This is a genomic window from Ancylobacter vacuolatus (assembly GCF_030813595.1).
GTDB lineage: Bacteria > Pseudomonadota > Alphaproteobacteria > Rhizobiales > Xanthobacteraceae > Ancylobacter > Ancylobacter vacuolatus.
The window spans coordinates 114,697-171,143 of the sequence record NZ_JAUSUH010000010.1 but is presented as its reverse complement, the minus strand read 5'-3'; the positions used below and the strand labels follow the sequence as shown (position 1 = coordinate 171,143).

The following is a 56,447-nucleotide window of genomic DNA, read 5'->3' as shown; positions in this document are numbered from 1 at the left end:
AGATAGAGCCCGGCGAAGCAGAAGCCGGTGACGGTGCGCAGCGCGAACCAGGTGAAGGGCTCGATGAACAAGGGATGCGCCATCATCGCCGCCACCACGCCGGAGGTGAGGGCGGCGAAGGCGCGGATATGGCCGGTGCGGCGCACCAGATGCGGCACGGCGAGGCAGCCGACGACGAAGCCGAGATAATAGCTCGACCCCAATATGCCGAGATTGATCGCGCTGAAGCCCTCGAAGGCGCCGCGCAGCGGTAGCAGCGTGTTCTGCAGGCCGCTCCCGGTTACCAGAAAGAACACGCCGAGCAGGAGCGCGGCGACAGGGCCGAGAGTCTGGGCCATGATGGGAACCGGACGATGAGGGTGGCGGGCGCGCGGAATCGTTTATCCGCAAGGTCCCGTTAGACCTGATCTTGGGCGAAGTCGAGACGGGGATTGGTATGAGCGAGGGTGCGGTGCGGCTGAAATCGGAATTCCTTGAGGTCGAGATCTCGCCCCAGGGCGCTGAGATGGTGGCTTTGCGGGACCGGCACGGGCATGACCTGCTGTGGAACGGCGACCCGGCCTTCTGGACCGGCCGCGCGCCGCTGCTCTTCCCCATTGTCGGGCGGCTGCCGAACGACCAACTGCTGCATGACGGGAAGGTCTACCCGATGGCCCAGCACGGCTTCGCCCGCCGCCGCGCCTTCACCCTTGAGGAGGCGACGGAGCAGGTCGTCCGGCTTGCGCTTCACGATGACGAGGAGACGCGCAAGCAGTACCCGTTCCCGTTCTCGCTCACCGTCACCTACCGGCTGGCCGAGGCGACGCTGACCATTGAGGTCGAGGTGGCCAATACCGGCGAGGGGGAGCTGCCGGCGAGCGTCGGCTTCCACCCGGCCTTCCGCTGGCCGCTGCCCTATGGCGGCACGCGGGACGATCACCGGCTGGTGTTCGAAAAAGCGGAAGCCGAAGCCATCCACCGCCCGGTGGGCGGCCTGCTCTCCACCGCCACCGAGCCGAACCCGGCGGTGGACGCGATCCTCGAGCCGACCGATGCGCTGTTCGAGCGCGACGCCCTGATCTTCCTCGATCTGCGCTCGCACCATGTGCGCTTCGGCGTGCCGGGCGAGCCGGGGCTGGAAGTCGCCTTCCCCGACATGCCGCATCTCGGCCTGTGGTCGAAGCCCGGCGCGCCATTCCTGTGCATCGAGCCCTGGGCCGGCTATGCCTCGCCCGAGGACGGCCCTGCCGAGTTCACGGAGAAGCCGGGCCTGTCGCTGATCGCGCCGGGGGCCACCAAGCGCTTCGCCATGGCGATCCGCTGGCTGCCGGATGTCGGGCGGCTGATCGGACCACATGAGGCGGGGGTTTAGGTGGAGTCCGAGGTCGTGGGATGCCGATTAAATGCAGCCGTCTTCATCCCGCGGCACTCCCGGACGTTCCCGGCCTCGCCCGTCATGCCGTCCCAGTTACGGGCTGTTGGGATTGGGCACCTCGCCGCGCGTTTCCCTCAGCCGGGCTATTTCCGCCCGGATCGGGGCGAAGGGGCCGAAGCGATGCTGCTCCACAGAGAAGCTGTCGGCGTAGGGCGGATAGCCCGCATCCACCGGCTTCAGCAGCAGGTCGGGGAAATCGCGATCAATCCCAGCCAGTTGGGGCCGAGGTTGCGACAGCACGAATGCCGCCACGTCCCAGGCGTCTTCCGGCGCGAGCGTCGGGGCGATCCATGAAGTCCCGTTCGGCATGTTGTCATGGACGAAGTTGGCGAGCGTGATCAGCCGCGCGGTGCCCGCTCCATCGTTGAAGCTGTCCGGGCCCCACAAGGGCGGGACGGCATAGCCCATGTTCGGCAGCGCCTCGTTGCGCCGGACGCCCAGGCCATCACGGCGATGGCAGTCCGCACAGGTGTGGGCATAGACCGCGGCCCCCCGCGACGGGTCCGCCGCGCGATCCATCTCCGGCATGGACCCCGCTCCGGCACCGACGATCGTCGCCTCGGTCGGAATATGGGTCGAGAGGACCTTGAGGTAGGCGAGGATCGCCTGCATCGGCCGCTCATCCTCCGGCATCGGCCGTCCGTTCATGCTGCGCTTCAGGCACTGGTTCACCCGGTCGAAGATCGAGCTGACCGTGCCGGTCCGCGAGCTGTAGGCGGGGTAGTCGGCGGACGCTGCAACCAAAGGAAGGCCGAATTTCTTCAGTCCAGCGTGCAGGTGGCAATTGGCGCAGGCCAGATTATTACCGGCATAACGGGCTTCGGGATTGACGGCTTCCGGCCCAATATGCGCGTAAGTGGCCTCGATGATGGAGCGGCCATAGCGGGCGAGCGGGCCATTCTCATCATCCGGCAGGGCATCGAACGCCGGGACGTCCCAAATGACGATCCCCTTGCGGGGCGATGGCGGCGTGGCATCGGTTTGCGCAAAGGCCAACAGGGTTGAAAATGCCAGCGCAGCGGTGAAGCCGGCGATGACCTTGAGGCCGCAAAAACCATAACGTGTCATTTTCACAGACGACTAGAGTTGCGTCCTGATAATCTCAGACTCCCCTATCCAAGGCAATCTGGCTCGACCAGCACCGCTCCGGTTCACTGCGGCCGGGCATTGCCCCATTGGTCGCCCGGGGGGCCGAACTGGTCGGTGACGTTGGTCAGTTCGTCGATGAAGCGCTGGCACCAATGGTGGATGGTGTTGGTCTCCACATTGTCCATGTTGGTGCGCCAGCGCTGCCGGCGCTCCTCCAGCGGCATGGTCAGCGCCCGGTCCATCGCCGCCGCCATGCCCTCAATGTCGTAGGGGTTGACCAGCAGCGAGCCCTTCAATTCGTCGGCCGCGCCGGCGAAGCGCGAGAGCACCAGCACGCCCGGGTCTTCCGGGTCCTGCGCCGCGACATATTCCTTGGCGACGAGGTTCATGCCGTCGCGCAGCGGCGTCACCACCCCCACCAGGGCGCGCCGGTAGATGGCGGCGAGCGTGGCGCGCTGGAACGGGCGGTTGAGGTAGCGAAGCGGCACCCAGTCGAATTCGGCGAATTCGCCATTGATCGCGCCGCCCAGCTCCTCCAGCTCGCGGCGCAGCGCCTGATATTCGGCCACCTCGCTGCGCGAGAGCGGCGCCACCTGCATCATCGTCACCTTGGAGCGGTGCTCGGGGTAGCTGCGCAGCAACTCGCCGAAAGCGGCGAATTTGCCGGGCAGGCCCTTGGAATAGTCCAGCCGGTCCACGCCCACGGCCAGCCTGCGGCCGGCGAGGCTCTCATTGAGGCGCCGCTCCTCGTCCTTGCCGACCGACTTCCGGGCATCGCTGACGAAGGCCTCGGCATCGATGCCGATCGGGTAGGCGGCGACGCGGAAGCGCCGGTCCTTCAGCCCCACCGTGCCGCCCGGGGCGATCCAGCCATGCACCTCGGAGGAGATGTAGGTCAGCAGCGCCCGCACGTCGTTCTCGGTCTGCAGGCCGACAAGGTCGTAATGCGAGAGGTCGTCCACCAACGCCGCATGCGAGGGCAGGCTGAGATAGACTTCCGGGGTCGGCCAGGGAATGTGGTGGAAATAGCCGATCCGTCCGGCGAAGCCGAGCTTGCGCAGCTCCGCCGCCAGCGGGATGAAATGATAGTCGTGCACCCAGATGTTGTCGTCCGGCTTGAGCAGCGGCAGCAGAGCCCGGGCGAAATGCTCGTTCACCCGCCGGTAGCCTTCCCAGTCGGCGCGTCGGAAGGTCAGCAGGCCGAGCCGGTAATGGCACAGCGGCCACAGCGTGCCATTGGCGTAGCCGGCATAATGGGCGCGCTGGTCTTCCGGGTCGAGATTGAGCAGGGCATAGGTGACGCGGCCCGAACGAAACACCTTGGGCGTGTCGGGCGGGTTGATCTCGGTCTCGCCGCTCCACCCGAACCAGAGCCCGCCACGCTGGCTCAGCGCCTCGCGCAGGGCCACCGCCAGTCCGCCCGCCTTGGCGGCGCGCTCCTTGGGCGATGCCACCCGGTTCGAGACGATTACGAGCCGCGCCAAAAGGCTTCCTCCCAGGTCTTCGACAGCCGCATGGCGGTGTCGATCAGGCCGACCATGGAATAGGTCTGCGGGATGTTGCCCCACAGTTCCAAAGTCTGGTTGTCGATGTCCTCGGACAGCAGCCCCGCCGGGTTGCGCCGGGCGAGCAGGCTGGTGAACATCTCGCGCGCCTCGTCGCGGCGGCCGATCAGGTCGAGCGCGCCGGCATACCAGAACGAGCAGATGGTGAAGGAGGTTTCCGGCAGGCCGAAATCATCCTCGCCGGCATAGCGCATGAGATAGCCGTTGCGCTTCAGCTCGCGGCCGATGGTCTCCACCGTGGCGACATAGCGCGGATCGTCCGGCCGCACGAAGCCCAGTTCCGCCAGCAGCAGCAGGCTGGCGTCGAGCTGGCCGTCTTCCTCCGCGTCGACGAAGGAGCCGCGTGTCTCGTCCCAGGCGAAGGACATGATGCGGGTACGGATCTCGTTGGCGTTCTCGGTCCAGAATTCCGCCCGCTCGGGCAGCTCCAGCACCCGGGCGATGCGCGCCAGCCGGTCGCAGGCGGCCCAGCTCATGACAGCCGAGAAGGTGTGCACCCGGCGCTTGCCGCGCAACTCCCACAGGCCGGCGTCGGGCTCGAAGGCGAATTCCACCGCCCGCGCGCCAACCCCTTCCAGCAGTTCGAACAGCGCCTTGTCGCCGCGGTTGGGCAGGCGTTCGTCGAAGAACATCTGCGCCGCCGCCAGCACGACATGGCCATAGCCGTCATTCTGCACCTGCTCGCCGGCCTGGTTGCCGACCCGCACCGGCCCCATGCCCTGGAAGCCGGAAAGCGCCGGGGCGAAGCGCTCCTCCAGCGGCGTGCCTGGAACGATCGAATAGACCGGCGCCAGCCGGCCGGAGGGCTCGGAGGCGATCACCGTGGTGAGGTAGCGGATATAGTCTTCCATGGTGCGGGTAGCGCCGAGCATGTTCAGCGCCCGCACGGTGAAATAGGAATCGCGCAGCCAGCAGTGGCGGTAGTCCCAGTTGCGGATCGAGTGCGGCGCCTCGGGAATCGAGGTGGTGAGCGCGGCGACGATGCCGCCGGTCTCCTCGAAGGCGCAGAGCTTGAGCGAGATGGCGGCGCGGATCACCGCGTCCTGCCATTCATAGGGAATGGAGAGGTAACGCACCCATTCGTGCCAGTACTCGCGGGTCTTCTCCTCGAAGCCGCGCGTGGTGTCGGCAATGCTCGCGGGGAAGGGCTCGTCCGGCCCCAGCACCAGCGTCGCCGGCTTGCTGAGCACGAAGGGGCGCTCCTCCATCACATAGACGATGGGCAGGTCGGTGGTGGCCCGCAGGGTCACGTCGTCGCCGGAAAAGCGCATGTGGTTGGAACCGCGCACCGGCGCGGGCCGCTGTTCGCCCCAGTTGAAATGCGGGCGCAGGCGCAGCGTCACCCGGCACATGCCGGTGATCGGCTCGATGCGGCGCACCAGCATGGCGGGGCGGTAGATACGGTCATAGAGCTTGAAGCGCGGGGCGAAGTCGATGATCCGCAGCTTGGCGCCCTGGTCGTTCTCCAGAATGGTCTCGATGATGGCGCTGTTGGTCTGGTAGCGGCGCGTCGCCTTGACCTGCCCCTCCAGAACCACGTCGAAGAAGCCGGCTTCCGGCTCGGCGCCGCCGAGCAGCGAGGAGAAGACCGGGTCGCCGTCAATGCGCGGCCAGCAGCACCAGCCGATGCGCCCGTTGCGGTCGATCAGCGCGGCGATGGTGCCGTTGCCGATGGCGGCCAGGTCGAGATGGGTGCTCACGAATCCACGCGCTCCAGTGCCTTGGGAAGGTCGGTCAGCCAGCGGCGCACCTCGCTCGGCGAGGCCAGCCTGTAATCGGCCTGCTCGGTCGGGCGGGCGCCGACGGCAAGGGCGAGGCCGCCAGCGGCGCGGACGGCGCGGAAGCCGTCCTCATCGGTCACATCGTCGCCCAGAAACACCGGGCGGCGGCCGGTGAACAGCGCCGAGTTCATCAGCTCGGCCACCGCCGTACCCTTGTTGCGGCCGGCCTGCCGGACCTCGATGACATATTTGCCCTTGAGAAACTCGACCCCGCCATCAATGCCGGTGCCGATCTCCATCACCTTGTCCATGATCGCCTCGCCGAAATCCGGCACGGCGCGGAAATGCACCGCCAGCGACAGCGGCTTGTGCTCGATGAACACGCCGGGCCAGGTGGCGAGGACGGCGCTCAGCGCCTCTTCCAGCGGTCGGCGCCAGCGCGGCAGGGGAATCGGCACGGAGGGCGCGTCGGGAGCAAGGCGCACCTCGGCCCCATGCTGGCCGGAGGCGGCGAGGCGGGCGGGGGCGAAGCGGCGGTCCATCCAGTCGATGGTGCGCCCCGAAACCAGCGCCACCGCGCCGTCCAGCGCCACTTGCAGCTGCGCCAGCAGGTCCGGTAGGCCGGTAGGGATGCTCACGCCCTCGGGATGGTCGGCGTGCTCGATCAGCGTACCGTCAATATCGAGGAAGAGAGCCCAGTCGGGGCGGGGAAGCAGGGAGAGGGGTTCGGTTGGTGCTGTCGCCATGCTGTCGGTATACCCGCCCGGTTCCGGCTTCTTGAGGTAAGAAGATAGTGAGTTGCGCCCGGCGTGCGTGCCGGCAGCTGTCAACGCCCGAGGAACAGAGGCGTTCCAATACCTTGGGCGAAAAAGCCGATTGGCCCGCCCGTGGCCGGCCGTAAACGCAGGCGGGGCGACGCCGTTCAGGCGCGCTGAGCGACGCCCCTGCGCCGCGTGGAACCATAAGATAGGCGGGTCTTTGCGGGACGGCCTTGCCGCTCAACGGTGCGCGGTTTACATAGCGCGCAACCCACACCGCATGACGCCGCGGCCTCGCGGCCCGATCTCGGCTCGGCCCGAAGCGCAGGAATTTGGTACATGGCTTCCTATCAGTACGTCTACCACATGCACGGCATGTCCAAGGCCTATCCGGGCGGCAAGAAGGTGCTCGACAATGTGCACCTCTCCTTCTACCCCGACGCCAAGATCGGCATCCTCGGCGCCAACGGCTCGGGCAAGTCCACGCTGCTCAAGATCATGGCCGGCATGGACAAGGACTTCTCCGGCGAGGCCTGGGTCGCGGAAGGCGCGCGCGTCGGCTACCTGCCGCAGGAGCCGCTGCTCGACCCGACGCTCTCGGTGCGCGAGAACGTGATGCTCGGCGTCGCCAAGCAGAAGGGCATTCTCGACCGCTACAACGAACTGGCGATGAACTATTCCGAGGAGACGGCGGACGAGATGACCGCCCTCCAGGACGAGATCGAAGGCCAGGGCCTGTGGGACCTCGACAGCAAGGTCGACCAGGCGATGGACGCGCTCGGCTGCCCCGAGGAGGGCTCCGACGTGTCGAAGCTCTCCGGCGGCGAGCGGCGCCGCGTGGCGCTGTGCCAGCTGCTGCTCTCGCAGCCCGAGCTGCTGCTGCTGGACGAGCCGACCAACCATCTCGACGCCGAGACCACCAATTGGCTCGAAGGCCATCTGCGCAGCTATCCCGGCGCGATCCTGATCGTCACCCATGACCGCTACTTCCTCGACAATGTGACCGGCTGGATCCTCGAACTCGATCGCGGCCGCGGCATTCCCTATGAGGGCAACTATTCCTCGTGGCTGGCGCAGAAGGCCAAGCGCATGGCGCAGGAAAATCGCGAGGACGAGGCCCGCCAGCGCGCGATCGCCTCCGAGGCGGAGTGGATGGGGGCCTCCCCGAAGGCCCGTCAGGCCAAGAACAAGGCGCGTATCCAGCGCTATGACGACCTGGTGAAGAAGGCGTCCGAGAAGGGCCCGACCACCGCGCAGATCGTCATTCCGGTGTCCGAGCGGCTCGGCAACAACGTCATCGAGTTTAACGGTCTCACCAAGTCGTTTGGCGACAAGCTGCTGATCGACGACCTCTCCTTCAAACTGCCGCCGGGCGGCATTGTCGGCGTCATCGGCCCGAACGGCGCCGGAAAGACGACGCTGTTCCGCATGATCAACGGGCTGGAGACGCCCGATGCCGGCTCGATCACCGTCGGCGAGAGCGTCCAGCTCGGCTATGTCGACCAGAACCGCGACGCGCTGAACGACAAGAAGACCGTGTGGGAGGAAATCTCCGGCGGCAATGAGGTGCTGTATCTCGGCAAGCGCGAGATCAATTCGCGCGCCTATTGCGGCGCCTTCAACTTCAAGGGCGGCGACCAGCAGAAGAAGGTCGGCATGCTCTCGGGCGGTGAGCGCAACCGCGTGCATCTCGCCCGGATTCTCCAGCAGGGCGCCAACGTCCTGCTGCTGGACGAACCGACCAACGATCTCGACGTCGAGACGCTGCGCGCGCTGGAAGAGGCGCTGGAAGACTTCGCCGGCTGCGCGGTCATCATCTCGCATGACCGCTTCTTCCTCGACCGTATCGCCACCCATATGCTGGCCTTCGAGGGCGATGGCCATGTCGAGTGGTTCGAGGGCAATTTCCACGACTATGAGGAAGACAAGAAGCGCCGCCTCGGCGTGGACGAGATCGTCCCGCACCGTATGAAGCACAAGAAGCTGACGCGCTGAGGGGGTACGTCATCCCGGCCGGCGCGCAGCGCAGAGCCGGGATCGCGCGCTCGACAGGTGGCATACGATCCCGGACAGGGCCTGACGGCCCTTCCGGGATGACGCCGGCGGGGTGACGTCGACCGGTTCTCCTAGTGCGTGGGCGGGAGAGCAAGGGAGCTGGCGATGGTCGACGACTGGAACCCCGCCCTCTATCTCTCCTTCGAGGATGAGCGCACCCGCCCGCCCGCCTCGAGCTGGGCGATCTTTCGATGTAGCCGCCACGGGCGGAAGCCCACCTTCCCCTTAAACTCCGGCACGGCTTTTTCTTGCGTGCCCAATTGTAATATTGTACCGTTTCGTACTTAGTTTTGGAGTTTCGGGGCCAATGAAGTTAGAGCCGGTCGCTCATCAGAACAAGGCCTCAGAAGCACAGGAGAAGAGCGAGGGGTTGAAACGGCCGTGGAATGCCCCTGTCTTGCGGGCTGTGATCGTGGCGGATTTGACGGAGCAAGACACCGTAAACGCTGACGACGGTAACAGTATCGGCAGTTTTTCCTGACCGCTTGCATCGATCTTGTCCCCGGGCGTGGCGTAAGTCCCGGCAGAGGTGCCACCGGGGATGTTCGGTTAGGGTCGGTTGCTGACTTATCGCCAAGACCGAGAGATCCATCGATGCCACCCACATACTGGCTTTCGAGGGCGACGGCCATGTCGAGTGGTGCGAGGCAACTTCCACGATTATGAGGAAGACAAGAAGCGCCGCCTCGGCGTCGAAGAGATCATCCCGCATCGGATGAAGCACAAGAAGCTGACGCGCTGAGCGGGAGGACGGCTTTGGGGGAGGGGAAGGGCCTGCCTTCCCTCATCCACGGGCTTGGCCCGGGGACCCAGCCCGGCCGCGTGGCGGCGGGCGCACGCATGGATCCCCGGGTCGAGCCCGGGGATGAGGTGGAGAGGTTCGCCTGCCGTGAGGGTCGGCGGTGAAAGGGGAGGCACGTCATGGCCGAAGACTGGAACCCCGCCCTCTATCTGAAATTCGAGGACGAGCGCACCCGGCCGCCGCGCGATCTGCTCGCGCGGGTGCCGCTGGAGCGGCCCCGCCGCGTGGTCGATCTCGGCTGCGGGCCCGGCAATTCGACCGAACTGCTGGCCCAGCGCTGGCCGCAGGCCGAGGTGATCGGCGTCGACAATTCCCCCGCCATGATCGAACAGGCCCGCGCCCGCCTGCCGGGCGCGCGCTTCGAGCTGGGCGATCTCGCCACCTGGCAGCCGCCCGAGGGCACCCAGCTTCTCTTCGCCAATGCCGTGTTCCAGTGGGTACCGGCTCATCTCGACGTGCTGGCCCGGCTGCTGGCAGCACTGCCGCAGGGCGGGGTGCTGGCGCTGCAGATGCCTGATAATGTGAACGAGCCCTCGCATCTGCTGATGGAAGAGGCGGCCGCTGCCGGCCCGTGGGCGGACCGCGTGGCCGGGGTGGCGCGTGACCGGCTACCCAGCGTCGGCGCCTATTACGACCGGCTGGCGCCGCTGGCCCGCCATGTCGACATCTGGCACACGCTCTACAACCACCCGCTGGAAGGCGCGCCGGCCATTGCCGAGTGGTTCCGCTCCACGGGGCTGCGCACCTATCTCGCGCCGCTTGATGAGGCCGAGCGCGCCGCCTTCCTCGCCGACTACACGGCGCGGCTGGCGCAGACCTATCCCGCCCGGGTCGACGGAAAGGTGCTGCTGCGCTTTCCCCGGCTGTTCATCGTCGCGGTGGGCTGAGCGGCCCGGCACGGCCGTCATTCGCAGCGGGCGCGATCTGCGCTATCTCAGGGGCATGATCCACTTGCTCCGCCGCCCCCTTCTCGCCGCCGCCCTCACGCTTCTCGTCCTCGCCGGGCCGGCGCTCGCCGATGCCGGCTTTGAGCGCTGGCTCGCCGCGCAATGGCCGGCGGCGCAGGCCATGGGCATTTCCCGCGCCACTTTCGAGCGCGAGACCGCCGGGTTGGAGCCGGACTTCTCGCTGCCCGACCTCGCTTTGCCCGGTAAGCCGAAGGCGCCGGACCGGCAGGCGGAATTCGTGCAGACCCCCGCCGACTACGTCTCCGACAAGGCGATCGCCGCCTATGCCGCGCGCGGGCGCAAACTGGCGGTGCAGTACCGCGCGGAGCTGGCCGCCATCGAGCGCCAGTTCGGCGTGCCGGGGCCGATCCTGCTCGCCATCTGGGCGCGCGAGACCTCCTATGGCGGAGCCAAGCTCAGCCATGACGCGCTGCGCGTGCTGGCGACACAGGCCTATGTCGGCCGCCGCAAGGAGGAGTTCCGGGCCGAGTTTCTCGCCGCGCTGAAGATCCTTGACGAGGGCCATGTCACCCGCGCCGGGATGAAAAGCTCCTGGGCCGGGGCGATGGGGCTCACCCAGTTCCTGCCCACCGGCTATCTCGCCTATGGGGTCGATCTCGACGGCGACGGCACCGCCAATATCTGGACCAATGTGCCGGAGGCGCTGGCCGCCACCGCCAGCCTGCTCAAGGAAAAGGGCTGGCAGAGCGGCAAGCGCTGGGCCTATGAGATCACCGTCCCGCCCGGCTTCGATTGCACAAAGGCCGAACCCGAGGTCACGCTCCCCATCGGCGAGTGGCTGAAGCGGGGAGTCAAGATCGCCGACGGACGCCGGGTGGCGCCTTCCGCGCTGAAGGACGAGGCTTCCATCATCATGCCGGCCGGTCCCTATGGGCCGGCTTTCCTGACGCCGGCCAATTACTTCGTGCTCAAGAGCTACAATTTCGCCGATCTCTATGTGCTCTATGTCGGCCATCTCGCCGACCGCATCGAGGACGACCGGCCCTTCGCCCATGATTGGGAGAAGATTGCGCTGGTGAAGACGCGCGATCTCGAATTCATGCAGAAGGTGCTGGCGAGCCAGGGCTTCTATGCCGACAAGATCGACGGCAAGGCCGGCATGAAGACCCGCGCCGCGCTCGGCGCCTACCAGAAGGCGAACGGCCTGCCGCTGGATTGCTGGCCGGACGCGGCCGTGCTGGCCCATATGAAGAAGGGCGGCTGAGGCGCGGCGACCGATCCCGGATACGGCCCAAGGCCGTTCCGGGATGACGAAGCGGGTTCAGCGCGGCATGCGGTTGATGACGCGCAGATCGGCGTTGACCGCGAGGTCGGCGGCGGAAAGCCAGAATACCTCGCCCTCGCTGTCCTCGGTGTCGAGCCAGAGGAAGGGCAGATGGGGGTATTCGGCCTCCAATATCTCCTTGCCGGTGCCGAATTCGCAGATGAGGCCGCCGCCGGGCGTCAGATGCGCCGGCGCCTCGGCAAGGATGCGGCGGACGATGTCGAGCCCGTCCGGCCCGCCGGCAAAGGCGAGGCTCGGCTCGTGGCGGTATTCCGCCGGCAGCGCCGCCATCGCCTGCTCATCCACATAGGGCGGGTTGGTGATGATGAGGTCGTAGATCTCGCCCGCCAGAGGGCCGAACAGATCGCCCTCGATCAGCCGAACGCGCGCGGTCAGTTCGTGCTCCGCGACGTTCTCGGCGGCAAGCGAGAGCGCGTCGGGCGAGAGGTCGACGCCATCCACCTGCGCATTGGGGAAGGTCATGGCGGCGAGAATGGCGAGGCAGCCCGAGCCCGTGCACAGGTCCAGCACGCGGCCGACGCTTTCCGGCTGGGGCACCAGCGAGAAGTCGCCGCCGGTGAACAGCTCGCCGGCCATCAATTCGCCGATGAAGGAACGCGGCACGATGGCGCGCGGATCGGAGCGGAACGGCACGCCGCCAATATAGGTCTTGCCGAGCAGATAGGCGGCTGGCTGGCGGGTGGTGCAACGCCGCTCGATCAGGTCGGCCAGATGCGCGCGCTCCTCGGCGGTCAGCCGCGCGTCGAGCCAGGGCGAGAGGTCGTCCACCGGCAGATGCAGCGCCTCCAGCACCATGAAGGCCGCCTCATCAAGTGCCTCGCTGGTGCCATGGCCGAAGGCCAGCCGGGCCTTGGTGAAGCGGCTGACGCCATAGCGCACGAAATCCCTGACCGTCCTCAGATCGTCCGCTGCCGCCATCATAGCTCTCCCCGGTTTCGCGCAAGGGTCAGCACGGCGTGGCGCCGAATGCAAGCCGGGCGGATATCATCCGGGCGGCGTGACAGGTCCCCCGGGACTTGTCATCGCGGCGTGGCCGGACGATAGGAAGGAAACATCTCGCACGGGGACATTCCATGGCCGAGGCGCCGGACGACGAAATCACGCTTGTCATCGACCGCTCGGTCGCCGTCGTGCTGTTCGAGTTCCTCTCGCGCACGGTGGACGACGCCGATGGCGAGGCGATGGCCGACTTCATCGAGGACGAGGCGGAGATTCCCGCTCTGTGGGCGCTGCTCGCCGGGCTGGAAAGCGTGCTGACCGAGCCGATGGCGGAAGATTACGAGCGCCGCGTGCTCAAGGCCCGCGACGCGGTGATGAAGCGCTTCGGCGGGGCGTTTTCCGGCAAGGGCGACGATTGAGCTTGTCGGCTCCGAGCGCGCCTGACCGCCTCGATCAGGGTTACGCTTGATCGCTTCGCTCAGGGCGCCGCGCTGGCCGACACCGGCAGGGCGGCAGGAGCCGCGATCGGCTTCGCCGTCACCGACTGGGCCGCGATCGGCTTGGCGGGCGCGCCCACATCGGCGGAGCGCTGCTGCGAGTCGATATTGGCGACGACGGCGCGGCCGAGGTCGCGGGCGAAGCAGTTATAGCCCCAGTCATTCATGTGGAACTGGTCCTTCCACAGGAAGGATTCGAAGCCCATCGAGGCCTTTTCGTGCCAGTCGCGCATCAGCGCGAAGCGCGGATAGACCGCGACGCCTTCCTCCGCCGCCACCTTGGCGATGAGGTTGACCATCGGCCCGCTATCGGCGTCGGCGAGCACGCGCGGGGCGTATTGCGGGTCGACCAGTACGAGATCGGCGTCGATCGCCTTCACTCGGGCGATCGCCTCGTGCAGCAGCGCGTCAGCGGCGGCGAGGCCGCCCTCGCGGAACAGCGCGTTCACCCCGGATTGCCAGATCACCAGCGTCGGCTTCAGCGCCGCGACATCGGTGTCGAAGCGCGCCAGCATTTCCGGTGCGTCCTGCCCATTGATGCCGCGATTGACGACGCTGATATCGGCGGCGGGAAAGCGCTCGCGCAGCATCGCCTGCAGCCGGTTGGGATAGGCGGCATCGGGCACGCTCGCCCCCGCCCCGGCGGTGGAGGAGGAGCCGATGGCGACGATCACCACCTTCTCGCCGGCGCGCAGCCGGGCCGAGGTGCGGGCGAGCGGGGCGTTGAGCTTGGCCAGCGTCTTCGCCGCCGGGCAACTGGCCGGCATCACCGTCTGCGCGGCGGCCGGCTGCGCGGCGGCGAGGAGGGCGGAAAAGGCGAGGGGGGCGAGAAGGCGCAGGTGCATCTAGCGGGAACCGAGCGTTCTGAGGTCGACGCCATCGACGATCATGCCGACCAGAAGACGGCCGATGCAGCTGTGCACATCGTCGAACAGCGAGGGGGAGGGGCGGGCGGTGTCGAAGTCGAAAATGCCTTCGTCTTCCCAGAAGTGCATGATGGCGTAGCGGTCGAAGAACGGCACACCGCCGAGACGCGCCGCCCAGCGCAGCGCGTTGGTATAGGCGCCGATATCGAAGGCGAAATCGGTGCGCGGGCTGTATTGCGGGCTGACCAGGATGAGATCGGCGCCAGCGTCATGGACATAGCCTATGCCGGTGTCGACCGCGTCGGAGAAAATGGAGGTCTCGGCGCCCAGGATGGCGTCGAAGGTGCCTGTCTGCCAGATCACCAGCGCCGGCCGGGCTTCCGCCAGCATCGCCGGGAGTTCGTCGCGAATGGTTTCGGCGGTGGCGCGCGGCTGGCTGCGGGTCGTCACCACCACCCCGCCTTCGGGATAGCGGGTGCGCAGCGTCTCCTCAATATAGCTCGGGAAGCTGCGCAGGGCGACGCTCTTGCCGCCCGCTGTGCCGGCATCAGTCGGCCGCTTGGTCGTGGTAGCGCTGTTCACCACCAGGATGGTGGTCGGCTCCTTCTTCTCCAGCGAGCGCGCCAGGCGCGGCAGCGGGAAGCCCGCCCGCGTGAGGGCGGACGGCGCCGCGCAAACCTTCCCCGTCTCGGCCGCGACGCCGGAGGCGCCGCCCAAGGAAAGGACGCTTGCGAACAACATACCCCAGATCCAGCGTTCCACGTCGAACCGCGCTAGCCAGCCTTCTTGCGCGCCGCTCTGTCGCGCTCGGCGCGAGCATACCACGACAGCAATGCCGAGAGACCTACCATTAAGGCGATGCCGGACAGGCTCATCGTCACTTGCATGAGCACGGTGCCGGAGACCTCGTTCAGCACGAAATGTGCGGCAAAAGAAAGGAAGACGCCGAAACAGAACACTTCCAGCGAGTGCTGGCCGCACATGATCAGCGGCCTCACGGCTTCCCAGCGCAGAAACGGCGCCTGCACCGGTATCAGCCTGACCACCACCACCGCCAGCGCGAGAAAGTGCACGAAGCGCAGCACCGAGAGGTCGGTCTTGCTGATGGGGTAGATGATGTCGCCGATGGCGGGCGGCACCAGCCCTTCCAGTGGCGGCCAGTACCAGCTCGTCACCACCGCCAGTGACAGCGCGAGATAGAACACTGACAACACCAGCACCACCCGCGAATGCACCAGTCCCGCCAGCCGGTCGCTGCCGCCGAGCCCGCACCAGCCGCCGAACACGAACATCAGTTGCCAGGCGAAGGGGTTGAAGAACCACATCCGGTCGTCGGGATAGCCGGGCAGGTTGAAGCCGAGGAACTGAACCGCCAGCCAGAGCAGGAAGGAGGCGAGAAGCGTCGCGTCGGCCCAGCGCTTCAGCGCCCACAGAATCGGCGGGAAGGTGGCGAGCAGCACGATATAGAGCGGCAGCACGTCCATATTGGCCGGGCGGAATTTCAGCAGCAGCGCCTGCACCAGCGCCACGTCGGGCTCGGCGAGGAACTGCAGCGCCCCCATTTCCTCGGCATAGAGCGGGTTCTCGAAGCTGCCGACGACATAGGAGATTTCGGCGAGATAGATCACGAACAGGAAGATGAAGGCGATATAGAGCTGCCACGCCCGGCGCAGGATGCGCGCCGAGGTGACGAGCACGCCGCTGGACTCGAGCTGGCGCCCATAGACCATGGCGGCGGTGTAGCCGGAGATGAAGACGAAGATCTCGGTGGCGTCGGAAAAGCCGAAATTGCGGTTGGTGATCCAGTTGCCGACATTGTTGGGCACGTGATTCAGGAAGATGAACCACAGCGCCAGCCCGCGGAACAGGTCGAGCCGCAGGTCGCGCCCGGAGGCGGCGGGTGGGGCCGGCCTTTCGGCCGGCTCCACGGGAGTGTCCGCCGTCGCGGCGAGGGGCGCAGGCACCGTCAGGGGCTATTTCTTCAGGCCGAAGCCGAGGAACAGCACGGCGATGCCGTTGAACACCAGGTCGATGCCGAGCAGCAGGCCGAGCACCCACAGCCCGCTGACCGGCCAGCCGGCGATGATCTCGATGCCGAGCAGGACGGCGATGGCGGCGGAGAAGGCGATCCAGCCCCAGCCATCGGCCGGGCGCAGCTGGAAGGCGGCGACCAGGCGGAACACGCCGCCGATGATCAGCGAGACGCCGAGGAACAGGGTGAGGAACTCGGCCGCCACCATCGGCACGAAGATGCAGACGAGGCCGGCGGCGAGAAACAGCAGGCCGTCGAGCAGCCAGAAGGCGAAGGCGCCCCAGGTCTTGACCTGGAAGGCATGGATGACCTGGGCGCCGCCGGAAATGGCCATCATCACGCCGATATAGAGCACCGACACCACGGTGCTCAGCACGAGATTGCCGAGCGCGATGGCACCAGCCATGACCATCAGCAGGCCGAGGGCGACGAACCACCCCCATTTGGCGCGCAGCTCGGAAAGATGCCCGGCGACCATGCCGCCCGGCGTCGGAGAGAGGGAACCCGTTTGCGAAGCCATGTGGTCGATCCTCATTCTTGCTCGCTACGCCGGCAGCGCGGTAACGACGTCCCGCCTCCGGAGTTCCAGCGACTCGTCCTGAACGAGCGCCCTATCGTATAGACAGGCGCTGCCGAGCTGTAGTCATGGAATAGCCAGATGTCGAACCCTGACCGGGCCCCGCGATGACGCGCACGCCCCGCACTCCCGCCGATCACCCCCCGCTCGACCTGTTCGGCGCACCGGCGGCAGTGCCGGGCCGTCGCCTGACCGGGCACCTGGCGCGGGCGCTTCTCGCCGACGGGCCGGGCTTTGCCACACGCGAAGTGGAACAGCTGGTCGTCACGCTGGAAGGCATCGTCGGCGATCGCCATGCCGGGCACTCCCGGGCCGCAGATTCGCGCGTGCCGTGGTACCCGCGCGGCACGCGGCTGCGCAACACGCGGCAGGTCTCGCTGGTCGCGCCGGACGAGCTGGCCGAGATCGCCCGGCGTCTCGGCCTGACGCAGATCGCGCCGGAATGGATCGGCGCCAATCTGCTGATCGAAGGCGTGCCGCGACTCACCGACCTGCCGCCGGGCACAAGGCTGCATTTCGAAGGCGGGGCGGCGCTGGTGGTCGAGGGGGAGAACGCGCCCTGCCGCCATGCCGGGGCGGCGATTGCCGCGCAGACGGGACAGGAAGGCGCCGAGCTCGGCTTTGCCAAGGTGGCGAAAGGGCTACGCGGGCTGGTCGCCTGGGTCGAGCGGGCCGGCACGCTCAAGCCCGGCACGCCGATAAGCGTCCGCGTGCCGGCGCAGCGCGTGTGGACCGGCTGAACGCAAAAGGCCGGATCGCGGGGCGATCCGGCCTTTTCTCTGTCTCAAGCCGGCCATGGCCGGCGCGCCCGCTCAGCGGACGGCGAAGCCGGTATCGGCCGGCGCGGTGGCGGTGGCCGGCATGCCGTTGGCGGCGGTGGCCGGCGGGTTGCCCGGCAGCACCACGACCTTGGTGCCGACCTTCACCTTGTCGAACAGCGCTTCCACATCCTCGTTCAGCATGCGGATGCAGCCCGACGACATGAACTGGCCGATGGTGGAGGGCTGGTTGGTGCCGTGGATGCGATAGATCGTGCCGCCGAGATAGAGCGCGCGCGCGCCCATCGGGTTGCCCGGGCCGCCCGCCATGAAGCGCGGCAGATAGGGCTGGCGCTCGATCATTTCCGCCGGCGGGCGCCAATCCGGCCATTCCGCCTTGCGGCTGATCTTTTCCGCGCCGGCCCAGGTGAAGCCTTCGCGGCCGACGCCGATGCCATAACGCTCGGCCTTGCCGCCGGGCAGCACGTAATACAGGTAGGTGTTCGGCGTATCGATGACGATGGTGCCTGGGGCCTCCTTCGTCACATAGTCGACCACCTGGTGCTTGAGATGGGCGGGAAGCTCCTTGGGCGGGCCTTCCTCCGGTTGGTCCTCCGGCGGCAGCATCGCGACGCTGGAGCCGTTGGCGCCATAGGTGTTGGCGCCGCTGCCCTGCACGGGGGCCGGCGGCTGGCCATAGGCGGCGGGCTGGCCGTAAGTCGGCTGGGCAGAGCTGGGCTGGGCTGGCGCGGCGGCGTTCTGGCCATAGGGCGAGGCCATGCCGGCCGGCTGCTGGCCGGAATAGGCGCCCGGCGGGTAGCCGGTGGGCTGGCGCGAGGGGTCGGCATAGGGGGCATTGGCGACCGGCGCGACGCCGGGGGCCGGCGGAGCATAGGGATCGCGCACGCCGGGCGGGGTGCCATGGGCCGCCTGCGGCTGCTGGTAGGTCTGGGCCGGTGCGCCATTGGCGGGCGCGCCATAGGGATCATAGGCCGCCGGAACCTCGACATCCTCGACCGCGCGGCTTCCCGCCGCGTCATAGGCCGAACCGCCCTGAGCGGCAGGGTCCTGGCCTTCGACGGGATAATACTGGGCTGCGGCGGTGCCGACCGATGCCAGTACCGAGAAGGCGACAGCGGGAACGAAACCGAGGCGAACGAGCATCATCAAGCCTTAAAACGAATCGGGAAGGCGCGGGACTGCGCCACTGCTGCTGCCGAGGGGAATGACGCAGGATCAAGGCAGGTTCAAGACCATAAGCCCTCACGAAATGGAGGGTTCCGGGCTGCCATGCGCGTGGCGCGGAGCTGATGCAGCCGGGCCACACCTCAGCCTTGGGGCGGCGGTGCCTCGTCCCCCCGGTCGCGGTGCCAGCCGACAATGGCATCGGGGTGGCAGTCGGTGGAGGGGAAATAGGGCTTGATATCGAGAAGCGGTGTGCCGTCGAGGCAGTCCGCGCCGATCACCGTCAGCCGTCCGTCCTCGATACCAAGCAGCCGCACCGCGCTCATGGCGATGGGGTTGGGCCGCGCCGGGCTGCGCAGCGCGAAGGTGCCGCGCCCCGTGCCGTAGCGGCGAGGTGTCTGCACCACGAGGTTTCGCGGCGCCTTGTCCATGAAATAGAGCAGCCACAGATGGGTGGTGCCCTCCAGCCCCGCCAGCGCCGGCCGGAAGGCAGGGTCGATCTCCACCGTGCAGACCGCCCGCGCCGCATGGGCCTCATGGGCGTTCTTCGGGCAGTCGGCCCGCCGGCTCCAGGGGGTGCGGATGCGGCCGATGAAGTAGAGCCCGGCATCGGGCACATCCGGCAGGTCCACCGTGACCTCGCCCGGGCGGATGCCGAAATCACCGGCCGCAGCGTCCTCGCCACCTTCACCCGCAGCGAGCGCGTGGACGCCGTCCCCATCAACCTCGCGCATGGACTGCGGCAACCTCTTGCATCACGGGTAAATAAGACATAAACATATCTTTATATCTCTCTCGGAGGTCGCGTGACCCTTTCCCCGCTCAGCTTTCCGCTGCTTCTCGACGGCCTCAAGGCGGCCGGCGAGGACACGCGCCTGCGCCTGCTGGCGCTGATCGGTGAGGGCGAGCTGACCGTGTCCGAGCTTACCGAGATTCTGGGCCAGTCGCAGCCGCGAATCTCGCGCCATCTCAAGCTGCTGGCGGAGGCGGGGCTGGTCGAGCGATTCCGCGAGGCCAGCTGGGTGTTCTATCGCCGCGCTGTCGATACCCCCGGCGCGGCGCTGACCGGCGCTCTGCTGGCGCTGATGGCGCCCGACGACACCGTCCTTTTGCGCGACCGCGAGCGGCTGGAGGCGGTGCGTGCCGCCCGTGCCGACCATGCCCAGGCCTATTTTCGCGCCCATGCCCATGAATGGGACGCCATTCGGCGCCTGCATGCCCCCGAGGAACAGGTGGAGGCGGCGATCCATGCCGCCCTGTCCGGCGGGCGCATCGGCAGCCTGCTCGATCTCGGCACCGGTACCGGGCGCATTCTGGAGCTGTTTGCCGGCGAGATGGAGCGCGGTGTCGGCATCGATCTTTCCGCCGAAATGCTGGCGGTGGCGCGGGCCAATCTCGACCGCGCCGGGGTGCGCAATGCCACGGTGCGGCAGGGCGACATCTACAATCTCGCTCTGCCCCGCGATGCGTTCGACGTGGTGATCGTGCACCAGGTGCTGCACTTCCTCGAAGATGCGCCGCGCGCCATCAAGGAAGCGGCGCGGGTGCTGCGCCCCGGCGGACGGCTGCTGGTGGTCGATTTCGATCCGCATGATCTCGAATTCCTGCGCGAGCAGCACGCCCATCGCCGGCTCGGCTTCGCGTCCGATGTCATGGAGAGCTGGCTCGCCCAGGCCGGCCTGGTGCCACAGTCCCATCGCCTGCTCGCCCCCAAGGACCCTGGAAGGTCCGGGGAGGGCCGGCTCACCGTTTCGCTCTGGCTGGCCCGCGACCCGCGTGTCGTGCTGGCCGATGCCCCACAAAAGCAGGAGGTCGCCTGATGTCGTCGGATGTCGAGCGCCGCAGCCGCCGCGCCGGCGGGCGGCCCATTTCGGTCTCGTTCGAGTTCTTTCCGCCGAAGACGCCTGAAATGGAGGCCACGCTGTGGAACTCCATCACCCGTCTCGCCCCGCTGGCACCGAAATTCGTCTCGGTGACCTATGGCGCCGGCGGCTCCACCCGCGAGCGCACCCACACCACGGTGGAACGCATCGTCAAGGAAACCCGGCTGGCGCCGGCGGCGCATCTCACCTGCGTCTCCGCCACCAAAGGCGAGGTCGACGAGGTGGTGCGCGGCTATTGGGACGCCGGGGTCCGCCACATCGTCGCGTTGCGGGGGGATCCGCCGGGCGGCGTCGGCCAGACCTATGAGCCGCATGGCGAGGGCTACCGCACCACGGCCGATCTGGTCGCCGGCATCCGTCGCAGCGCCAATTTCGAGGTGTCGGTCTCGGCCTATCCCGAGAAGCACCCGGAAAGCCCGAGCTTCGACACCGATCTCGACATCCTCGCCGCCAAGGTGGATGCCGGGGCGACGCGCGCCATCACCCAGTGCTTCTTCGACAACGACCTGTATTTCGCCTTTCTCGACAAGGCGCGGGCGCGCGGCATCGACGTGCCGATCGTGCCGGGCATCCTCCCGGTCTCGAACTTCAAGCAAGCCAAGAACTTCTCGGAAAAAACCGGCACCTACATGCCGGACTGGCTGGCCGCCCGCTTCGAAGGGTTGGACAACGACCCCGAGACCCGCAAACTGATCGCCGCCGCGGTGGCGGCCGAGCAGGTGTTCGACCTGGTGGACCGCGGCGTGACCGAGTTCCACTTCTACACGCTCAACCGCGCCGACCTCGTCTACGCCATCTGCCACCTGCTCGGCATCCGCCCGCCGCAGGAGGCGGGGCAGGGCAGCGGGGCGGCGGCGGCATGAGAATTTCGCGTCGGAATGCCCTATAGTAGGGGCATTCCACGGAGACGGTCGATGAGCGAGCCGGAGGACGAGATCGTCGCCGATTTGACGCCTCAGAAGTTCGCCTTGATGGGCTCGCTCAGAGACTTGACGCAGCGATCGCTGAGGCCAAGAAGCGTCAAGATACGTTTCGAAAGGCCCGCGCAATTGACGCCACTTAACCTCTCCCCGTGGGGGAGAGGTCGGCACGCAGCGCCGGGTGAGGGGATATGGACGGTAGGATCGAGCGGGCGCGGCGCCTGAGGCGCGATCAGACCGATGTCGAAAACAGGCTCTGGTCGCGTTTGCGCGACCGCCGCCTCGACGGTTTGAAGTTTCGCCGGCAGGCGCCGGTCGACAGATACATCGTCGATTTCCTCTGCGTCGACGCGAAACTAGTAATCGAACTCGACGGTGGTCAGCATACGGTCACCACTGACGAGGCAAGGACGCGGACGATTGAAGCCTGTGGCTAGGCTGGTCATCCGTTTCTGGAATAGCGACGTGCTGACAAACATGGACGGTGTCCTGTTGACCATCGTCGACGCGATGCGCGCAGGCGCCCCTCACCCCAACCCTCTCCCCAATGGGGAGAGGGAGTAGAAAGTGCTCTGTCATGGCCAACGCCCCGACCTTGCCCGCCGACACCCTCGAAGCCCTGCATCAGGCCGCGCGCGCGCGTATCCTTGTGCTCGACGGCGCCATGGGCACGATGATCCAGCAGCTGAAGCTGGACGAGGCCGGCTATCGCGGCGCGCGGTTCACCGACTGGCCGCAGGACGTCAAGGGCAATAACGACCTGCTCAACCTCACCGCGCCGGACGCGGTGCGCGATATCCACCTCGCCTATTTCATGGCCGGGGCGGACATTGTCGAGACCAACACCTTTTCCGGTACCACCATCGCCATGGCCGATTACGGCATGGAGAGCCTGGTCCATGAGATCAATTTCGAGGGCGCCCGCCTCGCCAAGGAAGCGGCGCGCCTCGCTCAGGAAAAGGACGGCCGCCGCCGCTTCGTCGCCGGCGCCATCGGGCCGACCAACCGCACCGCGTCGATCTCGCCCGATGTGAACGACCCCGGCTTCCGCGCCACCTCCTTCGACGAACTGGCCACCGCCTATGGCGAACAGGCGGCCTCGCTGCTCGATGGCGGGGCGGACCTGCTGTTGATCGAAACCATCTTCGACACGCTGAACGCCAAGGCGGCGGTGTTTGCCATCGAGCGGCTGTTCCAGGAACGCGGCATCCGCGTGCCTGTCATGATCTCCGGCACCATCACGGACCTGTCCGGCCGCACCCTGTCGGGCCAGACCCCGGCGGCGTTCTGGAATTCGCTGCGCCACGCCCAGCCCTTTTCCATCGGGCTGAACTGTGCGCTCGGCGCCAAGGAGATGCGCGCCCATATCGACGAGCTCTCGCGCCTCGCCGACACGCTGGTCTGCGCCTATCCCAATGCCGGCCTGCCCAATGAATTCGGCCTGTATGACGAGAGCCCGGCGGCGATGGCGAAGCTGGTCGGCGAGTTCGCCGCCTCGGGCCTCGTCAACATCGTCGGCGGCTGTTGCGGCACCACGCCGGACCATATCCGCGCCATTGCCGAGGCGGTGGCCCCGCACGCGCCGCGCGTCATCCCTGAGATCGAGCCGATGCTGCGGCTGTCGGGGCTGGAGCCGTTCGAGCTCACCCCGATCATCCCGTTCGTCAATGTCGGCGAGCGTACCAACGTCACCGGCTCGGCCCGCTTCCGCAAGCTCATCACCAATGGCGACTACACCGCCGCGCTGGCGGTGGCGCGCGACCAGGTGGAGAACGGCGCCCAGGTCATCGATATCAACATGGATGAGGGCCTGCTCGATTCCGAGAAGGCGATGGTGACCTTCCTCAATCTGCTGGCCGCCGAGCCGGACATTGCCCGCGTGCCCGTGATGGTCGACAGCTCGAAGTGGAGCGTCATCGAGGCCGGGCTGAAGTGCATCCAGGGCAAGGGCATCGTCAATTCCATCTCGATGAAGGAGGGAGAGGAGGCGTTCCGCCACCATGCCCGCCTCGTGCGTGCCTATGGCGCCGCCGTGGTGGTGATGGCCTTTGACGAGCAGGGCCAGGCCGACACCTATGAGCGCAAGGTCGAGATCTGCTCGCGGGCCTACCGCATCCTCGTCGACGAGGTTGGTTTTCCCCCTGAGGACATCATCTTCGATCCCAACATCTTCGCGGTGGCGACGGGCATCGAGGAGCATGCCGGCTATGGCGTCGCCTTCATCGAGGCGGTCCGCGCCATCCGCCAGCAGCTGCCGCACGCCCATATCTCAGGCGGCGTGTCGAACCTCAGCTTCTCGTTCCGCGGCAATGAGCAGGTGCGCGAGGCGATGCATGCCGTGTTCCTGTATCACGCCATTTCGGCGGGCATGGACATGGGCATCGTCAATGCCGGCCAGCTCGCGCCCTATAGCGAGATCGAGCCGGAGCTGCGCGAGGCCTGCGAGGACGTGGTGCTCAACCGCCGCGACGACGCCACCGAGCGCCTGCTGGCGCTGGCCGAGCGCTTCAAGGGCGGCGGCCGCGAGAAGAAGGAAGCCGACCTCACCTGGCGCACCTGGCCGGTGGAGAAGCGCATCGCCCATGCGCTGATCAACGGCATCACCGAGTTCGTCGAGGTCGATACCGAGGAGGCGCGCCTTTCCGTCGCCCGGCCGCTGCACGTCATCGAGGGGCCGCTGATGGCCGGCATGAACGTGGTCGGCGACCTGTTCGGCGCCGGCAAGATGTTCCTGCCGCAGGTGGTGAAGTCCGCCCGGGTGATGAAGCAGGCGGTGGCCTATCTCATGCCCTTCATGGAGCAGGAGAAGCTGGACACCGGCTCGACCGAGGATTCCTCGGCCGGCAAGGTGCTGATGGCCACCGTGAAGGGCGACGTGCACGACATCGGCAAGAACATCGTCGGCGTCGTGCTCCAGTGCAACAATTACGAGGTGATCGACCTCGGCGTCATGGTGCCGGCGGCGAAGATCCTGGAAGCGGCGCGTGAGCACAAGGTGGACGTGATCGGGCTGTCCGGCCTCATCACCCCCTCGCTGGACGAGATGGTGCATGTCGCCGCCGAGATGGAGCGCGAGGGCTTTTCCGTGCCGCTGCTGATCGGCGGCGCGACGACCTCGCGCGTCCATACGGCGGTGAAGATCGCCCCGCAATATGTGCGCGGGCAGGCGGTCTATGTCACCGATGCCAGCCGCGCGGTCGGCGTGGTCTCCAACCTGCTCAACGACAACACCAACGCCGAGTACGTGGCCAGTCTGCGCGCCGAATACGCCAAGGTCGCCGACGCCCATGCCAAGTCCGACCGCAACAAGGTGCGGGTGAAGCTGGAGGACGCGCGCGCCAACCGGCTGGCGCTGGACTTCGACGCCTATACGGCGCCGGTGCCGACCTTCCTCGGCACCCGCGTGTTCGACGAGTACGACCTCGGGGAGCTGGTGCCCTATATCGACTGGACGCCGTTCTTCCAGTCGTGGGAACTGATCGGCCAGTACCCGGCCATTCTCGACGACGCGAAGGTCGGCATCGCCGCCCGCGCGCTTTATGACGACGCCCGCAAGATGCTGGACAAGATCGTCGCGGAGAAATGGCTGACCGCCCGCGCCGTGGTCGGCTTCTGGCCGGCGGGCGCGGTGGGCGACGACATCGTGCTGTTCGAGGATGACAGCCGGGCGCGGGAACTCGCCACGCTGCACACACTGCGCCAGCAGATGGCCAAGCGCGAGGGCCGCACCAATCTGGCGCTGGCCGATTTCATCGCCCCGACCTCCACCGGCGTGCCCGATTATGTCGGCGGCTTCTGCGTCTCCACCGGCTTTGGCGAGCCGGAGCGGGCGGAGGCCTTCAAGGCCGCGCATGACGACTATTCCGCGATTCTTCTCAAGGCCTTGGCGGACCGTCTTGCGGAAGCGTTCGCCGAGCGCATGCACCAGCGCGTGCGCAAGGAATTCTGGGCTTATGCGCCGGATGAAGAACTTCACAATGAGAATCTGATTCAGGAAGCCTATCGCGGCATTCGCCCGGCACCGGGCTATCCGGCGCAGCCGGACCACACGGAAAAGGCGATTCTTTTCAAGCTACTCGACGCCACGGCTCAGATCGGAGTCGAGTTGACCGAGAGCTTCGCCATGTGGCCGGGGGCGGCGGTGTCGGGGCTGTATTTCGCCCATCCGCAGGCGTCCTATTTCGGCGTCGGCCGCATCGAGCGCGACCAGGTCGAGGACTATGCCGCGCGCAAGGGTATGAGCGTCGCCGAGGCCGAGCGCTGGCTCGCGCCGGTGCTCAACTATAACCCGGCAGGAGCCGCCGCGCTGGCGGCCGAGTGACGCTGATGAGCGCGATCGACGACGACACCCGCCGGGTGCTGCTATGGGCGCTGGTCGCCTTCGTCATCTGGGCCGCGCTCGCCTATGTGATGCTGCCACGGCTGTGGACGCATCACGAGCACCAGCCCGGCATCAAGCGCATGCCGATGGTGACGCAGACCAAGCAGGGCATTCCCGGCGATCCGATCAATGTCGGTCTGGTCGGCAGTGAGGGCGACATCCTGCAGGCGATGAACGCCGCCGGCTGGGTGCCGGCCAACCCGGTCACACTGAAGTCGAGCCTCGCCATCATCGGCTCGGTGCTGCTGCGCCGGCCCGATCCGCAGGCGCCGGTGAGCCCGCTCTATTATGATGGGCGGGTGGAGGACCTCGCCTTCGAGAAGGAGATCGGCCGCAGCGCCGACAAGCGCGACCATGTGCGCTTCTGGAAGGTGCTGGACAATGGCAAGGATGGCGGGCCGGTCTGGCTCGGCTCGGCCACCTATGACCGGGGCGTCGGCCTCAGCCACTATACCGGCGCCGTCACCCACCATATCGGCCCCAATGTCGATGCGGTGCGCGATTTGCTGATCGACGACCTCAAGGCCGCCGGCATGGTGCGGGCGGTCTATCAGGTGACGGGCCTCGGCCCGACCCTGTTCGGGCGCAATGGCGGCGGCGATCGCTACTACACCGATGGCGAGGTCGACTTCGCCAAGCTCGTGGCTGATGGCAGGAAAAATCCCGATCCCCCCACCATCATCGCCTCGCCGCCCGGCGTGGGCGTGAAGAACGCCGTCTGGAGCGCGGCCGCCTCGCTGCTCGGGGTCGACTGACAGAAGCCGGCGGCGAGGTCGTCGCCGCCGGCTTCGGCGCGCTGCGTCTGGCAGACTACTGGCTGGCGGGCTGCCAGATCGCAACGGCATTCGCGTCGACGTCGCGCGGCAGCAGCTTTTCCGCAAAGAAGGCGTCGGCGATCTTCTGCTGTTCGGACAGGCCGCCCTTGGTGACGGCGCCCACCTTGTAGCTGCGCCGCCCATTGGCCACCTCGATGGCCGGCGCATCGATGCCCCACAGCTTGGCGAGCAGCTCGGCTGCCGGCTTCGGGTTGGCCTTCACCCAGTCGCCCTTGGCCTTGAGCTGGTCGAACAGGATGGCGACCACCTTGCCACCCTTGCCGGCAAACTCTTCCGACGTCAGGTAATAGCGCTTGTAGCTCGCCAGCCCATTCCCGCCATCGGCGAGGATGCGGGCATTGGACTGCGCCTGGGTCGTGGCCAGGAAGGGGTCCCAGGCGACCCAGGCATCGACATTGCCGCCGACGAAGGCGGCGCGGCCATCGGCCGGGGTCAGATAGGCGGGGTCGATATCCTTGAAGGCAAGCCCGGATTTCGCCAGCGCGGCCAGCAGCAGGTAATGGCTGCCAGCGCCCTTGGTGACGGCCACCTTCTTGCCCTTCAGCTCGCCCATACTGGCGATCGGCGAGCCATCCGGCACGAGGATGGCCTGCGCGGACGGGGAGGGCGCTTCCTCGGCGTAGAAGACCAGCTTGGCGCCCGCCGCCTGGGCGAAGACCGGCACCGTGTCGGCGACATCGGCCGTGACGTCGATCTTGCCGAGGTTAAGGGCCTCCAGCAGTGGCAGGCCGCTGGTGAACTCGTGCCAGCTGACCTTCACACCCAGCGGGGCCAGCGCTTTTTCGAGTTCGCCATCGTTCTTCAAAAGCGCGGTGAGGGTAGACGAGCGCTGATAGCCGATCCGGACGGTTTCCGGCGATTGGGCGCGCAACGGGGCATTTGCAAACAGCGCCGCGGCTGCCGCCGCCCCGCCGGCGGCACGGATCAGGGTTCGGCGCGAGAAGGACAGCGACATCACGATTTCTCCAATAGTATACAGATTAAATATACTAGTTGGCGGGCGTGTCCAGCGACGTTGTCGCGAGGGCGCTGTTTCGGACGCAAAAAAGCCCCGGACGTCGCCGTCCGGGGCTTTCCGCAACAGTCAGAGGGTGGCGATCAGAACTTGTAGTTCACGCCGGCCTTGAGGGTCTGCATCGACATGTCGATCTTGGTGTTCGACGCGCCGTCCCAGTTGACGTCGCCGAGGTCGATATAGAGATACTCGGCCTTGACGCTCCAGTTGTCGGTCACGGCGTATTCGAGGCCACCACCCAGCGTCCAGCCCCACAGCGTCTCGCTGCGCGAGGAGCCGCCGAACCCGTCAAGCGTGCCGTCGGCGTAGGAGGTGAAGCTCTCGCTCACCTTCACATTGCCCCAGGCGAGGCCGCCGGTGACATAGGGGAGGAAGCGGTCCATCGAGTAGCCGACGCGGGCGCGCACGGTGCCGAAGGACTCGATCTTGGTGTCGATCGAGCCCAGCTCCTGCAGCGTGGGGTCGCCGAGATCGATCGCCGTATAGTTCAGGCGGTCCGTCATCGAGCCGAAGTTGAAGTCGGCTTCCGCGCCGAGAACGACGTTGTTCTCCAGCTGGTAGTTATAGCCGATCTGCGCGCCGCCGGACCAGCCGGTGGGGTCCGAGCCGCCGCTGGCCGCAGCGGAGTCAAAGCCGCTGTAGTAATAGGCGAGGTAGTTGTTCCACGGCGCCGAGCCATCGCCCCAAGCATAGCCGACATTGCCGCCGATATAGACGCCGGTCCAGGAGAAGACCGGGACATAGGCGATCGGCGCCGCCTTGACCGGGTAGGCCATGTCGGCCGCGAAGGCAGGAACGGCCAGGGCCGCTGCTGCGACGGTGCCGAGAAGAAGAGACTTGATACGCATGAGTACGCCCCCGAAGGAAAATGTGAGGAGGCCAACCTAGTCCGGCGTACTTAAGAAACCCTCTTCCTGCGTGCTTAACAAACCGTTTTCCGCGAGACGAGCGGTGTAAACTTTTCGTCAGCGGCCAGGCGCTTGCTGCGCCGCGGGCGCGTCAGGCGGCGCAGATCGCCCGCTCCAGGAACCGCCCGATCTGCATCAGCTCGCGGTCACGCCCGAAGCGGCCGACCAGCTGCACGCCGATCGGCAGGCCGGTGGCGCCGGTGAGGCCGGTGATGTTCAGGCACGGGCTTCCGGTGAGCGTCCACAGGCGGTTGAATGCCGGCGAGCCGGTGCTGGAGAAGCCTTCCGGCGCTTCGCCTGCTACCGAGAAGGTGAGCAGCGCGTCATACTCGCTGTAAAGGTCGCTCAGCGCATGGCGGCCGCGCCGGGCGGTGCGCCGCGCGGCGTCGTATTGTTCCGGGGTGAGGGCGGCAGCTCCCTCCAGATAGGTCGCCAGTGTCGTCGACAGGGCGGCGCGGTGGCGGTCCCATTCATCGGCGAAGGCGAGGCAGGCCTCATAGCCCTGCACCACCCCGTGCGCCTCGTCGGCCGCCTCGACGGCCTCCGGCAGGTCGAGGGTGGAGACGCTCGCCCCGGCCCTTGCGGCGGCGCCGGCGGCGGCATCGAGCGCGGCATGGGCGTCCGTGGCGGCCAGGTGCGCGCGCGCCGTCTTCACCACGGCGATGCGCGGGGTCGGCATGTCGTCGCTGAGCGCGAAGTCGCGCCCGGTCAGCGCCCCGGCAGCGAAGGCGACATCCGCCACATGCGCGCCGAACAGGCCGATCGTGTCGAGCGACCAGGAAAACGGTTTCAGCCCCAGCACGGGGAGCAGCTTGAAGGACGGCTTATAGCCGGTGACGCCGCAGAAGGAGGCGGGGCGGATGATCGAGCCGCCGGTCTGGGTGCCGAGCGTGACCGGCAGCATGCCGGCGGCCACCGCCGCCGCCGAGCCGGCCGAGGAGCCGCCCGGCGAATGGGTGAGGCGGCGCGGGTTGCGCGTCACACTCGGCTGCAGGAAGGCGAATTCGGTGGTCACCAGCTTGCCGGCGATGAGGCCCCCGGCGCGCGCCGCCATCCGCACGATGGCCGCGTCCGTCGCTGGCCGATAGCCGGCAAAGAGCCTGGAGCCGCGCTCGGTGGGGAAGTCCACCGTGTCGAGAATGTCCTTCACCCCGACCGGCAGTCCGGCGAGCGGCGTGGCGGCGAGGCCGGGCCGGGCCGCGTCTGCCAGCAGCCCCGGCAGGTCGACACTGGTAAAGGCCCGCACCTCGTCCTCACGGGCGCGGATCGCTTCGCAGCAGCGTTCGGCGACATCGACCGGGGAGAGGCGTCCAGCATGGACGGCCTGGGCGAGGGCAGCGGCGGAAAGCATCTCTGTCATGGCCTAAAGCCTCTCGCATGGGCAAAGGTTCGGGACAAGGGGGCGGCGCGCCCGGCACGTATCGATTTCGCTTATGGGCACCGCGCGGAATTTCGTTTGAGCGCTTGCGTTTAGGGCGCTAAGCGCGGATCGTCTGCCAAATTCGGGGCGCATACGCATGAATATTCTGTCGATCCAGTCCTGGGTGGCCTACGGGCATGTGGGGAACGCGTCCGCGATGTTCCCGATGCAGCGTCTGGGCCATGAGGTGTGGGGCCTGCACACGGTGCAGTTCTCCAATCACACCGGCTATGGCGCCTGGCGCGGCGAGGTGTTCGGCGCCGAGCTGATCCGCGAGCTGGTCGGGGGGCTGGAGGACCGCAACGTGCTGCCACGCTGCGACGGCGTGCTGTCGGGCTATATGGGCGCGGCCGAGATCGGCGATGCCATTCTCGACACGGTCGGCCGGGTGAAGGCCGCCAATGCCGAGGCGCATTATTGCTGCGACCCTGTTATCGGCGATGTCGGGCGCGGCGTGTTCGTGCGGCCGGGCATTCCCGAATTCATGCGCGAGCGCGCCGTGCCGGCCGCCGACCTGATCACGCCGAACCAGTTCGAGCTGGATTATCTCTCCGGGCGGTCCTCCTCGACGCTGGCCGGGGCGATTGCCGCCTGCGACGCCGTGCACGCCACCGGGCCGCGCGTCATCATGGTCACCAGCCTGCACACCGAGGACACGCCGGACGATTCGATCGACCTCATGGCCTCCGGGCCGGACGGCCGCTTCCGGCTGCGCACGCCCAAGCTCGACATTTCGGTGAACGGGGCGGGCGACGCCATCGCGGCGCTGTTCTTCGTGCACTGGAAGGCCAGCCATTCCACCGCCGAGGCGCTCTCCAAGGCGGCCTCCTCGGCCTATGGCCTGCTCGCCCGCACGGCGGCGGCGGGATCGCGCGAGATCCTCACCATCGCCGCGCAGGATGAATTCGTCACCCCGTCCCGTCTCTTCACGCCGGAGAAGATCTGACCCCATGGCCCGCCGCTTCGTTGTGCTCGACGTCTTCACCGACCGGACGCTCTCCGGCAACCCGCTGGCCGTCGTGCTCGATACGGAGGGGCTCGACGGCAACCACATGCAGGCCATCACCCGCGAGTTCAATCTCTCGGAGACGGTGTTCATCCTGCCGCCGCAGGAGGAGGAAAACCGCGCCCGGCTGCGCATCTTCACCACCAGCCACGAACTTCCCTTCGCCGGGCACCCCACCGTGGGCGCGGCGGTGCTGCTCGCCCTGCGCGAGGGGGTGACCACAACAGACGATTTCGTGCTGGAGGAGAATGTCGGGCCGGTGGCCTGCCATGTCTCGGTCAAGGGCGAGCGCTCCGGCAGCGCCACCTTCACCGTGCCGCGCATTCCGGAAATCATCGACGCCGCGCCGATGAGCCGGGAGGCCTGCGCCCAGGCGCTCGGCCTCGACACCTCCGATATCGGCTTCGATGGCTATGGCCCGGTGATCGCGTCCGCCGGCGTGCCCTTCGTGTGCGTGCCGCTGGCCTCCCGCTCGGCACTGGCGCGCATCAGCCCCAGCGCGGCGCGGCTGATCTCCACCTTCGGCGGCGGTGCGGATTCCGTCTATGTGTTCTGCCGCGACGAGGATGGCGAGGGCGATTTCCGCGCCCGCATGTTCGCCGCCAATATGGGCATTGACGAGGACCCGGCGACCGGCTCGGCCGCGGCCGCGCTGGCCGCGGCGCTGCTGGTGGGTGAGCAGCCGAGCGACGGCTTCCACGCCTATGACATCCTGCAGGGTGTCGAGATGGGACGGCCGAGCCTGGTGCGCCTCGGCCTGCAGGTGGAGGGTGGGGCGATGACCGCCGTCACCATTGGCGGCGGCGCGGTCATCGTCTCGGAAGGCGTGCTGCATGTGTGACGCCCTGGCCGAGCGCCCGGCGGGGCGGTGAGGATGGCGGCGCCGGCGGACCCGCCGACGCTGGTGGTGCTCGATCGTGTCGAGGCGCGGCTCGCGCCCGTCCCTCTCATTTTCTCGGCCGAGGAGCAGGCGGCGATCGCCGCCCATTTCGCCGCCCGAAAGGCGGCCAACCCCATGCTGTGGAACGGGCGCGTGCTGCTTCTTGGCGCGTACCGCTTCGAGGGGCGCCGGATGGTGGCCCGGTATGTCGCGGCCGACTATTCCGCGCTGCTCTGGCTACTGGCGTGCGAGCGCGCGCACCCGTTCCTGCGCGCCTCCTTCGCCATGGGCGCGCTGCGCGGGGCCGATGGCGCCTTCGTCATGATCCGCATGGCGGAATGGACCGCCAATGCTGGCCGCATCTATTTCGCCGCCGGCACGCCTGACCTTTCCGACATCGCCCCGGATGGAAGCGTCGATCTCGAAGGCAGCGTGCTGCGCGAGCTGGCCGAGGAGACTGGCATCGCGGCCGATGAGCTCACCTTGGCGCCGGGCTGGACCGCGCTGCACGATGCGCGCCGGCTGGCGCTGCTGCGCGAGATGCGCGCAAGCGAGGAGGCGGACGCGCTGGCCGCCCGCATCCGCCGCTTCGGTGCCGGGGAGCGCCGGCCGGAATTCGATGAGGTGCTTGTGGTGCGCGGCCCGCAGCATCTTGCCGAGGGCATGTCGCCCCTCATCCGCCGCTATCTCGCCCATGCTTGGGAACAGGGCTGGGGACAGGGTACAATGACGCCGTGACTTTTCGGACCAGACAGTTCGAAAATGGCATGACACTCGCATAAGCGGGGGCAATCGCGGCGCTGCGCTCGGGCGGGTCGCCGGTGCTTTTTCGGGGAGAACAGGAAATGCTGCGCAAGTCGTCTGGGAGCCTGCCGCTTTTTTCGTCAGGCGTGCTCGATCGGCGGCAGTTGCTCGCCCTCGGCGCGGGCGCTCTCGCCCTCACCGTAGCCGGCCGCGACGCCTTCGCCGCCGGCAAGGCCAAGCCGATCAAGGTTGCCGCCATCTATACCGTGCCGGTGGAGCAGCAATGGGTCTCGCGCATCCACAAGGCGCTCAAAGCCGCCGAGGCACGTGGCGACATCACCTATAAATTCTCCGAGAACGTCGCCAACACCGATTATGAGCGGGTGATGCGCCAATATTCGGAGGAGGGCGCCGATCTCGTCGTCGGCGAGGTGTTCGCGGTGGAGCGCCCGGCGCGCAAGGTCGCCGCCGACTACCCGAAGACCGCCTATCTCATGGGTTCTTCCTTCGGCCCGACCAAGCCGAACTTCTCGGTCTTCGACAATTTCATCCATGAGCCCTCCTTCCTCACCGGCATGGTGGCGGGCAAGGCGACCAAGTCGAACGTCATCGGCCTTGTCGGCGGCTACGCCATCCCCGAGGTGAGCCGGCTGATGCAGGCCTTCATGGAAGGCGCGGTTTCGGTGAACCCGAACGTCAAGTTCATCGTCACCTTCATCAACTCCTGGTACGACCCGCCCAAGGCCAAGGAAGCCGCCTTCGCCCAGATCGACAAGGGCGCGGACGTGCTCTACGCCGAGCGCTTCGGCGTGTCCGACGCCGCCAAGGAGCGCGGCGTGAAGGCGATCGGCAACGTTATCGACACGTCAGCCCAGTATCCCGGCACCATCATCGCCTCGGCGCTGTGGCAGATGGAGCCGACCATCGACAAGGCGATCAAGGAAGTCATGGACGGCAGCTTCACCGCCGCCGATTACGGCCCCTACAGCTACATGGCCGAAGGCGGCGCCAGCCTCGCCCCGCTCGACCCCAAGCTTGTGCCGCCAGAGGTTATCGAGATGGTGCTGGTGAAGGAAAAGGAGATCAAGGACGGTCTCTTCCGCGTCAACGTCAATGATGGCGAGCCCAAATCGACGCTGTGAGGCGGGACGACAGCGCCGCCTTCTTCCCTCTCCCCGTCGGGGAGAGGGTCAGGGTGAGGGGGCTGTGACGCCTCGCCCAAACGGCCGTCATCCCCGGGCTTGACCCGGGGATCCACGTCTTCGCCTGATGAAGCCGTCGCGTCTCCACGCCGTGGATGGCCGGGCCAAGCCCGGTCCTGACGCCCTCTCGCCGCTGGCCGGAAGCAACGCCATGCCGTCCCAAGGTTCGACCTGCGAGGCCCCGCACGACCCACGCCCGCTCGTCCTCTCGCTCAAAGGCATCACCAAGCGGTTCGGGCCGCTGACGGCGAACGACCATATCGACCTCGATGTGCGGGCCGGCGAGATCGTGGCGCTGCTGGGGGAGAACGGCGCCGGCAAGACCACGCTGATGAGCATCCTATTCGGCCATTACATCGCCGATGAGGGCAGTGTCTCGATCGCCGACGCCGACGGAAAACTCGCCCCGCTGCCGGGCGGCTCGGCGCAGGCGGCGCTGGCGGCCGGCATTGGCATGGTGCACCAGCATTTTGCCCTGGCGGAAAACCTCACCGGCTTCGAGAACATCGTGCTCGGCACCCAGTCGCTGTGGAGCCTGCGCCCGAGGGGGCGCGGCGCGCGGGACAAGATCGCGCGGCTGATGGCCGAGAGCGGCCTTGCCGTCGACCTCGACGTGCCGGTGGCGCGGCTGTCGGTGGGCGAGCAGCAGCGCATCGAAATCCTGAAAGCGCTCTATCGCGACGTGCGGGTGCTGATCCTCGACGAGCCGACCGCCGTGCTCACCCCGCAGGAAGCCGACAGCCTCGCCGCCACGGTGCGCACGCTGGCGGGGAAGGGGCTGGCGGTCATCTTCATCAGCCATAAGCTGCACGAGGTGCTGGCGCTGTGCGGGCGGGTGGTGGTGTTGCGCGGCGGCACCAAGGTGGCCGACCGGCCGACCGCGGGCGCCGACCGGGCGACGCTGGCTGAACTGATGGTCGGGCGCGCCATTCCCGCGCGCGAGCGCCCGCCCTCCACCCCAGGCGCCCCGGTGCTGAGCCTGCGTCGGGTGAGCGTCGGCGCACTCTCGCAGCGCGACCGGCTGGAGGGCGCCGATCTCGATGTGCGCGCCGGCGAGATCGTCGGCATTGCCGGCGTCTCCGGCAACGGGCAGGGGGCGCTCGCCGCGCTGGTCGCGGGGCTTGCCGCCCCCCGTGCCGGGGAAGCGATGATCGACGGCGTGCGGCTCGCTGGCGCCGACCCGGCCGGGCGCGTCGCCGCCCATGTCGGGCGCATTCCGGAAGACCGCCATCGCGACGGCACGATCGGTTCGCTCAGCGTGGCGGAGAATTTCGTGCTGGAGACCATTTCCGCCCCCGAGAACCAGCGCGCGGGGCTGATCCGCCGTGCCGCCATCCGCGCCCGGGCCATGGAGGCGATCCAGGCCTATGATGTGCGCTGCCCCGGTCCCGACGCGGCGATCCGGGCGCTCTCGGGTGGCAATATGCAGAAGGTGGTGCTCGCCCGTGTGCTGGAGCGCGAGCCGAAGCTCGTGCTGGCGCACCAGCCGACGCGCGGCCTCGACATCGGCGCCACCACGGATGTGCATCGCCGGCTGATCGCCGCGCGCGGGCGCGGGGCGGCGGTGCTGCTCATTTCGGAAGACCTCGATGAGCTTTTCGCGCTGTCCGACCGTATCGCCGTGGTCCATGCCGGCCATCTCTCGCCGGCGCTGGACGCTGCCGGCCTCGATGTCCGCACGGTCGGGCTGATGATGGCCGGCCATGGCGCGGGGGAGGCGGCGTGATGGAGACCGTGCCCGATCGGCATCCTTCGAGGCTCGCTGCGCTCGCACCTCAGGATGACGTTGTTCTCACTGCGCACCGTCATCCTGAGGTGCCCGGCGAAGCCGGGCCTCGAAGGATGCTCGCTTGGTCACTTGCCATGCCCGGAGCCCTCGCATGATCCGCTTCGTGCCTCGCACCCGCACCCCGGTCTGGCTGAGCGTCGCCGTCTCCATCGGTGCTGGGCTGGCGGCGCTGGCGCTCACCGCCATTCCGCTCGCGCTCACCGGCGCGCCTGTCTTCACCGCCTTCGCGCTGATGGCGCAGGGCGCGGCGGGCAACGGCTTCGCGCTGGCGGAGACGCTGACAAGGGCGACGCCGCTGATCTTCACCGGGCTGGCCGCCGCCGTCGCCTTCCGCGCCAAGCTGTGGAACATCGGTGCCGAGGGCCAGCTTTATGCCGGCGCGCTCGCCACTGTGGCGCTGGGCGCCGGCCTGATCGAGGCGCCGTCCTATGTGCTTGTGCCGCTGGTGCTGATCGGTGCCGCGCTCGCCGGGGCGGTGCTGCTGCTGGTGCCGGTGCTGTTCAAGACCCGCTTCGGCGCCGACGAGGTGGTGGTCACGCTGCTGCTCAATTTCATCGTCCTGCTGTTCGTGCAGATGATGCTGGAAGGGCCGATGAAGGATGAGATGGCGCTCGGCTGGCCGCAATCGGCACCGGTGCTGGATGAAGCGACGCTGCCCAAGCTGGTGAGCGGCTGGCGGCTGCATGGGGGCCTCGTCCTCGCCATCCTCGCCGCCGTGCTGCTGCACGTCTTCATCACCCGCACCGTCTGGGGCTTCCGCATTCGCGCGGTGGGCGAGAATGCCCGCGCCGCCCGCTATGCCGGCCTGCCGGTGGGCAAGGCGATGGCGCTGGTCGGCCTCCTCTCCGGCGGCCTCGCCGGGCTCGCCGGGGCGAGCGAGGTAGCGGGGCTGAAAGGCTACCTCACCGCCGACCTGTCGCCCGGCTTCGGCTATGCCGGCATTGTGGTGGCGACCTTGGCCAACCTCTCGCCGCTCGGCGTCATCCCGGCCGCGCTTTTTGTGGCCGGCGTGTTCGTCGGGGCGGATTCGATGAGCCGGGCGATCGGCGTCTCGAATTATCTGGCCGATCTCGTCGTCGCCTTCGCCCTGCTCAGCGTGCTGGTCGGCGGGCTGCTGACGCGCTTTCGCATCGTCTTCGTGCGCCGGGGGACCGCCTGATGTGGGAGGCGCTGGATATTCTCACCCAGGCCAATTTCTGGGCCGCCACCATCCGCATCGCCACGCCGCTGATCTTCGGTGTGCTCGGCGCGCTGCTGTGCGAGCGGGCCGGGGTGCTCAATCTCGGCATTGAGGGCATTTTCGTCGCCGGCGCCATGTCCGGCTGGCTGGCTGTCTATCTCGGCCTGCCGCTCTGGGGCGGGGTGGTGGTGGCGGCGCTGGTGGGGTCGCTGTTCGGGCTGGTCCACGGCGTGCTCACCGTGCCGCTCGGCCTCTCGCAGCACGTCACCGGCATCGGGGTCACGCTACTGGCGACCTCCATGGCCTATTTCGGCTACCGCGTCGCCTTCCCGAATGTGGCGACCCCGCCGCGCATAGAGCCCTTCGCCCCGCTCGACGTGCCGCTGATCGGCGATCTCCCGTTCATCGGGCCGATCCTCGCCCAGCAGACCGGCTTCACCGTGCTGGCCTTTGCCTGCGTCGGCGTGCTGGCCTTCGTGCTCGCCCGGACGCCACTCGGCCTCGCGCTCAGGGCGGTGGGCGACAATCCGGAGGCGGTGGAGGCGCAGGGGCTTTCCGTGGTGGCGCTGCGCATCGGCGCGGTTATGGCCGGCTCGGCGCTGATGGCGCTGGGCGGGGCGTTCCTCACTTTGTCGGCCTTCAACGCCTTCTATTTCGGCATGATCAACGGGCGCGGCTGGGTGTGCATCGCGCTCACTGTCTTCGCCTCCTGGCGGCCGGGCAAGGCGCTGCTCGGAGCGCTGCTGTTCGGCGCGCTGGATGCCTACCAGCTGCGCATACAGACCATTGCCGGCGGCGTGGTGCCGAGCCAGATCTTCCTCATGCTGCCCTATATCTTCTCCATCGCCGCGCTCGTGCTGGTCGCCCGCCGCGCGGATTATCCCCGCGCTCTGATGAAGCCGTATTTCAAGGGCCAAAGGTAGTCTGGAATCCCCATGAGCATCGATCTACTCGTGAAGAATGCGCGCTTGGCCGACGGGCGCGGCGGCATCGACATCGCCTGCGAGGGCGGGCGCATCGTCGCGGTCGAGCCGGGCATCGAGGCCGAGGCCGGGCGGGTCATCGACGCCGATGGCAAGCTGGTCACGCCGCCCTTCATCGACCCGCATTTCCACATGGACGCGACGCTCTCGCTTGGCCTGCCGCGCCTCAATGAATCCGGCACGCTGCTGGAGGGCATCGCGCTGTGGGGCGAGCTGAAGCCGATCCTCACCCATGAGGCGGTGATCGAGCGGGCGCTGCGTTACTGCGACCTCGCGGTGAGCCAGGGCCTGCTCGCCATCCGCACCCATGTCGACATCTGCGATGACCGGCTGCTGGCGGTGGAAGCGCTGCTGGATGTGCGCGAGAAGGTGAAGGACTATATCGACCTCCAGCTCGTCGCCTTCCCGCAGGATGGCTATTACCGCTCCCCCAACGCGGCGGCGAACCTGACGCGGGCGCTCGACATGGGCGTCGATGTGGTCGGCGGCATCCCGCATTTCGAGCGCAGCATGGCCGATGGCGCCGCCTCGCTCACAGCCCTGTGCGAGATCGCCGCCGCGCGCGGCCTGCGCGTCGACATCCACTGCGACGAAAGCGACGACCCGCTCTCGCGCCATATCGAGATGCTGGCCTATGAGACCCAGCGCTTCGGCCTGCAGGGAAGGGTGACGGGCTCGCACCTCACCTCCATGCATTCAATGGACAATTACTACGTCTCCAAGCTGATCCCGCTGATCGCCGAGGCGGGCGTCCACGCCATCGCCAATCCGCTGATCAACATCACCCTGCAGGGCCGTCACGACACCTATCCCAAGCGGCGCGGCATGACGCGGGTGCCGGAGTTGCGGGCGGCGGGCGTCAATGTCGCCTTCGGCCATGACTGCGTGATGGACCCCTGGTACTCGCTCGGCTCGGGCGACATGCTTGAGGTGGCGCATATGGCGCTGCATGTCGGCCAGATGACCTCGCGCGAGGCGATGGGCTGGTGCTTCGAGGCGATCACCGCCAATTCGGCCAAGCTCATGGGGCTGGAAGGCTACGGAGTAGCGCCCGGCTGCAACGCCGATTTCGTGCTGCTGCAGGCGGCCGACCCGATCGAGGCGATAAGGCTGAAGGCCACGCGGCTGTTCGTGGTGCGGCGCGGCCGGGTGATCGCCGAGGGCGCGCCGCGCGTCTCGGTGCTCGACCTGCCCGGCCGGCCGGGCCTGGTCGACCCGTCGGCCTATGCGCCGGTGGAGGGCGGTTAACGTCATCCCGCACGGCCGGAACGGCCGATCAGGGATCGCTCGCCGCGCTTCATGCATCAAGAGATCCCGGCTCTGCGCTTCGCTTCGGCCGGGATGACGCGTGCCTTTCAACCGCCCGGCGGCAGCACGATCACCGTCGGCTTGCGCGGCAGCGTCTCGCGCGAGAGCACCAGCTCGGCGCTTTCGCGCCGCTCGATCGCGTAGTCGCGGCCGGCGAAGCGGGCGAGAAAATTGTCGAGCGTGCCCTCGTTGAAATAGTGCATCGGAATGATGACCGGCGCCTCCAGCGCTTTGAGCACCTCGATCATGCCGTCGACGTCGAGCGTGTAGCTGCCATCGACCGGGGCGAGCACCACGTCGAGCCGTCCGAGCGCGCCGATATCCTCATGGGTGAGCGTGTGGTGCAGATGGCCGAGATGGGCGATGCACAGATCGGCGGCGCGGAACACGAAGATCGAGTTGCCGTTCTGGATGGTGCCGCCCTGCCAGTCGCGGATATTGGTCTGGAGGTTGCCGACCCAGAGATCGCCGATGTCGAGATCGTAATGCACGGGATCGCGGTCGTCGCGCCAGCCCTTGAGCACATGCTCGATGCCGGGATCGGGGTTGAGCGAGTAATGCGTCGAATGCGCCCGGTTCATGGTGGCCACGCGCGGCACGACCGAGGGGCGGACATAGTCGTTATAGTCGGTGGCCACGGTGACGCCGCCGGCGGTCTCGATCAGGAAGGTGGAGTGGCCAATATAGGTCAGCCCCACCTCGCGCGGGCCGACATAGGCGGCGGGAAGCGCGCGCGGGGCGAGGCGCTGCAGGAAGGGATTGTCCGCCACCAGTTTCGGGCATCGCTCCGCCTGGGCAAGGGCTGGCGTGGTGCCGAACAGCGCCGCGAGGCCGAGGAACAGGGCCGGGCCGAGAGGGGTGATACGCGGCAGGGGGCACTGCATGGCTGAGGCTCCGGGCTGGCGTCTCGGGCATCATCGACGCTCCCCTGCGTCAGGGCGAGTCACAGTTTCGTGGCGCGCGCGTCATCCCGGACGCGTCCTCGGCGCGATCCGGGATCACAGGCCAATCGCGGCGCGATCCCGGCTCTCCGCTGCGCTCCGGCCGGGATGACGGCGGGAGGGGAGTGCCCCGTCCTGACGGTCCTCGCCGCAGCGCCCCGCTCAGCGCAAAAACGGATTGGTGCGCTTTTCCAGCGCGATATTGGTGGCGTTGCCATGGCCGGGCAGCACGGTGAAGGCGTCGCCGAGGGGGAGAATCTTCTCCTTGATGCCCTTGATGAGCAGCGGCCCGTCGCCATAGGGGAAATCGGTGCGCCCCACCGAGCGCTGAAACAGCGTGTCGCCGACAATGGCGAGCTTGTTCTCCCGGCTGACCAGCACGATATGGCCGGGCGTGTGGCCGGGCACATGCAGCACCTCGAAAGCGACGCCACCAATATCGACCGCATCGCCTTCCTCCAGCCAGCGGCCGGGGGTGACGGGACGTCCGGGAATGCCGGTACGCACGCCATCGGCGGGCAGATTGTCGAGCAGGAACTTGTCGCCCTGATGCGGGCCCTCCACCGGAATCTTCAGCGTTTCCGCCAGTTCTGCCGCGCCGGCGGCATGGTCGATATGGCCGTGGGTGAGCACGATCTTCTCCGCTGTCACCTCCAGCTCTTCCAGCGCCGCGAGGATGCGGGGCAGGTCGCCGCCCGGGTCGATCACCGCCCCCCGCTTGGTGGTCTCGTCCCAGACGATGGAGCAGTTCTGCTGGAACGGGGTGACGGGAACGATGGCGACCTTGAGTTCAGGCATGGGGGCTCCTTGGCGACAGGCCGCGCGAATGTGGTCGAAGGGCCGCCTGCATGCAAGGCGCCGCCTTGTGGCGTAACGGCGCCAATGCTATCCCGCCCGACATGAGCACCGAGCCGATTGCCAACATCCGCAACTTTTCCATCGTCGCCCATATCGACCATGGAAAGTCGACCCTCGCCGACCGCCTGATCCAGATCACCGGCGGGCTGTCGGAGCGCGAGATGTCCGAGCAGGTGCTCGACAGCATGGATATCGAGCGCGAGCGCGGCATCACCATCAAGGCGCAGACCGTGCGCCTGTCCTACAAGGCCAAGGACGGCAAGGACTACATCCTCAACCTCATCGACACGCCCGGCCATGTCGACTTCGCCTATGAGGTGAACCGCTCGCTCGCCGCCGTCGAGGGCTCGCTGCTGGTGGTCGACGCCAGCCAAGGCGTCGAGGCGCAGACGCTGGCGAACGTCTATCAGGCCATCGACAATAATCACGAGATCGTGCCGGTCCTCAACAAGGTCGACCTGCCGGCCGCCGAGCCGGAAAAGGTGAAGGCGCAGATCGAGGACGTGATCGGCCTCGATGCCTCGCAGGCCATCCTCATTTCGGCCAAGACCGGGATCGGCATTCCCGATGTGCTGGAAGCCATCGTCACCCGCCTGCCGCCGCCCAAGGGCGACCGCGAGGCGCCGCTGAAGGCGCTGCTGGTCGATAGTTGGTACGACGTCTATCTCGGCGTCGTCGTGCTGGTGCGCATCGTCGACGGTGTGATGAAGAAGGGCATGCGCATCAAGATGATGCAGACCGGCGCCGTCTATGAGGTGGACCGGGTCGGCGTGTTCACGCCCAAGCTCACCGTGATGGCCGAGCTCGGCACCGGCGAGATCGGCTTCCTCACCGGCTCGATCAAGGAAGTGGCTGATACCCGCGTCGGCGACACCATCACCGACGAGAAGCGCCCCACCGCCGAGGCGCTGCCGGGCTTCAAGCCGGCCCAGCCCGTGGTGTTCTGCGGCCTGTTCCCGGTCGATGCCGCCGATTTCGAGGATCTGCGCGCCGCCATGGGCAAGCTGCGCCTCAACGATGCCAGCTTCTCCTTCGAGATGGAGACCAGCGCCGCGCTCGGCTTCGGCTTCCGCTGCGGGTTCCTCGGCCTGCTGCATCTGGAGATCATCCAGGAGCGGCTGGAGCGCGAGTTCAATCTCGACCTCATCGCCACCGCCCCTTCGGTCATCTACGAGATCGAGATGAACGATGGCAGCGTGATCGACATGCACAACCCGGCCGATATGCCGGATGTGATCAAGATCAAGGAAATTCGCGAGCCGTGGATCCGCGCCACCATCCTGACGCCGGACGACTATCTCGGCTCGGTGATCAAGCTGTGCCAGGACCGGCGCGGCAGCCAGATCGAGCTGACCTATGTCGGCTCGCGCGCCATGCTCACCTATGACCTGCCGCTGAACGAGGTGGTGTTCGACTTCTACGACCGGCTCAAGTCGATCTCGAAGGGCTACGCCTCCTTCGACTACCAGATCACCGATTACCGCGTCGGCGATCTGGTGAAGATGTCGATCCTGGTCAATGCCGAGCCGGTGGACGCGCTGTCCATGCTGGTGCACCGCACCCGCGCCGAATATCGCGGCCGGGCGATGTGCGAGAAGCTGAAGGATTTGATCCCGCAGCATCTGTTCCAGATCCCGATCCAGGCCTCGATCGGCGCCAAGATCATTGCCCGCGAGACCATCAAGGCCCTGCGCAAGGACGTGACCGCCAAGTGCTATGGCGGCGACATTTCCCGCAAGCGCAAGCTTCTGGACAAGCAGAAGGAGGGCAAGAAGAAGATGCGCCAGTTCGGCCGCGTGGAAATCCCGCAGGAGGCCTTCATCGCCGCGCTGAAGGTCGACGACTGAGCCGCGCGCTACCCAAGGCCGGCGTTTCGTGCTGACATCCTCCTCCTCAACGAGGGGGAGGCAGCCCATGGCCTACAAATTTGAAGTCTACAAGGACAAGGCGGGCGAGTTCCGGTTCCGTTTCCGGGCCTCGAATGGCGAGCCGATGTTTTCATCCGAGGGCTACAAGGCCAAGGCTTCGGCACTCGCCGCCATCGACTCCCTCAAGAAGAACGTTCCCGACGCCGTCGTGGTCGTCACCACGCAGGAAGTGGCGAGCTGAGCCGCGTTTGGCCACACGAAAACGGCCGGGCTCGCGCCCGACCGTTCCGTGATGCTGCGTGCCGCGTCAGATGACGTAGGGCGGCACGTTGTAATAATCGTCGACCTTGCGGCCCCATTCGCGGTCCTGCCACGAGCGCTCGTCCGAGCTGGCGTGGTGCGGCGCGCCGGTGAGCTGCTCCTCGGTGAGATCCACGACATAGCCGTCGAGGGTCTCGTCATATTTGAGCAGCGACCAGGGCAGCGGGTAATAGTCCTCGCCGAAGCCGAGGAACCCGCCAAAGCTCATCACCGCATAGGCGGTCTGGCCGGTCAGCTTGTCGATCATCACCCGCTCGATGCCGCCAATGCGGTCGCCATTCGGGCGGTAGACGGCGGTGCCTTCCACCTTGTCGCTGCCGATCAGCGTGCGGGTTTCGCGCGCGTCGACATTCTGCTGCGTCGTCTGCATGTTGGCCTCCCATGTTGACAGTCTCGCAGGGGCAACGTGCGGAGCCGGCAGCGGTTCCCGACGGTCAGTCTCGCCCTCGGGCCGAACTGACCAGAATTCGGCAGATGCGCGGGCGGAGCGTGGCCGGTATCGTCGCGGCACGGACGAGAGGGAGAATCAGCACATGTCGGACCACGCGAACGGTTTCCGCGCCGACCGCCGCAGCCTGCTGCGGGTCGGCGGCACCGCCCTCGCGCTGGCGGCGGGTGGGCTGCTGCCGGCGCGGGCGCAGGCCCCGGTCGAGGTCGATGCGCTGAAGCCCGGGCAATATGCCTGGTATCCCGAGCGCGCGCCGGAGGGCTTCGTCGCCATCATCGTCTCGCTGCCGGACCAGCGCTGCTATGTCTACCGCAACGGCGTGCGGATCGGCGTGTCCACCGTTTCCACCGGCCGGGCCGGGCATGAGACGCCGACCGGCGTGTTCATCATTCTGGAGAAGGATGTCGACCACCATTCCTCGCTCTATAACGACGCCTCCATGCCGTTCACCGAGCTGCTGACCTGGTCGGGGGTGGCGCTGCATGCGGGCGGTCTGCCGGGCTATCCCTCTTCGCATGGCTGCGTGCACCTGCCGCTGGAGTTTTCCAAGCTGCTGTTCTCCGTCACCCATTTCGGCACGCCCGTCATCATCGCCGACGCGCATTCCCAGCCGGTGGACGTGCTGCATCCCGGCCTTGTGCTGCCGGCGGACGCCACCGCCGCGATCGCCAAGGACGACCCGAAGAACGCCAATGGCACGCCCGACAAGGAAGCCGCGCCCGACCCGGCGCTGGACGCGGTGGCGATGATCGTGAGCCAGGCCGACATGGCGCTCACCGTCATCAAGGATGGCGCGGTGGCCTTCACCTCTCCGGTGACGATCCGCGATCCGCAGACGCCGATCGGCAATGTGGTCTATGTGCTGAAGAGCGTCGGCGGCGAGGTGTCGTGGACGGCACTGTCCTTCGAGGGCTACGGCGCGAGCGCCGGCAAGGCGGCCGGCGCCATCGACCGCGTCACCGTGGCGCCCAGCGCCAACCAGCAACTCGCCAAGCTGCTGGTGCCCGGCTCGACGCTGTTCGTCACCGAGCTCTCCGCCAAGCCGGATACGCGCTCGGACAAGGATTTCGTCATTCTCTCGCAGGCGGCAAGCTGAAGGAGCGGCGATGATACGCGCGATGCCGAGCCGGGCCTGCCTCGCGTTCCTCGCCATGCTGCTGGCCGGGCCGGCGGCGGCGCAAACGGCGCCGGCCGCCCGGCTCGATTCCCTGCCGGCCAAGCAGGTCTTCGGCGCGGCTAAAGCGCCGGCGCCGCTCGAAGCGCGGTCGATCGGCTTCTATTCCAAGGGCTGCCTCGCCGGCGCACAGGCGCTGCCGGTGAACGGCGCGACCTGGCAGGCGATGCGCCTGTCGCGCAACCGCAATTGGGGCCATCCCAACCTCATCGCCTTCCTCGAACGCTTCTCCGCCACCGTGCCGACCGTCTCGCAATGGCCGGGAATCCTGGTCGGCGATCTCTCCCAGCCGCGCGGCGGGCCGATGCTCACCGGCCACGCCTCGCACCAGATCGGCCTCGATGCCGATATCTGGCTGACCCCGATGCCGAGGCGCGAACTCTCCCGCGAGGAGCGCGAGAAGATCTCCGCCACCATGGTGGTACGCAAGGACCGGCGGGACGTGGATCCGGCGGTGTGGACGCAATCGCACATCGCGGTGATCAAGGCGGCGGCGCAGGACCCGGAGGTCGAGCGGGTGCTGGTCAATGCGGCGATCAAAAAGGGGCTATGCCGCGATGCGAAGGGCGACCGCGCCTGGCTGCAGAAGGTGCGGCCCTATTGGGGGCACGACTACCACATGCATGTGCGGCTCTCCTGCCCCGAAGGCGCGCCGGACTGCCGGCCGCAGGATCCCGTCGTGCCGGGCGAGGGCTGCGGCAGCGAGCTCGACTGGTGGTTCTCCGACGCCAATCTCAACCCGAAGCCGCCGACCACCCCGTCCAAGCCCGCGCCCCCCATGCTGATGAAGGATTTGCCCGAGGCCTGCCGGCAGGTGGTGCTGGCGCCTTAGGGCAACCACGTCATGGCCGGGCTTGACCCGGCCATCGCAGACTTTAACCCGCCATGCGGGCAAGTCGTGGATGCCCGGCCCAAGGCCGGGTATGACGGCGGAAGGCGGGACGCCGCTCAGCCCCGCCCGTCCTCCAGGATCATCCCCGCCGCCTTCTCCGCGATCATGATGGTCGGCGAGTTGGTATTGCCCGAGACGATGGTCGGCATCACCGAGGCATCCGCCACGCGCAGGCCCCGGATGCCGAACACCCGCAGCCGCGCGTCCACCACCGCCAACGGGTCGGAGGCAAGGCCCATCTTCGCCGTGCCGACGGGGTGGAAGATGGTGGTACCGATATCGCCGGCGGCGCGGGCCAGCGCCTCTTCGCTGTCGTCGATCCCCTTGCCCGGCAGGAACTCATCCGGCGCGAAGGGCGCCAGCGCCGGCTGGGCGACGATGCGGCGGCCCACCCGCAGGCTGTCGGCGGCGACGCGGCGGTCTTCCTCGGTGGAGAGATAATTGGGCTGAATCAGCGGCGCCGCCGCGCTGTCGGCGCTGGCGAGCCGCACCTCGCCCCGGCTGGTCGGGCGCAGATTGCACACGCTCATGGTGAAGGCGGGGAATTTGTGCAACGGCTCGCCGAACTTGCCGAGCGAAAGCGGCTGGACGTGGAATTCGAGATCGGCATGTTCCACCCCGGCGCGCGAGCGGGTGAAGATGCCGAGCTGTGAGGGCGCCATGGTCAGCGGCCCGCGCTGGAACAGGGCGAAGTCGAGCCCCATCTTCGCCCGGCCGAACAGCGAATGGTACTGCTCGTTCAGCGTCGGCACGCCGGAAACCTTGTAGATCATCCGCAACTGCAGATGGTCCTGCAGGTTGGCGCCGACGCCGGGCCGCGCGTGCGCCACCGCGATTCCATGGCGCGCCAGTTCCTCGCCCGGCCCGATGCCGGAGAGCTTGAGCAGATGCGGCGAGCCGATGGCGCCGGCGGCGAGGATCACCTCTCCCCGCGCGCGCGCCACCCGTGTCACCCCGTTCTGGCGGTAGACGACGCCGGCGGCGCGGCCATCCTCGATCAGCACGCGCTCGGTGTGGCAGCCGGTTTCCAGCCGAAGATTGGGACGCGAGAGCACGGGCTTGAGGAAGCCGCGCGCCGCGCTCCAGCGCAGGCCGCGCTTCTGGTTCACCTGGAAATAGGACGAGCCTTCATTAGTGCCGGTGTTGAAATCCGGGATCGCGGCAATGCCGGCCTGCTGCGCGGCGACGCGCACCGTGTCCAGCAGCTTCCAGGTGAGACGCGGCGCTTCCACCCGCCATTCGCCGCCGCCGCCATGGAATTCGGCGGCGCCGAGATAATGGTCCTCGTGGCGCTTGAACACCGGCAGCACGTCGTCCCAGCCCCAGCCGGCCAGGCCGAGCTGGCGCCAATGGTCGTAGTCGGCCGCCTGGCCGCGCATATAGATCATGGCATTGATGGCGGAGGAGCCGCCAATGGTCTTGCCGCGCGGGTAGTTCAGCGCCCGCCCGTTCAGCCCGGCTTCCGCCTGCGTCTTGAAGCACCAGTCGGCGCGCGGATTGCCGATGGCGAAGAGATAGCCGACCGGAATGTGGAACCAGATCCAGTTGTCGCGCCCGCCAGCCTCCAGCACCAGCACCCGGTTCTTCGGGTCGGCGGACAGCCGGTTCGCCAGCACGCAGCCGGCCGAGCCGGCGCCGACCACGATGTAGTCATAGCTTTCCGCGGAATCGGTCGGGGCGTTGGTCACGGCGGGCACCTGGGCAGCGTCACGGGAGTGCGATAAAGCCGCTCGCCTTCCCGCGCGGCAAGCCGAAATCCCGCGCAAGGGCTGTTCGCTGATGGGCGGTAGTGCGCGGCGAACAGCCGGCGAGGCCCGGCCGCTGGCCGGGCGTCCCAGGAGGCTGACGCGCTGCGCGAACCCTCGTCATGGCGAGGGGCCGGATGCCGAGGGGCCGGTTCGGGCCGGCCTGGAAGCGCGCAGGCCGCTGCCGCCGCGCCGCCGTGTCAGAACTTGTAGCTGAGGCCGAGGCGCAGGTCGTTGGTGGTGTATGAGTGGTTCACCGTCAGGTTGCCGTAATAGGGCACGGACGAGGACAGGTCGCCGTAATCGGTATAGCGATACTCGATGCGCGCCAGGATGTTGTTGGTGACCGCATATTCGAGGCCGCCGCCGACGGTCCAGCCCGACACGGTCTCCGAGGGGGAGATCCGCACGCCGCTCGCCGCATAGGTCGTTGTGGCCGAGCCGAAGGCATAGCCGGCGGTCAGGAAGGGCAGGAAGCGGTCGAAGGCGTAGCCGACGCGCGCCCGCACCGAGCCGAACCACTCCAGCTCGTGCGTCGCCGTGGCACTCGGCACGGGGATGCCAAAGGCAGCGACGGAATCAGTGGAACTGAGGCTTCCACCATTCACATCCGCCTCGATGCCGATGACCAGATTGGAGGCGAACTGGTAATTATAGCCAATGAAGCCGCCGCCGAAGATGCCGCTCGGGCTGCCCGAGGAGGTGGCATAGTCGGGCAGGCCTAGCAGCGAGAGGGAGCTGTCCGCGTCCCCCCAGCTGTAACCGACCTGGCCGCCGAGATAGAGGCCGGTCCAACTGAAGGCGGGCACGTAAACCTCCGCCTTCATCACCGGCGCGGGCGCCGGCGGCAGGTCCGCCGCGAAGGCGGCTCCCGAGGAAAAAATCAATGTCGCAGCGATTGCCAAGGTCTTCATGCTGTCCCCCACGTCGTTCTGTGGCTCCCCGCGGAGCCGACGCAACGGTCCCTATGGCAGGGCTGGCCTCGCCTTGCGTCTGGGTGAAGTGAAGAACCTTCGCAACCTTGGCGTCAAGCATTACCATCCGTAAACGCGGGGGACCGCGCGTTTACGGGCCGGCGTGACGGTAGGGCACCACTTTTTGCCGCCTTCCGGTCCGTCGTCCGTCACCGAGGGCGGGCGTGACCAGGCCTATTGCTTCAGCTTGGCGGCGAATACGCCGATGGTCCGCGCATAGACCTCCGCCTTGTTCCAGCCGAGCAGGGCCTGATAGTTCGGCTCGCCCGGCCCCCAGCCGGCGCCGGGGCGCCAGCCATAGCCGCGCAGATAATTGGCGGTGGAGGCCAGCACGTCGGGCGCGCTGCGCACCAGGTCGGCGCGGCCGTCGCCATCGAAATCGACGGCGAACTTCACATAGGAGGAGGCGAGAAACTGGGTCTGGCCGATCTCGCCGGCCCAGGCGCCGCGCATCTCGTCGAGGGTGAGGTCGCCATGCTGGTAGATGCGCAGCGCGTCGAGCAGCTGGGCGGTGAAGAAGGCGCTGCGCCGGCAATCATAGGAAAGGGTGGAGAGCGAGCGCATGATCGACATCTTGCCCTGGTTGACGCCGTAATCGGTCTCCAGCCCCCAGATCGCCACCACCACTTCGCCCGGCACGCCATAGCGCTGCTCGATGCGGGCCAGCGTCGAGGCGTATTGCTGGAGCTTCTGCTTGCCCTTGGCGATGCGGCCGGCGCTGATGCGGTTGGCGGCGAACTGCTCGAAGCTCATCTTGAAGTGCTTCTGGTTGCGGTCGAGCCGGATCACCGTGGTGTCGTAGGTCACGCCGTCGAGCGCCCGCAGGGCCTGGGGCGAAATGCCCTGCGCCTGCGCCTCGCGTTTGAAGGCCGGCAGCCAGGCGGCAAAGCCGGAGGCGTCATTGCCGCAGGTCGCTGCCCCTGCCGGGGTGAGGGCCAATGGCAGCAGGCACAGCGCCGCAAGGCCGCCGCGCCAGAAATGCCTGAACATGCTCTCGATCATTTTCGCCCCTCGCGGTTAGCCTGCTGCCAGCATGACGCAGCCGGATGAACGGGTCGTTTCACCTTGGCGTCAACGGGCGTGCCTCAAATGCCGATGCGGCCGAAGCCCGGCAGCTTGATGCCTGGCCGCCGCAGGTCCAGCCCGGCGACGGCGCCGAGCAGGTTGAACTCGATGCCTTCCACCCAGGCGACGGTGAGGCCGACATAGCCGTCCAGCGACACCCGCACCCCGGTGCGCGAGGGCGCCAGCCCGACCCATCCGCCATCGACGGGATAGTCCTTGCCGATGGCGGTGGGGGGCAGGGTGACGGCGAGTTCCGGCACCTGCCCGATCACATGGGCGACAAAGCTGTTGGAGTTCGGCCCCGGCCAGACATGGTAGTCGCCGGCGTCACCAAAGGGGTAGGAGGCGATCGCCGCCCGCAGCTTCGGGATCAGCCGCTCGGCGTCGGCACCGGTGGCCTCGAACACGATTTCCGGGTCATTGCCATACCAGCGCCCATCCGGCGCGTAGCCATTATGGCGGATCGGGCGACCCCAGCCGACCTTGTCGTAGCGCTCATAGGCGCCGGCACGCGGCCCCTTGAACACGATCCAGCTATGCACGGCGAAGATGCCGCGCCAGCGCCCGACGCGGGCGGCATAAATGCGGACCATGGCCTCGGGATTGGCATCGGCCGCCGGCAGCGTGCCGGTGCTCGACCAGTCGGCGGTGCCCCAGCTGCGCGACCAGTCGGCCGTCTGCCACTGCACCAGCGCATGGGCGCCGAGCGGCAGGAGGAAGATCAAAACGAAGAGAATGAGGGTGAGGCGGAGGGCCGTGAGCATTGGCGCCGAACATGCCCATCAAGGCACGGAATTTAAAGGGCGGGCGCCGCCTGCACGCGAAAACGTGTCCGGGCGAGGCGACGGCCGGCCGTGCCGTTTGGCCATGTCGTGTCTTGCGCCCGTCGCCCGGCGAGGGTCAGATGGCGCGGTGAGCGCACAGGGCGAGGGCCGGATGGACGGCGGAACCAGCTTCTTCGGCGATCTGCTCGGCACCATTGCCGAGCGTGGCCGCGCGCTGCTCGATCTCGGGCGGGAGCGGCGGCCCGCCGGCGAGGCGCGGGCGGCGAGCGTCGCCCAGTTGTGCGAGCGCCTGCTCTCGGGACAGGGCGAGGCGTCGGGCGTCGCGCTGGCTCAGGAGATTCTCGCCGCCTATTCCGGGCTGCGCACCGGCGAGCGCATCGCCTTCTTCGAGACGCTGGCGACCGCCTTCGGGCCGGATGCCGCCCGGCTGGAGGCGGCGCTGGCCGCCCATCAGGCGACGCCGAGCGGGCGCAGCGTGGCGGAACTGCACGCCGCCAGCGAGCCACGCCGGCAGGAGCTGATCCGCCGGTTCAATCTCGCCCCCGGCGCCACGGCGCGGCTGGTGGCGATGCGCGCCGACCTCGTCGGCTTCCTGCGCCGTCGCCCCGATCTCACCGAGGTCGACCGCGACTTCACCCATCTCTTCGCGTCCTGGTTCAATCGGGGGTTTCTCGTGCTGCGCCGGATCGACTGGTCGACCCCCGCCAATGTGCTGGAAAAAATCATCCGCTATGAGGCGGTGCACGAAATCCGCGACTGGAACGATCTGCGCGCCCGCGTCGATTCACCGGACCGGCGCTGCTACGCCTTTTTCCACCCGGCGCTGGTCGACGAGCCGTTGATCTTTGTCGAGGTGGCGCTGACCCGCGAGGCGCCGTCCGCCATCGCGCCCATCCTCGACACAGCGCGCACGCCGCTGGCGCCGGAGAACGCGCGCACCGCCGTGTTCTATTCCATCTCCAACTGCCAGACCGGGCTCGGCGGGGTGAGCTTCGGCAATTTCCTGATCAAGCAGGTAGTGGCGGAAATCTCCCGCGAATTCCCCAATCTGAAGGAGTTCGTGACCCTCTCGCCCGTGCCGGGATTCCGCGCCTGGGTGGAGGGGGAAATCGCAGATCCGGCCTCAAAGGTGCTCACCCCGGGCGACCGTGCCGCGCTTGCCGCCCTTGCCGGCAGCGAGCCGCCGGACGAGGCGGCGAGGGAGGCGCTGCGCCCGGTGATCGAGGCGCTGGCGGCGCATTATTTCCTGATCGCCCGCTCGTCGAAGGGCAAACCGATCGACCCGGTGGCGCGCTTCCACCTCGGCAATGGCGCGCGGCTGGAGCGGATCAACCCGTTTGGTGATCTCTCCGCGCGCGGCATGGCGCAGGCCTTCGGGCTGATGGTGAATTACCGCTATCTCACCGAGGACATTGAGAAGAACCACGAAGCCTTTTTCGATCGCGGTACCATCGTGGCGAGCCCGCAGGTGCGCCGGCTGGCCCGGGCCGAGGAGGCCCAGAAGCCCCCAGTCCTGCGCGAGGCGGCGGGGTAGCGGGACAGGCCACCAGCCCCCCGCCTGCCCTTGACAGGGCGGCCGGCCTTATGCCCGATGCCCGCGAGGGTCCGGGGGCGGGTCCGGGATCCGGAGTGCGTGCATGCGGTTTCTACCCCATCTCCTGAAGCGGTTCATCCACAAGGGCCGGTTGACCGTGATCGAGCCGAACGGCACGCGCACCGTTTTCGGCAGCGGGCAGGAGGGGCCCGATGTGGTGATCCGGCTCAAGGACGAAAAGCTCGACCGCGAGCTGTTCTTCAACCCCGAGCTGGTGTCGGCCGAGGCCTATATGGATGGCCGGCTCACCTTCGAGGACGGCTCGACCGTCTATGATTTCCTCTCGCTGTTCTCGGTGAACCGGCGCGGCCTCGCTTCCCATCCGGTGCAGCAGGCGCTGCGCCGCTCCTGGCGCGCGCTGAAGCGCTGGCACCAGTCGAATCCGCTCGGCAAGGCGGCGTCCAACGCCCAGAGCCATTACGACCATCCGCCCGAGTTCTATCGGCTCTGGCTGGATTCGCGGATGATCTATTCCTGCGCCTATTTCCCCACCCCCGAGGCCTCGCTGGAGGAGGCGCAGGAAGCCAAGCTGCGCCACATCGCCGCCAAGCTGAAGCTGGAGCCGGGGATGAAGGTGGCGGAGATCGGCTCGGGCTGGGGCGCTCTCGCCATCTATCTCGCCCAGCTCGGCGTGCACGTCACCGCCATCAACGTCGCCACCGAGCAGCTCGCCGAATCGAAGAAGCGGGCGGAAGCGGCCGGCGTCGCCGACCGCATCACCTTCTTCGAGCGCGACTATCGCGAATTGACCGGCAGTTTCGACCGCATCGTCTCCGTCGGCATGATGGAGCATGTCGGCGTCAATCATTTCGACGAGTATTTCGGCACCATCAAGCGGCTGCTGGCCCCCGGCGGCTTCGCCATGATCCACGCCATCGGCCGCATGTCGCCGCCCGGCACCACGGCGCCGTTCATCCGCAAATACATCTTCCCCGGCGGCTATGTGCCTGCCATGTCGGAAGTGTTCACCTCGCTGGAGCGGGTCGGGCTGTGGACCGCCGACTGCGAGATCCTGCGCCTGCATTATTACTGGACCATCCGCCACTGGCGCCTGAACTTCGAGGCGAAGCGCGGCGAGGTGGTCGCCATGATGGGCGAGCGCTTCGCCCGCATGTGGGAGTTCTATCTGGTGGCGGTGGAACTCGGCTTCCTCAACGGCTCGAACATGGTGTTCCAGCTGCTGCTGTCGAATGAGCGCGACGACGTGCCTGTCATCCGCGACTTCATCGTTGATCGCGAAAGGGCGCTGGCCGCCGGCGGGTGAGGGCGGGAACGTTCTGGATGCTGAGGCGTTCGATGTTTCTGTCGAGCGTTGAATCCGGTCCAGAAGTTCCCCCGCATGCCCTGTACGTCACGCCCTCCGGCCCCGTGCCATCCCCTCCTGACCGTCGTTTCGAGCGGCCGTCGCGGACCTCTCACGGACCCCATCGGCCGGGGTGCCCATGTCGGGCGCTGAGCGGGTCGATCTCAGCAATTGCGATCGCGAGCCGATCCACATTCCCGGCAGCGTGCAGTGCCATGGCTGCCTGATCGCCTGCGATCCGCAAGGCGGCAGCGTGCAGCGCCATTCCAGCAACGCGCCTGAGCTGCTCGGCCTGCCGGAGACGCTGATCGGCCGGGACCTTGCCGACCTGCTCGGCGCCCATGCCGCCGGGCGCATCCGCGAGGCGCTGGCGCGCGGCTCCGACCCCTCCTCGCCAGCGCTGCTGTTCGGCGTCGAACTGGCCGCTGGCGGGCGGTTCGACGTCTCGGCCCATGTGTTCAAGGGTGTCGGCATCCTCGAATTCGAGGCCGCCTCGGCGGAGGATGGGCCGGCGCTGGATCTCGCGCGCGCGATGTTCGCCCATGTGCGCGGCGAGAAGGATGTCGACAAGCTGCTGCGGCACTCGACGCGGCTGATCCGCAGCCTGCTCGGCTATGACCGCGTCATGATCTACCAGTTCGCTCATGACGGGGCGGGGCAGGTGGTCAGCGAGGACAAGCGCGAGGATCTGGAGAGCTTCCTGCACCAGTGGTTCCCGGCCAGCGACATCCCCCAGCAGGCGCGAACACTCTATGTCCGCAACATCGTCCGCGTCATCGGCGACGCCAATGGCGAGCGCTGCCCGCTGGTGCCGGAGGAAACCCCGCTCGACGATCCGCTGGACCTGTCCTTCGCGCATTTGCGCTCGGTGTCGCCGATCCATCTGGAATATCTGCGCAATATGGGGGTGGCCGCCTCCATGTCGATTTCCGTCATTGTCGACGGCCAGCTCTGGGGCCTGGTGGCCTGCCATCACTATGCGCCGCGGGTGCTGCCGATGTCGGAGCGCGTGGCGGCGGAGATGTTCGGCGCCTTCTTCGCGCTGCACCTGCAGGCGCTGAAGCAGAAGCGCACGCTCGACGTCGCCACCACGGCGCGGCGGGCGCTGGACCGCGTGATGCGTCTCGCCTCGCAGGACGAGGAAATCGGCGAATTGCTGCGCGCCAACCTGTCCGACTTCGCCAAGCTGATGCCCTGCGACGGCATCGGCCTCTGGCTCGGCGGCCAGTGGAGCGCGCAAGGAGCCGTGCCGCCGGCGGCTGATATACCGGGGCTGGCGAACTTCATCGGCGACAAGGCCAGCGGCAAGGTGTGGGCCAGCCATGAGCTGTCCCGCGAATGGCCGCGCGCGGAAGCGTTCCGCGCCGAGGCGTCCGGCGTTCTCGCGCTGCCGTTGTCGCAGCTGCCGCGCGACTACCTGTTTTTCTTCCGCAAGGAGATCGTGCACACGCTCGACTGGGCCGGCCGGCCGGAGAAGGTCTATGAGACCGGCCCGTTTGGCGACCGGCTGACGCCGCGCAAGAGCTTCGCGATCTGGAAGGAGACGGTCAGCGGCACGGCGAGCCCCTGGACCGACGCCGACCGGGAGATCGCCGAGGCGGCGCGCTCGACGCTGGTGGAAATCGTGCTGCGCCACAATGAGCTGATGGCCGACGAGCGCGGCAAGGCCGATACCCGCCAGCGCCTGCTCAATGAGGAACTGAACCACCGGGTGAAGAACATCCTGGCGGTGATCAAATCGCTGGTCGAGCATTCGCTGCAGGATGGGCGCAGCACGCAGGACTATGTCGACAGCCTGCGCGGCCGGGTGCAGGCGCTGGCCATTGCCCATGATCAGGTGGTGCGCGGCGCCGGCGGCGGTGCGCTGGGCGATCTCCTGCGGGCCGAACTCTCGCCCTATGGCGGCGCGGAAAAGCAGGTGACGCAGGGCGGTCCGCCGGTCTGGCTCGACGCGCGCGCCTTCTCCGTCATGGCGCTGGTGCTGCATGAACTCTCCACCAATGCCGCCAAATATGGCGCGCTGTCCCGCCCGGGCGGGAAGCTGGCGGTGAACTGGGCCATGGCGGCCAATGGCGATTGCGAGGTCACCTGGCGCGAGACCGGCGGGCCGGAGGTCGCCACCACCGGCCGGCGCGGCTTCGGTATGGTGCTGATCGAGCGCAGCGTGCCGTACGACCTCGGCGGCAGCAGCCGCATGGAATTCGCCCCCGGCGGGCTGGTGGCGCATGTGTGCCTGCCGGCGCGCCATGTGTCGGCGGCGCCGGAAGGCGAGGGGGCGGACGGCGGGGCGGCCCAGCCGGCCGACGAGCCGGCCCGTCCGCTGGCGGAACTCGGCGTGCTGCTGGTGGAAGACCAGATGCTCATCGCGATGGATGTCGAGACCATGTTCAGCGATGCCGGCATCGAGAATGTGGTGACGGCGCCCTCCGCCGCCGAGGCGCTGCGCCGGCTGCAGGAATTCACCCCCGATGTGGCGGTGCTGGACGTCAATCTCGGGGCCGGCACCTCGGCGCCGGTGGCGCACGAGCTGCAGCGGCTCGGCGTGCCCTTCATCTTCGCCACCGGCTATGGCGACCGCTCGATGATCCCGGCGGGATGCGAGGGGGTGCCGGTGCTGCCCAAGCCCTATGAAAGCGAGCCGCTGCTGAAGGCGCTGCGCGAGATCGTCGAGGCGACGCCGCGCCGCGCACCCTGAACGGAGGGCGCTCAGCCGGCGCGGGCCGTGCCGTAATAGGCCAGGAAGACGCGCACGGCGCGCTCGACGGTTTCCTCGATCTGTGCCGGCGAGGGCTGTTCGCCGACCCCGAACAGCAGCCCCTTGACGCTGTTGCTCTGGCACAGATTGAAGAACTCATAGGCAGCCGCGAGATCGTCATCGATCCGCAGCCGGCCGAGATCGGCCTGCTGGCGCAGCAGGCTGGCGAGGCGCTGACCGCCATGGCAGGGGCCGGCATCGAAGAAGGCGTGGCCGACACGGGGGAATTTCTCGGCGATGGCAATGACCATGCGCACCAGCCTTATATGGTCCGGCTGCACCATCATGGTCATGAAGGAAATGCCGATCCGGTGCAGCAGGCTCGCCACATCGCCGATCGAGGGATCGACCACGAACAGATGCTCGGCCGAGCGGGCGCGGTCATTGAGCACCAGCGCTTCGAACAGCTCTTCCTTGCTGCCGAAATAGACATAGATCGTCGCCTTGGAGACGCCGGCGGCCCTGGCCACCTCGTCCATGCTGGCGCCGTCGAAGCCCTTTTCAAAAAAGACCTTCCGCGCCCCGTCGATGATGTCGCGGCGCTTGGTGGATTCGGGCTCGGCGCGCGGCGCCTCTGCAACGGTTTCCGTGTCGATCATGGTCATGGCCACCCCTCGTTGCCCTGATAGGGCGCTTGTGGCGGGCTTGTCAAAGCTCTTGACTAAACTGTTTAGTTTGATATGTAAACAATCAGATTGAACTAGACGGTTTAGTTGACCGTTGGAGGCGAAGATGGCGCAAGCGGAAATCAGGCCGGT

The 56,447-nt window shown here is 67.6% G+C and carries 50 protein-coding genes (2 of these 50 only partly in view); 27 read left to right on the top strand and 23 right to left on the bottom strand.

Going from position 1 to position 56,447, the window contains the following annotated elements; all coding sequences use genetic code 11:
• Positions 1-338: the 5' portion of an MFS transporter gene (locus J2S76_RS18885; RefSeq protein WP_307062966.1), read on the bottom strand. It extends 1,039 nt beyond the left edge of the window; the window shows 338 of its 1,377 coding nt (coding positions 1-338); its start codon is at positions 336-338; its stop codon lies off the left edge, out of view.
• 98 nt (positions 339-436) lie between these two features.
• On the opposite strand from J2S76_RS18885, the gene J2S76_RS18880 reads away from it, so the two are divergent.
• Positions 437-1,351 carry an aldose 1-epimerase family protein gene (locus tag J2S76_RS18880; RefSeq protein ID WP_307062964.1) on the top strand — a complete coding sequence of 305 codons (915 nt, stop codon included), beginning with the start codon at positions 437-439 and terminating at the stop codon, positions 1,349-1,351.
• A gap of 96 nt (positions 1,352-1,447) precedes the next feature.
• On the opposite strand, the gene J2S76_RS18875 is transcribed toward J2S76_RS18880, so the two are convergent.
• From J2S76_RS18875 to otsB, 4 genes are all read right to left on the bottom strand, one after another.
• Entirely contained in the window at positions 1,448-2,482 is a 1,035-nt protein-coding gene (locus J2S76_RS18875) for a c-type cytochrome (protein ID WP_307062962.1), read from the bottom strand.
• Between the two features lie 83 nt (positions 2,483-2,565).
• Positions 2,566-3,987: an alpha,alpha-trehalose-phosphate synthase (UDP-forming) gene (otsA, locus tag J2S76_RS18870; RefSeq protein ID WP_307062960.1), complete on the bottom strand. Its 1,422-nt coding sequence runs from the start codon at positions 3,985-3,987 to the stop codon at positions 2,566-2,568.
• Complete coding sequence (locus J2S76_RS18865) at positions 3,972-5,768, bottom strand: glycoside hydrolase family 15 protein (RefSeq protein WP_307062958.1); 1,797 nt, start codon at positions 5,766-5,768, stop codon at positions 3,972-3,974. The genes otsA and J2S76_RS18865 overlap by 16 nt, the downstream gene beginning before the upstream one ends.
• Complete coding sequence (otsB, locus tag J2S76_RS18860; protein WP_307062955.1) at positions 5,765-6,535, bottom strand: trehalose-phosphatase; 771 nt, start codon at positions 6,533-6,535, stop codon at positions 5,765-5,767. Before otsB ends, J2S76_RS18865 begins: the two co-directional genes overlap by 4 nt.
• Before the next feature lie 351 nt (positions 6,536-6,886).
• On the opposite strand from otsB, the gene ettA reads away from it, so the two are divergent.
• From ettA to J2S76_RS18845, 3 genes are all read left to right on the top strand, one after another.
• Positions 6,887-8,542 (top strand): energy-dependent translational throttle protein EttA, encoded by a 1,656-nt coding sequence (ettA, locus tag J2S76_RS18855; RefSeq protein ID WP_307062953.1) that lies wholly within the window; start codon positions 6,887-6,889, stop codon positions 8,540-8,542.
• Positions 8,543-9,523: 981 nt separating this feature from the next.
• The gene (tam, locus tag J2S76_RS18850; protein WP_307062951.1) at positions 9,524-10,291 is read left to right on the top strand and encodes a trans-aconitate 2-methyltransferase; all 768 of its coding nucleotides are present in this window, start codon (positions 9,524-9,526) and stop codon (positions 10,289-10,291) included.
• Positions 10,292-10,346: 55 nt separating this feature from the next.
• Positions 10,347-11,576, top strand: coding sequence for a lytic murein transglycosylase (locus J2S76_RS18845; protein WP_307062948.1), 1,230 nt, complete (start codon positions 10,347-10,349; stop codon positions 11,574-11,576).
• 57 nt (positions 11,577-11,633) lie between these two features.
• On the opposite strand, the gene prmB is transcribed toward J2S76_RS18845, so the two are convergent.
• The gene (gene prmB, locus J2S76_RS18840) at positions 11,634-12,575 is read right to left on the bottom strand and encodes a 50S ribosomal protein L3 N(5)-glutamine methyltransferase (RefSeq protein WP_307062946.1); all 942 of its coding nucleotides are present in this window, start codon (positions 12,573-12,575) and stop codon (positions 11,634-11,636) included.
• Positions 12,576-12,730: 155 nt separating this feature from the next.
• Here prmB and J2S76_RS18835 point away from each other — a divergent pair, with 155 nt between their 5' ends.
• Positions 12,731-13,015 (top strand): hypothetical protein, encoded by a 285-nt coding sequence (locus tag J2S76_RS18835; RefSeq protein WP_131835905.1) that lies wholly within the window; start codon positions 12,731-12,733, stop codon positions 13,013-13,015.
• Positions 13,016-13,074: 59 nt separating this feature from the next.
• On the opposite strand, the gene J2S76_RS18830 is transcribed toward J2S76_RS18835, so the two are convergent.
• Genes J2S76_RS18830 through J2S76_RS18815 form a run of 4 tightly spaced genes read right to left on the bottom strand, consistent with a single transcriptional unit; the run spans position 13,075 to position 16,511 of the window.
• Positions 13,075-13,938, bottom strand: coding sequence for an SGNH/GDSL hydrolase family protein (locus J2S76_RS18830; protein ID WP_307062943.1), 864 nt, complete (start codon positions 13,936-13,938; stop codon positions 13,075-13,077).
• Complete coding sequence (locus tag J2S76_RS18825) at positions 13,939-14,700, bottom strand: SGNH/GDSL hydrolase family protein (RefSeq protein WP_307062940.1); 762 nt, start codon at positions 14,698-14,700, stop codon at positions 13,939-13,941.
• 32 nt (positions 14,701-14,732) lie between these two features.
• The gene (locus tag J2S76_RS18820) at positions 14,733-15,887 is read right to left on the bottom strand and encodes an OpgC family protein (protein ID WP_307062938.1); all 1,155 of its coding nucleotides are present in this window, start codon (positions 15,885-15,887) and stop codon (positions 14,733-14,735) included.
• A 45-nt stretch (positions 15,888-15,932) separates the two neighbouring features.
• Positions 15,933-16,511, bottom strand: a complete 579-nt coding sequence (locus J2S76_RS18815; RefSeq protein ID WP_307062936.1) for an HdeD family acid-resistance protein — start codon at positions 16,509-16,511, stop codon at positions 15,933-15,935.
• Positions 16,512-16,675: 164 nt separating this feature from the next.
• Between J2S76_RS18815 and J2S76_RS18810 the strand changes: the two genes are divergently transcribed.
• Positions 16,676-17,308 carry an MOSC domain-containing protein gene (locus J2S76_RS18810; protein ID WP_307062934.1) on the top strand — a complete coding sequence of 211 codons (633 nt, stop codon included), beginning with the start codon at positions 16,676-16,678 and terminating at the stop codon, positions 17,306-17,308.
• 72 nt (positions 17,309-17,380) lie between these two features.
• Here J2S76_RS18810 and J2S76_RS18805 read toward each other — a convergent pair whose 3' ends face one another.
• On the bottom strand, positions 17,381-18,493 hold the full coding sequence (locus J2S76_RS18805) for a L,D-transpeptidase (protein WP_307062932.1): 1,113 nt from the start codon (positions 18,491-18,493) through the stop codon (positions 17,381-17,383).
• Positions 18,494-18,654: 161 nt separating this feature from the next.
• Entirely contained in the window at positions 18,655-19,245 is a 591-nt protein-coding gene (gene tsaA / locus J2S76_RS18800) for a tRNA (N6-threonylcarbamoyladenosine(37)-N6)-methyltransferase TrmO (protein ID WP_307062930.1), read from the bottom strand.
• A 72-nt stretch (positions 19,246-19,317) separates the two neighbouring features.
• Between tsaA and J2S76_RS18795 the strand changes: the two genes are divergently transcribed.
• The 5 genes from J2S76_RS18795 to J2S76_RS18775 all read left to right on the top strand — a co-directional run bounded on the left by J2S76_RS18795 (position 19,318) and on the right by J2S76_RS18775 (position 26,450).
• Positions 19,318-20,331 (top strand): ArsR/SmtB family transcription factor, encoded by a 1,014-nt coding sequence (locus J2S76_RS18795; RefSeq protein WP_307062928.1) that lies wholly within the window; start codon positions 19,318-19,320, stop codon positions 20,329-20,331.
• On the top strand, positions 20,331-21,257 hold the full coding sequence (gene metF, locus J2S76_RS18790; protein ID WP_307062926.1) for a methylenetetrahydrofolate reductase [NAD(P)H]: 927 nt from the start codon (positions 20,331-20,333) through the stop codon (positions 21,255-21,257). The genes J2S76_RS18795 and metF overlap by 1 nt, the downstream gene beginning before the upstream one ends.
• 248 nt (positions 21,258-21,505) lie before the next feature.
• Positions 21,506-21,751: an endonuclease domain-containing protein gene (locus J2S76_RS18785; protein WP_307062924.1), complete on the top strand. Its 246-nt coding sequence runs from the start codon at positions 21,506-21,508 to the stop codon at positions 21,749-21,751.
• Between the two features lie 140 nt (positions 21,752-21,891).
• Complete coding sequence (gene metH / locus J2S76_RS18780; protein ID WP_307062922.1) at positions 21,892-25,635, top strand: methionine synthase; 3,744 nt, start codon at positions 21,892-21,894, stop codon at positions 25,633-25,635.
• Positions 25,636-25,640: 5 nt separating this feature from the next.
• Entirely contained in the window at positions 25,641-26,450 is an 810-nt protein-coding gene (locus tag J2S76_RS18775; protein WP_307062919.1) for an LssY C-terminal domain-containing protein, read from the top strand.
• A gap of 55 nt (positions 26,451-26,505) precedes the next feature.
• Here J2S76_RS18775 and J2S76_RS18770 read toward each other — a convergent pair whose 3' ends face one another.
• From J2S76_RS18770 to J2S76_RS18760, 3 genes are all read right to left on the bottom strand, one after another.
• Complete coding sequence (locus tag J2S76_RS18770) at positions 26,506-27,486, bottom strand: aliphatic sulfonate ABC transporter substrate-binding protein (RefSeq protein WP_307062916.1); 981 nt, start codon at positions 27,484-27,486, stop codon at positions 26,506-26,508.
• 143 nt (positions 27,487-27,629) lie between these two features.
• Positions 27,630-28,394, bottom strand: coding sequence for an outer membrane protein (locus J2S76_RS18765; RefSeq protein ID WP_307062915.1), 765 nt, complete (start codon positions 28,392-28,394; stop codon positions 27,630-27,632).
• Between the two features lie 151 nt (positions 28,395-28,545).
• On the bottom strand, positions 28,546-29,814 hold the full coding sequence (locus J2S76_RS18760; protein ID WP_307062914.1) for an amidase: 1,269 nt from the start codon (positions 29,812-29,814) through the stop codon (positions 28,546-28,548).
• Between the two features lie 157 nt (positions 29,815-29,971).
• On the opposite strand from J2S76_RS18760, the gene pdxY reads away from it, so the two are divergent.
• The 8 genes from pdxY (at position 29,972) to J2S76_RS18720 (ending at position 38,906) form a co-directional block, all read left to right on the top strand.
• Complete coding sequence (pdxY, locus tag J2S76_RS18755) at positions 29,972-30,820, top strand: pyridoxal kinase PdxY (protein ID WP_018387007.1); 849 nt, start codon at positions 29,972-29,974, stop codon at positions 30,818-30,820.
• 4 nt (positions 30,821-30,824) lie between these two features.
• Positions 30,825-31,721 (top strand): PhzF family phenazine biosynthesis protein, encoded by an 897-nt coding sequence (locus J2S76_RS18750; RefSeq protein ID WP_307062912.1) that lies wholly within the window; start codon positions 30,825-30,827, stop codon positions 31,719-31,721.
• Between the two features lie 33 nt (positions 31,722-31,754).
• Positions 31,755-32,498, top strand: coding sequence for an NUDIX hydrolase (locus J2S76_RS18745; protein ID WP_307062910.1), 744 nt, complete (start codon positions 31,755-31,757; stop codon positions 32,496-32,498).
• A gap of 107 nt (positions 32,499-32,605) precedes the next feature.
• Positions 32,606-33,646, top strand: a complete 1,041-nt coding sequence (locus J2S76_RS18740; protein ID WP_307062908.1) for a BMP family protein — start codon at positions 32,606-32,608, stop codon at positions 33,644-33,646.
• Between the two features lie 211 nt (positions 33,647-33,857).
• Complete coding sequence (locus tag J2S76_RS18735) at positions 33,858-35,432, top strand: ABC transporter ATP-binding protein (RefSeq protein WP_307062906.1); 1,575 nt, start codon at positions 33,858-33,860, stop codon at positions 35,430-35,432.
• A 154-nt stretch (positions 35,433-35,586) separates the two neighbouring features.
• On the top strand, positions 35,587-36,654 hold the full coding sequence (locus J2S76_RS18730; RefSeq protein WP_307062904.1) for an ABC transporter permease: 1,068 nt from the start codon (positions 35,587-35,589) through the stop codon (positions 36,652-36,654).
• Positions 36,654-37,598 carry an ABC transporter permease gene (locus tag J2S76_RS18725; RefSeq protein ID WP_307062902.1) on the top strand — a complete coding sequence of 315 codons (945 nt, stop codon included), beginning with the start codon at positions 36,654-36,656 and terminating at the stop codon, positions 37,596-37,598. Before J2S76_RS18730 ends, J2S76_RS18725 begins: the two co-directional genes overlap by 1 nt.
• A 12-nt stretch (positions 37,599-37,610) precedes the next feature.
• Positions 37,611-38,906, top strand: coding sequence for an amidohydrolase family protein (locus tag J2S76_RS18720; RefSeq protein ID WP_307062901.1), 1,296 nt, complete (start codon positions 37,611-37,613; stop codon positions 38,904-38,906).
• A 107-nt stretch (positions 38,907-39,013) separates the two neighbouring features.
• On the opposite strand, the gene J2S76_RS18715 is transcribed toward J2S76_RS18720, so the two are convergent.
• Both J2S76_RS18715 and J2S76_RS18710 read right to left on the bottom strand, forming a co-directional pair.
• Positions 39,014-39,850 carry an MBL fold metallo-hydrolase gene (locus J2S76_RS18715; RefSeq protein WP_307062898.1) on the bottom strand — a complete coding sequence of 279 codons (837 nt, stop codon included), beginning with the start codon at positions 39,848-39,850 and terminating at the stop codon, positions 39,014-39,016.
• A gap of 219 nt (positions 39,851-40,069) precedes the next feature.
• Positions 40,070-40,705: an MBL fold metallo-hydrolase gene (locus J2S76_RS18710; RefSeq protein WP_307062897.1), complete on the bottom strand. Its 636-nt coding sequence runs from the start codon at positions 40,703-40,705 to the stop codon at positions 40,070-40,072.
• Positions 40,706-40,806: 101 nt separating this feature from the next.
• Here J2S76_RS18710 and lepA point away from each other — a divergent pair, with 101 nt between their 5' ends.
• Positions 40,807-42,612 carry a translation elongation factor 4 gene (lepA, locus tag J2S76_RS18705; protein ID WP_307063077.1) on the top strand — a complete coding sequence of 602 codons (1,806 nt, stop codon included), beginning with the start codon at positions 40,807-40,809 and terminating at the stop codon, positions 42,610-42,612.
• A gap of 67 nt (positions 42,613-42,679) precedes the next feature.
• On the top strand, positions 42,680-42,874 hold the full coding sequence (locus tag J2S76_RS18700) for a YegP family protein (protein WP_307062895.1): 195 nt from the start codon (positions 42,680-42,682) through the stop codon (positions 42,872-42,874).
• Positions 42,875-42,940: 66 nt separating this feature from the next.
• Here J2S76_RS18700 and J2S76_RS18695 read toward each other — a convergent pair whose 3' ends face one another.
• Entirely contained in the window at positions 42,941-43,324 is a 384-nt protein-coding gene (locus J2S76_RS18695; protein WP_018386995.1) for a PRC-barrel domain-containing protein, read from the bottom strand.
• Between the two features lie 163 nt (positions 43,325-43,487).
• On the opposite strand from J2S76_RS18695, the gene J2S76_RS18690 reads away from it, so the two are divergent.
• Positions 43,488-44,498 carry a L,D-transpeptidase gene (locus J2S76_RS18690; RefSeq protein ID WP_307062893.1) on the top strand — a complete coding sequence of 337 codons (1,011 nt, stop codon included), beginning with the start codon at positions 43,488-43,490 and terminating at the stop codon, positions 44,496-44,498.
• Between the two features lie 10 nt (positions 44,499-44,508).
• Entirely contained in the window at positions 44,509-45,408 is a 900-nt protein-coding gene (gene mepA / locus J2S76_RS18685; protein ID WP_307062891.1) for a penicillin-insensitive murein endopeptidase, read from the top strand.
• Between the two features lie 116 nt (positions 45,409-45,524).
• Here the strand turns inward: mepA and J2S76_RS18680 are convergent, their stop codons facing one another.
• From J2S76_RS18680 to J2S76_RS18665, 4 genes are all read right to left on the bottom strand, one after another.
• A complete protein-coding gene (locus J2S76_RS18680; RefSeq protein WP_307062889.1) occupies positions 45,525-47,165 on the bottom strand; it encodes a GMC family oxidoreductase in 1,641 nt (546 codons plus the stop codon).
• A gap of 248 nt (positions 47,166-47,413) precedes the next feature.
• The gene (locus J2S76_RS18675) at positions 47,414-48,127 is read right to left on the bottom strand and encodes an outer membrane protein (protein ID WP_307062887.1); all 714 of its coding nucleotides are present in this window, start codon (positions 48,125-48,127) and stop codon (positions 47,414-47,416) included.
• A 234-nt stretch (positions 48,128-48,361) separates the two neighbouring features.
• Positions 48,362-49,189, bottom strand: coding sequence for a lytic murein transglycosylase (locus J2S76_RS18670; RefSeq protein ID WP_307062885.1), 828 nt, complete (start codon positions 49,187-49,189; stop codon positions 48,362-48,364).
• An 83-nt stretch (positions 49,190-49,272) separates the two neighbouring features.
• Positions 49,273-50,016, bottom strand: a complete 744-nt coding sequence (locus tag J2S76_RS18665) for a DUF3750 domain-containing protein (protein ID WP_307062884.1) — start codon at positions 50,014-50,016, stop codon at positions 49,273-49,275.
• A 172-nt stretch (positions 50,017-50,188) separates the two neighbouring features.
• Here J2S76_RS18665 and J2S76_RS18660 point away from each other — a divergent pair, with 172 nt between their 5' ends.
• The 3 genes from J2S76_RS18660 (at position 50,189) to J2S76_RS18650 (ending at position 55,629) form a co-directional block, all read left to right on the top strand.
• A complete protein-coding gene (locus J2S76_RS18660) occupies positions 50,189-51,571 on the top strand; it encodes a malonyl-CoA decarboxylase (protein ID WP_307062882.1) in 1,383 nt (460 codons plus the stop codon).
• A 103-nt stretch (positions 51,572-51,674) separates the two neighbouring features.
• The gene (locus tag J2S76_RS18655; protein ID WP_307062881.1) at positions 51,675-52,895 is read left to right on the top strand and encodes an SAM-dependent methyltransferase; all 1,221 of its coding nucleotides are present in this window, start codon (positions 51,675-51,677) and stop codon (positions 52,893-52,895) included.
• 178 nt (positions 52,896-53,073) lie between these two features.
• A complete protein-coding gene (locus tag J2S76_RS18650) occupies positions 53,074-55,629 on the top strand; it encodes an HWE histidine kinase domain-containing protein (protein ID WP_307062879.1) in 2,556 nt (851 codons plus the stop codon).
• A gap of 11 nt (positions 55,630-55,640) precedes the next feature.
• Here the strand turns inward: J2S76_RS18650 and J2S76_RS18645 are convergent, their stop codons facing one another.
• The gene (locus J2S76_RS18645; RefSeq protein WP_307062877.1) at positions 55,641-56,294 is read right to left on the bottom strand and encodes a TetR/AcrR family transcriptional regulator; all 654 of its coding nucleotides are present in this window, start codon (positions 56,292-56,294) and stop codon (positions 55,641-55,643) included.
• A gap of 127 nt (positions 56,295-56,421) precedes the next feature.
• Between J2S76_RS18645 and J2S76_RS18640 the strand changes: the two genes are divergently transcribed.
• Positions 56,422-56,447, top strand: partial view of an HlyD family secretion protein gene (locus tag J2S76_RS18640; RefSeq protein WP_307062875.1) — the 5' end (the start) only. 1,183 nt of this gene lie beyond the right edge of the window; the window shows 26 of its 1,209 coding nt (coding positions 1-26); its start codon is at positions 56,422-56,424; its stop codon lies off the right edge, out of view.

Coding starts and splice junctions, on each gene's coding strand:
- J2S76_RS18880 (WP_307062964.1), top strand. CDS start 437: ATGAGCGAGGGTGCGGTGCGGCTGAAATCGGAATTCCTTGAGGTCGAG.
- J2S76_RS18875 (WP_307062962.1), bottom strand. CDS start 2,482: ATGACACGTTATGGTTTTTGCGGCCTCAAGGTCATCGCCGGCTTCACC.
- otsB (WP_307062955.1), bottom strand. CDS start 6,535: ATGGCGACAGCACCAACCGAACCCCTCTCCCTGCTTCCCCGCCCCGAC.
- ettA (WP_307062953.1), top strand. CDS start 6,887: ATGGCTTCCTATCAGTACGTCTACCACATGCACGGCATGTCCAAGGCC.
- tam (WP_307062951.1), top strand. CDS start 9,524: ATGGCCGAAGACTGGAACCCCGCCCTCTATCTGAAATTCGAGGACGAG.
- J2S76_RS18845 (WP_307062948.1), top strand. CDS start 10,347: ATGATCCACTTGCTCCGCCGCCCCCTTCTCGCCGCCGCCCTCACGCTT.
- prmB (WP_307062946.1), bottom strand. CDS start 12,575: ATGGCGGCAGCGGACGATCTGAGGACGGTCAGGGATTTCGTGCGCTAT.
- J2S76_RS18835 (WP_131835905.1), top strand. CDS start 12,731: ATGGCCGAGGCGCCGGACGACGAAATCACGCTTGTCATCGACCGCTCG.
- J2S76_RS18830 (WP_307062943.1), bottom strand. CDS start 13,938: ATGCACCTGCGCCTTCTCGCCCCCCTCGCCTTTTCCGCCCTCCTCGCC.
- J2S76_RS18825 (WP_307062940.1), bottom strand. CDS start 14,700: ATGTTGTTCGCAAGCGTCCTTTCCTTGGGCGGCGCCTCCGGCGTCGCG.
- J2S76_RS18815 (WP_307062936.1), bottom strand. CDS start 16,511: ATGGCTTCGCAAACGGGTTCCCTCTCTCCGACGCCGGGCGGCATGGTC.
- J2S76_RS18810 (WP_307062934.1), top strand. CDS start 16,676: ATGACGCGCACGCCCCGCACTCCCGCCGATCACCCCCCGCTCGACCTG.
- J2S76_RS18805 (WP_307062932.1), bottom strand. CDS start 18,493: ATGATGCTCGTTCGCCTCGGTTTCGTTCCCGCTGTCGCCTTCTCGGTA.
- tsaA (WP_307062930.1), bottom strand. CDS start 19,245: ATGCGCGAGGTTGATGGGGACGGCGTCCACGCGCTCGCTGCGGGTGAA.
- metF (WP_307062926.1), top strand. CDS start 20,331: ATGTCGTCGGATGTCGAGCGCCGCAGCCGCCGCGCCGGCGGGCGGCCC.
- J2S76_RS18785 (WP_307062924.1), top strand. CDS start 21,506: ATGGACGGTAGGATCGAGCGGGCGCGGCGCCTGAGGCGCGATCAGACC.
- metH (WP_307062922.1), top strand. CDS start 21,892: ATGGCCAACGCCCCGACCTTGCCCGCCGACACCCTCGAAGCCCTGCAT.
- J2S76_RS18775 (WP_307062919.1), top strand. CDS start 25,641: ATGAGCGCGATCGACGACGACACCCGCCGGGTGCTGCTATGGGCGCTG.
- J2S76_RS18770 (WP_307062916.1), bottom strand. CDS start 27,486: ATGTCGCTGTCCTTCTCGCGCCGAACCCTGATCCGTGCCGCCGGCGGG.
- J2S76_RS18765 (WP_307062915.1), bottom strand. CDS start 28,394: ATGCGTATCAAGTCTCTTCTTCTCGGCACCGTCGCAGCAGCGGCCCTG.
- J2S76_RS18760 (WP_307062914.1), bottom strand. CDS start 29,814: ATGACAGAGATGCTTTCCGCCGCTGCCCTCGCCCAGGCCGTCCATGCT.
- pdxY (WP_018387007.1), top strand. CDS start 29,972: ATGAATATTCTGTCGATCCAGTCCTGGGTGGCCTACGGGCATGTGGGG.
- J2S76_RS18750 (WP_307062912.1), top strand. CDS start 30,825: ATGGCCCGCCGCTTCGTTGTGCTCGACGTCTTCACCGACCGGACGCTC.
- J2S76_RS18745 (WP_307062910.1), top strand. CDS start 31,755: ATGGCGGCGCCGGCGGACCCGCCGACGCTGGTGGTGCTCGATCGTGTC.
- J2S76_RS18740 (WP_307062908.1), top strand. CDS start 32,606: ATGCTGCGCAAGTCGTCTGGGAGCCTGCCGCTTTTTTCGTCAGGCGTG.
- J2S76_RS18735 (WP_307062906.1), top strand. CDS start 33,858: ATGCCGTCCCAAGGTTCGACCTGCGAGGCCCCGCACGACCCACGCCCG.
- J2S76_RS18730 (WP_307062904.1), top strand. CDS start 35,587: ATGATCCGCTTCGTGCCTCGCACCCGCACCCCGGTCTGGCTGAGCGTC.
- J2S76_RS18725 (WP_307062902.1), top strand. CDS start 36,654: ATGTGGGAGGCGCTGGATATTCTCACCCAGGCCAATTTCTGGGCCGCC.
- J2S76_RS18720 (WP_307062901.1), top strand. CDS start 37,611: ATGAGCATCGATCTACTCGTGAAGAATGCGCGCTTGGCCGACGGGCGC.
- J2S76_RS18715 (WP_307062898.1), bottom strand. CDS start 39,850: ATGCAGTGCCCCCTGCCGCGTATCACCCCTCTCGGCCCGGCCCTGTTC.
- J2S76_RS18710 (WP_307062897.1), bottom strand. CDS start 40,705: ATGCCTGAACTCAAGGTCGCCATCGTTCCCGTCACCCCGTTCCAGCAG.
- lepA (WP_307063077.1), top strand. CDS start 40,807: ATGAGCACCGAGCCGATTGCCAACATCCGCAACTTTTCCATCGTCGCC.
- J2S76_RS18700 (WP_307062895.1), top strand. CDS start 42,680: ATGGCCTACAAATTTGAAGTCTACAAGGACAAGGCGGGCGAGTTCCGG.
- J2S76_RS18695 (WP_018386995.1), bottom strand. CDS start 43,324: ATGCAGACGACGCAGCAGAATGTCGACGCGCGCGAAACCCGCACGCTG.
- J2S76_RS18690 (WP_307062893.1), top strand. CDS start 43,488: ATGTCGGACCACGCGAACGGTTTCCGCGCCGACCGCCGCAGCCTGCTG.
- mepA (WP_307062891.1), top strand. CDS start 44,509: ATGATACGCGCGATGCCGAGCCGGGCCTGCCTCGCGTTCCTCGCCATG.
- J2S76_RS18675 (WP_307062887.1), bottom strand. CDS start 48,127: ATGAAGACCTTGGCAATCGCTGCGACATTGATTTTTTCCTCGGGAGCC.
- J2S76_RS18670 (WP_307062885.1), bottom strand. CDS start 49,189: ATGATCGAGAGCATGTTCAGGCATTTCTGGCGCGGCGGCCTTGCGGCG.
- J2S76_RS18665 (WP_307062884.1), bottom strand. CDS start 50,016: ATGCTCACGGCCCTCCGCCTCACCCTCATTCTCTTCGTTTTGATCTTC.
- J2S76_RS18660 (WP_307062882.1), top strand. CDS start 50,189: ATGGACGGCGGAACCAGCTTCTTCGGCGATCTGCTCGGCACCATTGCC.
- J2S76_RS18655 (WP_307062881.1), top strand. CDS start 51,675: ATGCGGTTTCTACCCCATCTCCTGAAGCGGTTCATCCACAAGGGCCGG.
- J2S76_RS18650 (WP_307062879.1), top strand. CDS start 53,074: ATGTCGGGCGCTGAGCGGGTCGATCTCAGCAATTGCGATCGCGAGCCG.
- J2S76_RS18645 (WP_307062877.1), bottom strand. CDS start 56,294: ATGACCATGATCGACACGGAAACCGTTGCAGAGGCGCCGCGCGCCGAG.